This is a genomic window from Vibrio sp. 1731, from assembly GCF_033339955.1.
GTDB lineage: Bacteria > Pseudomonadota > Gammaproteobacteria > Enterobacterales > Vibrionaceae > Vibrio > Vibrio alginolyticus.
This window is the reverse complement of record NZ_JAWOVO010000025.1, coordinates 1-57,671: the sequence shown is the minus strand read 5'-3', so window position 1 is coordinate 57,671 and position 57,671 is coordinate 1. Positions and strand designations below refer to the sequence as shown.

Below are 57,671 nucleotides of genomic sequence, written 5' to 3'. Positions count from 1 at the left end.
TAATTATAGCTGTGCATGACCTCAAGTAACTGCTGGTATTCGCTTTCAGTGAGATTGGTTTTCACTGCTTTGCAATACAGCTCTTTGTCACTTTTTCGTTGTTTTTTAAAATTCGCCTGAACGATACGAATTAACTTGCGTGCATTCATCAGCTCATTTTTATCGGCGTCATTGGGATGTTGGTGGAGATATAAAGCGTGAGAAAGCTCTGAAATAAAGGTTTGGTGTGAAGCGATGGCTACCCCAGATTCAATCGGCGAGGGTAACAGTCCTGCGAGTAGTGTAGCCAACTCATCTGCTGAATAGCTGTGACTTTCAATGAATGCCGATAGTATTTGTTTATGTTTTCTAGATGTGCAGCGAATGACAGTTTACGAATTAGTTCCAATCGGATGCTATTTCATGGCTTTACTTCCCGATATGGAAGAGGCAGAAACTGAGGCGAAAGCCTTCGTATTTTTCGCTTGGTGTGGTCTTATTCTCATAGCATCTTTCTTGGTTTACTTTAAGTTGTATGTATGGTGATGGGTGCTAGTACGCATATAACAAACTGTTCAAGAGGGATTCACAACGCGTGGCATTTTCACTATGCGTTGGTTTAAGTGATTAAGGTGGTATGCGGCGGCATCGGTATTGCGTTGTTCACCCCTTAACAGGGCGTTAGTCGCCAGAAAAAGCTAGCAGTCAAAATCATACTTATGAGCTCAAAATCTGGCTGATGATTGTTTGGTACACAGGCTCGTCGTCGATGGTTCTAACTCAGTTTCAGCGGTTTTAAGTCCAAAGTTTTGCAAGTGTCCTAGCGGTTGTTTTGTTCTTTAGTGCTGAAAGAGCAGGGCAATCGAGAGTCTGTTTTTGGTTGCAACTCCGCTCGGTGAGCTTGCTGGGTACAAAAGCCGATTTACTCGCTGAAATGACGTTTTCTCTGGTGTGGTAAGTTCCACGTGGTTTCAGTGACTTTGTTGAAAGTCCGCACTGTGAGATTGGTTTTCCAAAAGCGTTTTTTGGTGTTGTCAGTCCGTTTTCTACGGCGTTGTTTGTTCCAAGTGGTTTCATTGAGTAGTCGCTTTGAGACTACGCCTGATTTAAGTGCATCAAAGCATATAAAGTTTGTTGTTTGCAAAGTTTGGTTCGGCTTAAAATTGTCGCTCGGTGCCTCGCGACTAACAAACTGCTCAAGAGGGATTCGCAACGCGTGGCATTTTTACTATGCGTTGATTTTGGTGATTAAGGTGGTTTGCGGTGGCTTTCGTATTGCGTTGCTCACCCCTTAGCAGGGCGTTAGGTGCTTGAAGGAAAAGGTAAGTATGGAAATTACTTTTCAGCAGATAAACATTGATGATTTCGAATTGTGCGTTGCTGCGAGAAAAGATGCATACTTTTGTAGTTTTGGGCATTACGATGGTTTCGACGACTTCATCAGTGGGTATCGTGAATGAGTATTAGACCGGTTAGCAGCATCAGGATGGTTCTATATCCATATATTTGTGGATGGTCAGTTTGCAGGGCAGTTAGAGTTTCGTAGCTTTTCACCCGAGCCGGAGACTGGCTATGTGCATCTCATTTACTTAAAGCCGAATTTTCGTGGTTCAGGACTCGCTGCAAAATTGCAGGATTATATTGTAAGGACGTTGAGTAAAGCGGGTTGTTTGCGTGCTGTACTTTCAGTAAGCCGAACTAACCATCGAGCTCTCACATTCTATAAGCGCCATGGTTGGGAGTTCGTGCGCAATAATCCCAAGCACGATGAAACAGACTTTTACCAACTTTGGCTACGCACCTAACAAACTGTTTAAGAGTGATTCGGCACGCGTGGCATTTTTACCATGCGTTGGTTTTAGTGGTTAAGGTGTTATGCGGAACCTTCGGTATTGCGTTGCTAACCCCTTAACAGGGCGTTAGGCTCCGAGGAAGCAATGAGAAAGAAAGTAGAAGAGCGCTTAAATAGGCTTAATAAAGGATGCTGTCCAGTTCATGGGGGTTTTATGTCTCAGGTTGAAGGGTGGTATGAAAATGAGCAGGGTATAAACTACACCGTTGTCGGATGTTCTCGAAACGCTTGCAAAATTTTAGCAAGAGCTTTTTCTTATGACGGTCCTTGGGAGATTGATGAAAAGTACATTCATTTGTTTGATGAAAACAAAGTAGATCCAGATTTCCTCGACCATACTGTTAAACCAAATGACAGAAAGAGCGCCGTGAAAAAGTATAGGTCGGATGTTTTTAGCAAAACCTCCGGTTTTTGCTACTACTGCGGGGTTGGATTAACGCTTGAAACGCTAACTGTTGATCATTTTTTCCCCGAGTCTCGAGGAGGTAAAACAGAATTCTCAAATTTATTTCCGTGTTGTAAAACCTGTAATTCCTCAAAAGGAACTAAAGACATTGAGGAGTTTAGGTTTTTATGTCAAATGAGGGAGTTCAAAAAAGAGCACGGAGTAGAGTTCAATCGAGAGCAGATTAACTTTTTATCCAAAAGTGGATTTGACATTCAATTGAATCAACATGACTTTTGGTTCGAGGAAAACATAGCCTAACAATCTGTTTCAGAGGGATTCGCAACGCGTGGCATTTTCACTATGCGTTGGTTTTAGTGTTTAAGGTGGTGGTATGCGGCGGCTTGAGTATTGCGTTGCTCACCCCTTAACAGGGCGTTATGTTAAATAGTGCTTCAAAGCCCACAGGTATTCAGCTAATCTCTTGTTCCACACAATATCTTAGGTATATACATGATTGATCACGTTACAATTCCCGTTAGTGATTTAGAAAGAAGCCGGAAGTTTTATGAAGAAGCTTTTAGTCCACTAGGGTACAAAATTGCATTTGGTGGAAAAGGTAAATTTTGGGCTTTCGACCTCGGTAAGGGCTTCTTATTCGAGATCTGTAGTGCTAAGGCTGAGGGTGCTTTAACGAGCTTTCATATTGCCTTTCGTGTGGCGAGTCAGCAAAAGGTTCGAGAGTTTTATGACTCAGCTATTTCAGCAGGAGCGCGAGACAACGGAGCTCCAGGACCGCGACCTCACTATACCGAGAACTATTATGCATGCTTCGTTCATGATCCAGATGGTCATAATATTGAGGCTGTCTTTGACACCTGGAAGTCTTGATGCAGTTGAAAATGCGGTAAAAGTTTAATGTAAAACACGTGCTGAGTTTCAACATAACAAACTGTTCAAGAGGGATTCGCAACGCGTGGCATTTTCACTATGCGTTGAGTTTTTGTGGTGAACGTGGTCTGCGGAAGGTGGGTTTGTATGGCATTCACCCTTAACGCGGCGTTATGAGCCACCATGAAAAATGCAGAATAGAGTGGAATAGATGGAACGGAAAAAACAGGTTCAGTGGCTAAAGATTCAAAAGGGAGGCTTTCTCAGACACTGTCTTACTCATGGATTAGCTTTCTGTGTACCATTTGTATTTGGTACTGCATTTGTTCAAAACGATTTTTACTTGAACTTGTCGCCTTTTATTTCGTACCGGCTTTACTTAGTTACTGTCATTGGCGCGGTATTTCTCGCAAGCAGTGATTGGATTTTTAAGAGTAGGCAGTATCAAAAACACAGAAAGAATCTATTGCGAAAAAATGTCTCATAACAAGTTGTTCAAGAGTGATTCGGCACGCTTGGCATTTTTACTATGCGTTGGTTTTAGTGGTTAAGGTGTTATGCGGGAGCTTCAGTATTGCGTGCCTCACACCTTAACAAGGCGTTAAGTTTCATTTAATTCGGAGTAAATAAATGTGCAATATTAAAGTTCCAGATTGGAATTGTGGAAAAGCATTCGCGACGGTACGAGTCAATAATTGGTATGAGCTTGAAGCACTAATTGAAAAGGACTTTCTTGATTGGAATGAATATGTTTTTCGAGGACAAAAAAGCTCCAATTGGCCGTTACGTTCAAAATTCGATCGTGAATATAGGTTAGCCCTAAAAAAGCTAGATGAAGCAGAGCCTTCTAAGGGGTTATCAGAGCAAAATATATATCTGGTTGAAAGGAATCTGAATTTGAGTCTAGATCCTAGAAATGAAGTGTTAGATAGGCTAATAAGCACATTTAAAAAGGCGTGTACAGGTCGTCGCGGACAGTTACCTAAGACATTGTCAGATACTGAATGGTGGGCATTAGGTCAACATTTTGGTTTAGCAACCCCTCTCCTAGACTGGACTTTATATCCTTATGTTTCAGCATACTTTGCGTTTAGTGAAGCAGATCCAGATGAATCTGGTTGCCGAGCTATTTGGGCTTATTCGCATGATGGGATGATGGAGATTTTTATTAACTCGCCAGAGTACTGTCATAAGGAAATAAAAGAATCTGACACTATTATGGTGCTCTCAGGGTTAACTGATGAAAACTCCAGAATAATTAGTCAAAGTGGTTTGTTTACGCGTATACCAAACGGTGAAGATATAGAAGAGTTTATTGAAAATAATATCGACTTAAATGGGATGGCCCCAATTCTTTACAAAATAGAAATACCGAATACGCAAAGAGAAGCGTTTTTACGTCATTTAACGGTTATGAATATACATAGCGGCTCTCTTTTTCCTGATCTTGTTGGTGCTGCTGAATTTGCAAATCGTAGCCTCGAATGTGAATCGGAAAATTTACTCTGGAAAGCGACACCAGCTTTTACCAAACGGATGCTTAGCAATGGAGCATATCACGATAACAATAAATGAACTTAACAAAGCATTTAAGAGTGATTCGCAACGCTTGGCAGTTTCGCTTAGCTCAAGTATAGCCAAGCGTTGCTCACACCTTAATACGGCGTTATGTGAATAGAAGGTTCCAGTGAACAAGGTAGTCAAAGAGCGCTTCGAGGAATATCCGGAAAATGCTCGTATTAGGCTAGAGGAGCTACGAAATCTAGTCTTTCAAATCGCATCTGATTTGGAGCTGGGTGAAGTCGATGAAACTCTAAAGTGGGGTGAACCCAGCTATAGTGTAAAAACAGTCAGCCCGCTAAGAATGGACTGGAAGCTGAAATCCCCTAACAATTATTACCTGTTCTTTAACTGCCAAACTAAGTTAGTCGATACATTTCGAGAATTGTATGGTGAAGAACTGGTGTTTCAGGGAAAAAGAGCAATCGTTCTGTCCATATCGCAAGTGTTGCCAGAAACAGTAATCAAGTCCTGTTTAGAGTAGGCTTTAACTTATCAGCAGCGTAAAAATTTGCCTCTTTTGGGCGCGTGAAAAAATTCACATAACAAAGCGTTCAAGAGGGATTCCCCACGCTTGGCATTTTTGGTTTTAATCAGTTTTAGTGTTTATGGCATAATGGTTTAAGTCGGGTGGTGGCGCTTTCCCCCCCCCCTTAACGCGGCGTTAGTCGCCAGAAAAAGTTAGCAATCAAAATTACGTTTCTAAGCTTAAAATTTAGCTGATGATCGTTTGATACGCCGGTGTGTCGTCTATGGTCAAAACTCAGTTTCAACAGCTTCAAATCCAAAGTTTTGTAACTGTCCTAGCTGCTGTTTTGTACTTCGGTGCTGACAGAGCAGGGCAATCAAGAGTCTGTTTTTGGTTGCAACGCCACTCGGTGAGTTTGTTGGTACAAAAGCCGATTTACTCTCTGAAATGACGTTTTCTTTGGTGTTGTAAATTCCACTTGGTTTCAGTGACTTTGTTGAAAGTCCGCACTGTTAGATTGGTTTTCAAAAAGCGCTTTTTGGGTGTTATCAGTCCGTTTTCTGCGGCGTTTGCTGTTCCAATTGGTTTCATTGAATAGTCGCTTTGAGACTACGCCAGACTTAAGTGCATCAAAGCACATAAAGTTTGTTGTTCGCAAAGTTTAGTTTGGCTTAAAATTATCGCTCGGTGCCTCGTGACTAACAAACTACTAAAGAGTGATTCGCAACGCGGGGCATTTTTACTATGCGTTGATTTTCGTGATTACGGTGGTATGCGGTAGCATAGGTATTGCGTTGCTCACTACTTAACGCGGCGTTAGGCGTCTATGAAATGGAATATTAGCTAATGAAACTCGAAGAACAAATTGAGAAGTTATCAGACATAGGGTTGTCGTTGAATAAAGGTGTGACTATTAACGATTTACTCCTTTCATATTCTAGAGAAGAATACGAATCGAACCCTTTTGATTTAATTCTTTTTGTATACGGAATAGAGATTGAAGAAGAACCATGGGGACGGTTTGTTTGTGATCAGGCGTGGAATTTCGATGCAGAGGCGATTGAAGAGGATGGTTCCTATATTGAAATAGTAAAGCAGTTCCATCGAATTACAGGCAGAACTAAGGACTTAGAGGGGCTGCGAGATACTGTAAACCTAGAAGAACATTATGCAGAGCTCCAATATTCAGTTGATGGTGTTAAAAGGTTGCTAAAGCCTGAAATAGACGATGATTGGGCTGATGCTAAAACTATCGAAATTATACTAAGCGATTTACGCCAACCGGGGTTCGATTTCTATCCAAAGGATAATGGACAAGCCAGTATCTGGTTCTATTTGTCTGAAAGTCAGGCTATAAAGCTAAACCAACTCGCCAATAATGTGTTTAATTTAGAACGTAAACCATGGTGGAGAGTATGGTAGTTATCAGTGAGTTCAAGACGTCTAACAACCGCTTTAAGACGGATTCGTAATGCTTGGCGGTTTTGGTTTGAATTGGTTTTAGTGTTTACGGTGTAATGGTTGAGTGTTGTGGTCGCGGTGCTCTCCACTTACGTGGGCGTTCTACGAATGAGGAAGATTCGTGAAAAAGTGGAAGTTTGTATTCTGGGTAATGTGTTTCTTAACGGTTTTAAGCATTCTTCAACTCCCATTTTTTAAAGAGTTAAATATTGGAGCATTTATAGGCTCATTTGTATCCGCAATATCTCTTGTCAGCTTTTACGGCTTTAGTTATCGAGTTGCCGTCGGTAGCAAAGTGCTAGCGATCATCATCTTTGGGATAAATGCACTTGCTATGCTGGGCATTGCAATATTTAGTGTGTTCTTCTTACTGACTTATCTAAGTCCAGGAACCTTGTTCTTTTTTGTTACAGGGATGGGACTGATGCTTGTTTACCTGTACCCGCTGTATATGTATGCATTTAAATCTACAGAGATTTGGCAACTGGAGTAATTAGCATAACAAACTGTTCAATAGCGATTCGCAACGCGTGGCATTTTTACTATGCGTTGGTTTTCGTGTTTAAGGCGTTATGCGGCGGCTTTTGTATTGCGTTGCTCAACTCCAAAAGGTCATTAATACTCAAAGGTCAAATATGGATATTTACCCAGAAATCGAGTTATCTAAAGCGCAGCATAATGCAATTGAAGCTCTTAGAAACAAGTCGTTTCCTGAACACCAAGTTACTCGCTCTTACTATAAGCAACTCCCGCATATGAGAGTTCTGAATTACGAAGGTGATCAGTTAGTTGGTTACATGGGATTAGACTACAGAGTTGTTCGCGTTGGTGATGAAATTTATAAAGTATTAGGTGTGAGTGACTTTTGCGTCGAGAGCACAGTTCAAAGACAAGGTATTGGCACAACAATGTTGTCTCAACTCAGCGAGTATGCGTCCACTAAAGATGTCGACTTCATCATTTTAGTCTCCGTTTTGGAGCGTTTTTATCTGGCTAATGGTTATCAGCGCCTTAACTCTCTAAGTTCTTGGTTGCGAGTTCACGAACATAAAAATTACGGTGTTGCTGTAGAGCAACTAGATGATTTATATGTTAAACCTATCAGCGGAAAAACTTGGGCTTTTGGTCATATAGATTGGTTAGGGTATATGTATTAGTCTGTAGTGGGCTAATAATTGGTTCACAACAAGAGTGGTTACACATGGCATTTTCACTATGAGTTGATTTAAGTGATGTAGGGCAGTTTTGTATTGTGATACTCACTCCTTAATAATGTGCTGTAACTCTTAGGAAGCAAAAGGTTTAATTTATGAAATGTAGAGTACTAGTAACCAGCATAAGTATTGCTCTTTGTAGTGTAGGAGAGGCCGCGAATCCACTAAGTATTCAAAGCGATGAGCAACTGTTTAAAAACTTCGCTCTCTCATCTTGCATTGCGACTAATTACAAAGGATCAGCTGTTGCGAAAGATGCGATAACGGCGATGCAAGGCTACAGAGAGTTTTCCGAGCTTCCTTTGGAGTCATTCTTTGGGGTTAGCGAGCTATTGGAAAAATATGATATGGCTATTTACAAATCAAAAAATGGTAACGTGATCAAATTGGCCTACTGTATAGACTTTTCTAATTCAGACGATGTTCATAAGCTATACATTAATGCGAAATCAGAGTTATAACAAACTGCTCAAAGTTGATTCGCAACGTGTGGTATTTTTACGGCGCAATACGTTGAGTGATTAAGATGATTTTTAGTGGCTTCTGTATTGAATTACTCATCTCTTAGCGGGGCATTATGCGGTGATGTAAATATGAAGATATTTTTAATAGTAGCAACACTCGTTCAGTTTACTCTCCTGAGTTTCTCGAAATACTATTGCTCAATTGCAAATGAGGTGCTTAGAAAGGCGGTGGAAACTAAAGAGAGTAATTTTCTATCTTTCCTTGATAAGTATGATTATTACAATGACTTAGATAATTATCTAGGCTTAGCGTCCGCTACAGTGTGGGTTATGGTCGTGCTCGTGATAAAGTTGAAAAATGTATCAAGCACCGACATGGCTCATGTGGCTGTTTGTTTGCCGTTATTTTTTCATATGGTTTTGATGTCGATGTAGTTTCAATAGTTGTGGTTGGGTGATTAGGTACAACAAACGGTTCAGGCTAGCGTACCATACATGGCATTTCCAATTAGCGTTTCTTATACGTTACGAGAGCGCTTTCCCACAAGGAGTAATATGTGATTGTAGTAGCAAGGTTTTCTTTTCCTCATGAAGCTCATATTGCGAGAGCAAGCCTAGATAGTGTCGGAATAGAAAGTTACATCGCTGACGAGCACACGGTAAATACTCAGTGGCTTTATTCAAATGCAATTGGCGGCGTCCGTCTGATGGTGGCCGAAAGTGATGCAGAAGATGCGAAAAAAATACTTAGTAGCGATTTCTCAGAATCATTGGGAAATGAAGTTGACGTTGATGAAGAAAAAGACGTTTGCCCTAAATGTGGTAGTAAAGATCTATTTGCATTTACAAAAGGTAAACGCCCAGCTTTCTTAGTTTTTATTTTACTGGGTTTTCCACTGTTTTTTTACAAGCATGGTTATAAGTGTAAGCAGTGTGGGGAGTTTAGTGAAAAACTTTAAATCTTTAGATAACAAGGCATTAAAGAGATAACTTGTACTCGTAGTATTTTTACGATGAGTTAGGTCTAGTGCCTATACAAGAAGTCAGAGTTACTGCTTGCTTACAAGCAAAGTATTATACGATAGTGAAGGAATAACATTGAATGAGTGAAATTAACACAATAGAGCAGTTAAAAGAAATTTACGCAGAGCCAAGTGCGAGAGCTAAAAATAAAGCTCTGCCTGTGCTGGATGTTCATGCGATTACATTAATTAATAATTGCCATTTTGCAGTTCTAAGTACCGCTGATTCACAAGGGTATATCGATCTCTCTCCTAAAGGAGGAGAGCCTGGCTTCGTAAAAGTTTTAGATGAATCAACATTGTTGCTCCCTGATAGCTCGGGGAACAATCGTATCGATAGTCTAAAAAATATCATTAGTAACCCCAAGGTAGGGTTGTTATTGATGGTAAATGGTATTGATGAAGTGCTCCGTATTAAAGGAATCGCAAGTATTCACACCGACGCCAACTTGATATCTGCTTGCCCCGATGGAAGTAAAGATCCTAAGGTTGTTATCAAAATAGTCATAGAGAGTATGTACTTTCATTGTGCAAAAGCGGTGATGAGAGGGAAACTTTGGTCTGATGACTATAAAGTAAATCGCTCAATTCTCCCTTCATTAGCTCAAATCTTTAAAGATCAACAAAAGTTAGAAAGTAAAGCGCTTAATCAAGAAGAGATGTTGAAATATTACCAATCTAGCCTTTAGAACAAGCGTGGTAATATATTGAAAAGATAGAAAAATCAGGTTCGACCGTGCTCTGCGGAAGTATGGATTAGGTTTAGTGGGGATGTTACTGTCTCAATAATGTTAGTTCACCAATAAGCAATTGTTAGTCCAAATTTTAAAATGAAAAATGCAGAAAAATTTACTCTAGAAAATCACGTTTTGGCTAGTCCGGGAGCTAGGTGTGTTGGACAAATGATTGATCTTTTTGTCAGTTTTAGCATTTTTACTCTCGTTTTATGGATCGGCTTAGAAATCGGTATTGAAAAAGAGCTTGTGCGCGCTACAGCAGTAACTGCGACTGTATCGTATTACCTTTTTTCTGATTGTTTACCAAATGGTCAAAGTGTGGGTAAAAAACTTTTGGGCATTGCAGTTATAAGTGCAAGAACGGGTAAAAAGTGCAATATTTTTCAGTCGCTCTTTCGAAATGTTATTACTCCATTCTTCGGTTTTATTGACTCAATTTTCATTCTTGGTAAAAAGAGGCAACGGCTCGGTGATAAGTTAGTGAGAACGGTGGTGGTAGTTCACTAACTTGTTGAAAAAATTGATAGCGCTGAGGACTTGGGTTCAAGTTGGGCTTTGTTTTCGTGGTGAAATAACCTCGTTTAGGTGGTAGCGTTACTCACATACTTAATGTAGCGTTGTAAGAAAATTGGTATTGGAGTCCAAGTTTTATGTCAGAAAAAGAGAAAATGTTAGCAGGTGAGCTTTATGACCCAAGTGATGAAGAGTTATTAAAGTTAAGGTTGAGCGCTAGGTTACTAACTGAAAAATTGAATGCCACGTCTGTTGAGCATAAACAAAAGCGAGTTCAAATAACTAAGCGCTTGTTCGGCACAACAGGTGACGATATTCATGTTGAATCTTCTTTCAATTGCGACTACGGATCCAACATTCACGTTGGAGATAATTTTTACGCTAATTTTGGTTGTGTGATTTTGGATGTTGCGGAAGTTAAGTTTGGTGATAACTGTTTACTTGGGCCTCAAGTTGGCATTTATACTGCGACTCATCCCTTAGATCCTATCGAGAGGAACAGTGGTTTAGAGCTAGCAAAGCCCATAAACATTGGTGACAATTGTTGGATAGGTGGCCATGCCGTAATCAACCCTGGCGTAACACTTGGGAACAACGTGGTGGTAGCCTCTGGCGCAGTCGTTACAAAGAGTTTTAGAGACAATGTCGTTGTTGGTGGCAACCCAGCCAGAGTACTGAAGGAAATCGTCACTAAGCGATAATAAAGTATATGGACTATTTTGAGCCTGAGTTTAGGACTTATGATCAACTCACCCCAAGCTTTGATGCGTTCAACGGTTACTTGTTGACGCACTTGAATGTCTAAAATTTGCTTCAATATAGAGTCGTTACACGTGGCGCTTTTACCGTGCGTTGAGCTTGTTTAAAAGTCTCATACGAAATCATTTGTATTACGTGTCTCATACTTTTATTGGATTTTCGTCACCAATAACAAACCAAAAGGCTGACTCCTAAATGTTAGTAACAAAGATTGAAACGGAACGATTAATTCTAAGAGAGCTAGTTGAAGATGATGCAAGCGAATTGTTTGACATCTTCTCAGACCATGAGGTCATGAAATATTGGAACTCTGGCCCTTGGGTTTCAATTGAAGAAGCGCGGACATTTATAGCCAAGAGTACACAGGCCATGAATAGCAATACAGAAGTGACACTAGGCATCTTCCTAAAGAGCAATGGCCAACTTCTGGGTAAGATAATGCTGTTTAATCACGTGAAAGAGTCTAGGCGCGCAGAGATTGGCTTTGGCGTGAGTCGTCATTTCTGGGGTAAAGGCATGGTATTAGAGGCGGGAACTGCATTAATCGAACACGCATTCAAAACACTGAATCTACGTCGAATCGAGGCTGAGATAGATCCAGACAATGCTTCTTCAGGTAAAGTCTTGGAACGGTTAGGTTTTATAAAGGAAGGTTTCCTTAGGCAGCGTTGGGAAGTGAATGGAGTAGTCTCAGATTCAGCTATTTACGGGTTGTTAGCTAAACCCCTGGACAGCGTTTAGTACCCAGCCTTAAAAGCATCTAATAGATCTAGCCTGCTCGTACTCAATACACAGCCTTACACTTGACGGCGAAGTTTCTTGAATTGACTTGGTGGTCACTGAATGTACTATCAAGGATAGGACTTACTGCAAGGATAGCAGCATGAGCGAGAAATTATTTTGGGTTAATCCCTACCAAACAGAACTTAACTCAAGAGTGACCAATGTAGACGGAAATAAGGTTGAATTGGACCAGACTATCTTCTTTGCAGAGTCTGGAGGCCAAGAGAGTGATAAAGGAACGATTAATGGTATTCCGGTTTTGATTGCTCAAAAGCTAGGTGTTCGACTTATTTACACATTGGAATCCTCTCCCAATTTTACTCTTGGTGACATTGTAACTACGAATATTGATTGGAAGCGTAGATACGCCTTAATGAAGCTACACTTTGCGGCTGAAGTGGTGCTCGAGATGTTTTATCAGCGTCGGGAAGGCATTGTTAAGATAGGCGCGCATATTTCTGAAAATAAGAGTCGCATAGATTTCGAGTGGTCTGAAAGTATTGGCCCGCTATTGAAAGAAATTGAAACTGATGTGCAAGATTTGATTAACTCTGATTCAGTTATTATTAGTGACTTTTCCGATCAAGAGAGCGAAAGAAGGTATTGGAGAGTGGATGGGTTTGCGCAAGTACCTTGCGGTGGCACTCATTTAAAGCGCACATCAGAAGTCGGCCAAATTCAATTAAAACGCAAGAACATCGGTAAAGGCAAAGAAAGGGTAGAGATAACCTTATGCTCGTAAGTCGATAGGGCATTAGAAATAGATTCCTAACACGTGGCATTTTAATTCATGTGAGATTCACATTTGCGATATGATGGTTGAGATTGAGGGCGTGTTGGCTACTTCTTAACGAAAGGTTACAGGGGCGAGAGGATGATATGTCGAAAGTAACATTGAAAGGCTTTATTTTAGTTCCGGAAAAGGATTTAGAATTAGTAAAACATGCGTTAATAACTCACAAAAGGCTCACGTTAGAAGAGCCGGGCTGCCTTACTTTTCTTGTGACTCAAAGCTCGACTAATCCTTTTCGTTTTGATGTCTATGAGGAGTTCGTCGACAAAGCCTCTTTTAAGCAACATCAGGAAAGAGTTCAAGCCTCACATTGGGGAAAAGTAACTGCCAATGTTAAACGTCAATACGAAATCTTTGAATGTGTGCATGACTAATCGAATCGGAGTGATTTAGAGCGTTTACGCTTTGTTTTTTAGGTTGTTCTACGCTCTACTATGTTGCTTTATTCATCTATTAACCTGGCTTAGTGTTCCTGATACTTTGCCGTATTAAATCTAGAAATTTTAATGGAAGTGTTATGTTTAGAGTTGTGTATGAATGGCGTGTGCCAAGTGAAAAAATGGATGAGTTTCAAAATATATGGCGTTCGACGACAGATTCAATTCATCAGTCAGTAGATGGGGCGCTTGGTAGTTTTATGCTTCGTTCTTACGATGTACCGGAAAAGGTTTTAACTATTGCCAAGTGGCGAACACGTGAAGACTGGGAGCGGTTTTGGGGAACTAGTAACCCAGAAAAAATGAAGAAGATGAGTGAAATTGCAGAGCGTATTTCAGTTGAACCATTCGATGAAATTGAAGATAGAACTAAGTAGGGCAATAGAAACGTTAAAGTGATGCCTAATGAACAGTTTGACGGACAATATGAAAGACAACCTTAATCAAGGAATAGGGTTATGCAGATTTTAATTGTTGGAGGTAGTAAGGGGCTAGGAAGGTTCTTGGCTACGAACTTACAGGGTACAGAAATTTATGCGGTTTCTAGATCAAAGCTAGTTGAGGAGGGAGTCGCTTCTGTTTGTATTGACGTTGATCCCGGTAAAAAGCCAGATTATACGTGCTTCAAAGGTGTAGAGTTTGACATCATAGTTTATTTGGCGTCGATGTGGGGAGAGTCTTCAGAATTGACAACAAGCGAACTGATTGAGTTTATGAATGTTGGTCCGATTGGGTATCTTAATTTAGTCAATGAGCTTAACGCTTTAGGTTCACTTAACGATAAATGCAATATTGTATCTATTGGCTCTACAGCAGAGCTTTCAGAAAGTAGTGAATACCCTGCATTCGCCCTCAGTAAAAGATTACTCAAAGATATTTCTAGCCAGCTGCAAAACGTTTATCGTGATTACCGCTTTACTCACTTTACAATAGGTGGGATCGGGCATGCTGAAGAGGAACGTATTGAGTATTCGAGTGTTTTGGAGATTATAAATATGCTAACCAAGCTTGATCCAAACACATACCTTTCAAATATGCATATAAAGTCCAAGCTAGGAATGTAGCTCTCAAGCTGTATTACGTACCTGCTTCTATGGTTTGACATCATGTGCATTCTTTTTATTGAGCTATGGTTATAACTCCAATGAAAGGAGTTTACTTATGTCATACATTGATGGGTTTGTCGCTGCAGTGCCGACAGCGAATAAAGAAAAGTATATCGCACACGCAAAAATAGCAGCAGAAATGTTCAGGGAGTTTGGGGCCTTAAAGGTTGTTGAGACGTGGGGGAGTGAAGTACCAGATGGTGAGATCACATCATTTCCCATGGCAGTTAACGCTGAAAGCAACGAAACCGTTGTGTTTTCGTGGGTAGTGTGGCCTTCAAAAGAAGTTCGGGACTCAGGGTGGCAGCGGATCATGGGTGATCCTCGAATGAGTCCAGACAATAACCCAATGCCCTTTGATGGAAAGCGTCTCATTTATGGCGGATTTGATGTTATTTTGGAGCAGTAAAATACCAAAGAATCTCAACTCGATTCGTGACACTTGGTGTTTTAATCAGTATTACGCTTCTGATGTACGTTCAATAGAGTATTCCGCGATAAGTGTTGATAAAACTCCATTTGGAGGCTTAGAGTAAAAATGGAAGAGATAAGTTATTCACTGATTGTCGTATCAGCTATCGCTGCCATCGCTAGCCCCGGACCTGCGACTCTTGCGATAGCAGGCACGTCAATGAACCACGGTCGACGCTTTGGTGGGTATTTGGCTGCAGGTGTTTTAACGGGGTCTTTATTTTGGTCAACCTCAGCCGCTTTTGGTCTCGCAACCATACTCTATAGCAATGTTTGGCTTTTTGAAATTCTTAGATATTGTGGGGCATTTTATCTTTTATATTTGGCTTTAAAGTCCGTACATTCTGCCTGCAACATCGAGCAGCTAAAGTTACCCAAAATATACGTAACGACAAAGAAGGGTAACTACTTAACCGGAGTGTTAATTCACTTAACTAACCCAAAGGCTATTCTGTTTTTCGGTGCGCTTTATTCGATAGGGGTTCCTCCTACGGCCAGTCCGTTGGAATTGTTGTCGGTCATTTTTGTTGTGGGGCTGGTTAGTGCTTTGGTTTTCTTTGGCTATGCTTTTCTTTTCGCGCATAAAAAGGTCAGACAAACCTATCTCAGATCCAAAGCAGTTTTTGAAGGCGTGTTCGCGTTATTTTTTGGTGTAGCAAGTATTAAGTTGCTGCTTAGTGAGGCAGGAAAATGAAGCACAAAAGGCTTGAAGAAATAAGAATAGATAATCTATCTTATTTGACGGTCTATTAAGTATACTAAGTAGCCGATATGTTAACTTCCATAAGAGCTTCTGGCTGGAAAAAGCTTATAACCAAACGATGCTAAATATTATCATTCAAAGGGCTAACAAAGGCCCATAATTTAATTCGTATCACTGTTCATGATTGTGCTCTTCGTGCAGTGCTGTAGTATTAGTAACGTGTTGTTAATACTAAATATAACCAATTGAAACCTGGACGTTGCATTACTTGTAGTTCGAGGAAATGTTATCCCGCAAGACGTTAATTTGGAGAAAAGAATGGATTCAAACTCACTATTATTATTTGTTGTCGCTTGTCTCGCTATCAACATGATTCCTGGACCTGATGTAATTTATATTGTTTCCAATACAATGAAAGGTAAATTATCTGCTGGGCTGAAAGCGGCTCTGGGGCTTGGTGTTGGTTACTTTTTTCATACACTAGCGGCATGTTTAGGTTTGTCAGCAATAATTCTGAGTTCATCTTTGGCTTTTAGCGTTGTTAAATGGTTAGGGGCCGCTTACCTAGTTTATTTAGGTGTTCAGTCATTACTGTCTATGTGGCGTGGAGAAAGTAAAATCGTTGAAAACAAAAATGTTGATAATAATAAAAATGTGTTTGTTCAGGGGGTTATCGTCAGCGTCTTGAATCCAAAAGTAGCGCTATTCTTTCTCTCGTTTCTGCCTCAATTTATTGATACGTCTGCAAGCTCAACATCAATGCAATTATTAGTACTTGGCTTGCTGTTCAGCGTACTTGCGACGACATGTAACGTTTTGTACGCCTCTGTGGGTAATTGGGTATTTAGTCGTCCACACTCTCAGCGTTATTCAAGAACTCTTGAAGGTGTTTCAGGTATTCTACTTATCAGTCTAGCGAGTAAAGTGGCATTTAGTGATCGTTAGATACAGGGCATTTTATTCTCGTGATTATTATATGGCTAATGTTTGCTCAATCTATACGCTAAATGAGTGCTATTGCATAGGTTGAATCACAAATTTCAAAAATACCAATAAGTGAACGTATTTATTTATAGTATGGTTGGCGCGATTTTATCGTAGCTAGGTTAATAACATGAAAAATAAAGTAATTCTGTGTTCCGCATTCCTTTTGGGTTTGTCAGGTTGTGCTTCTGTTCCTACTGTTGATTCGACAGTATCAAATCAAATGAAATCATTTGAAGCACCTCAAAAGGGGAACGCAGGGATTTACATTTACCGAGAAGATGCTTTTGTCGGAGCAGCGCTTAAAAAGTATGTTTACGTCGATGGGGAATGTATTGGTGAAACCGCTCCTGGTGTATTCTTCTACCATGAGGTCGAAGGCAATAAAGAACATCAAGTAAGTACAGAGTCTGAGTTTTCTGAAAATCACTTAACTATCTTAACGGAAGAGGGCCGTAATTATTTCGTTAATCAATACATTAAAATGGGTGTATTTGTTGGTGGTGCGGGCGTAGAACTCGTAGACGAAAGCAAAGGTAAAGCAGAAGTACTAAAAGTCGACATGGCAGAAAAAGGAAACTGTTCTTCGATCTAGTTTTACAAACAGACCGCTTTTTAGATTAAAAAACACATTATCAATGTAACCCAACGCTTGATGAGATCCATTCAGCGTTGGGTTTTGTATTTTTGGCAAACAGTATACCTATTTCAGACCGCATGATTTGCCACCTCCTAGCTTGAGCCCACTTATTGTTCAAAGAATCTACTTGTGAAACGTGAATTTTCGAGAGGATTTCGTAGGGAGCAATCCTACAAACGCGATTAACTGATATGCCATTCCATCATTAACCTTGTCGAGTGTATTGCTAAACTAGGTAGCGGTGTGTCTCCTCTCATTAAACAAATAATAGGTATATCAGTTTTAGCTTCTATGCCTTTACATCATGCACTCGGAGCGCAATTTAAAATCAAAGGGCTAACACCAATATTAGAGAAAAATCTTGAAAGTCACCTTACACCACTAACGAAACTCTCTGTTTCAAACATTACCTCAAATCGACTAACGCAGATGGTTAATAATGCGTTAAACCCTTATGGCTACTATCATTCCGAGCTCAATGTTCAGAGATCAGAGAATGATCTCATCACGCTTGAGGTTGACGCGGGGGAGGTTATGTTGGTCAAAAAATCTAATATTGCTGTGTCGGGAGAGGCCAGTAACGATCAAGATTTCATCGAACTAATTAATCAAGCTCAACTTAAACAAGGGCAGCCGTTGCTTCATTCTGAGTACGACACGCTAAAACGAAACTTGATTTCATTGGCTCAGCAAAAAGGTTACTTAGATGGACGTTTTATCGAATCGTCTTTGGAAGTCATTCCAAGTTTGAATCAAGCCCATGTGAATCTGCATTTCTCTAGTGGTTCTCGTTACCAATTTGGAGAGCTCTCTGTCCTTACGTCGGGTATCGAAACGGCACGAATAGAAGCGATGAGAACATTTGAACGGGGCGACGATTTTGATACTTTGAAATCGAGTCAATATCAGGCCGATCTTTCCAGTACTGATTGGTTTCGCAGTGTGATTGTGAAAGCGAATTTCGAGGAGATATCCGATGGTCATAAGGTGCCGATAGAAGTGCTCGCAGAGCCGAATTCACGCAATATTGTGCAAGTCGGTGGAGGGTATTCGACAGACTTGGGATTACGCGCTTCGCTAAACTGGACCAAGCCTTGGTATAACGCACGTGGACACAGTTTTGAGGCACAAGCGTACGCTTCCAAACCGGAACAATCGCTATTACTAGGTTATAAAATTCCCACCAAAAATGTTCTAACGGATTACTACGGGATTCAGTTTGAATCTAAGCATGTCGATTATCGAGATACATCGAGTTTTTCTAATGATTTATCGTTTGAAAAGCACTGGCAGTTAGACAGTGATTGGCAAAGCACCATGCACGTTCGTTATTTGCAAGAGAGTTATCGACAAGCGTCGGAGAATAACGAATCACAGTTGTTATTACCGGGGGTGACATTTTCACTGCTTGATCGCAAGAACGATCAATTAGAAGTAAGGCACCGTCACGTTTACTCATTGGAATACTCAGACCCTAATTTTTTCTCGGATTCTCGTTTGCTGCGTATTGAGGGTAATAGTGTTCTGTCTTGGGACATTAGTGAAAAACACAAGTTTCACTTTCGTTCTAATGTTGGCATTAATGTCGCTGACACTCTGAGCGATATTCCATCATCATTACGTTTCTTTGCAGGAGGTGATGGCAATCTTCGTGGTTATGGTTATGAGTCTATCTCTCCGAGAGATGAAAATGGCGATCTAATGGGTGCTCGTTACATGTTTACTGTTGGGCTGGAATATCAATATCAGGTCTACCGCCAATTGTGGCTTGGGGCATTTTATGATGTTGGTGATGCCTTCAATGATAGGGTGGATTGGAAAAGTGGTACAGGGTTGAGTTTGATATGGAACTCAAAATACGTGCCTGTCAAAGTGGACGTTGCTTATGGTTTAGATGCTCCGCAAGGAGACCAATTCCGCGTTCACTTTTCGCTAGGCACGCAGTTTTAGCGGGCATTAAAAAAACTCTCATCCTTGCAGATAGAAAGCCTTTTTAAGTCTTGATTGTTTAGAGTTCGAACTCACCATTCAGTTTCTTGAATATCCAGTTAGGTGCCTTATGCCATCCACCATAGTTTGGATTCTTAGTATGGTTCTCATTCATTGATTGCCACTGAGTTTGGCCTTGTCCATCTCGAGATACTCGCCAAAACAGTTCATCTTGTTGTCGAGTTAAGTAGTGCATGACATGTTCTGCAAAGGCTTCGCTTTGGACCAACACACCAAATTCCACATTGAGGAAATCCGATCTTGGGTCGAAGTTTGATGAGCCGATATAAGTCAGCCGATCATCGAGTATCACCGTCTTGTTGTGATAATAAGTATCCGCATGGAAGTAATGGTCATCATTTTTCGCTTGGTTTTTGTACTCAAGTATATGAACGCCCTTATCCAACAAGGTTTGGCGATGCTCCTCGTAATAAGCAGGAATAAAGCCAGAATCATTAGAAGCAGACGAGTTCGTCATTAACGTTATGTCCGCTTTTTGCTCCATCAAGGTATCAATAAAGGCAAATTCACCATCACTTGGTACCACATAAGGCGTTGATATCACAGCTTTTGATGCAGAGGTTATTTGTTGCCAAACTTGGTGTTCTGCCCGTTTTCTAAAGTAGGATTTGTTGTTTTCTAACTTGTTTAATGAGTCGAAAACGGGGGTGACTTGCGCAGCAATGAAGTTGGGGCTGGTCAGGTGTTTAACCTGTTTTTCAACTTCCGTCAGAATGATGCTTTTGTCTTTCTCACCTTTATTAAGCGCTTTAGTGAACGCGGAATAGTTTGGGGTAACGTTAACGATGTTTTCTATTGGCGTGACATGCTTGCTGTCCCAAAGTTGTTGGTAATTCTGGTCGAACGCTCGAATAATGCTGCCTTTGAACAAGACATCCATATCAAAGAAGTTGGCTTTGCGGCTGTAACCAAAATAGTCGTTGCCAATGTTGCGTCCACCTAGAATCATCCATTGATGGTCGACGTTGAAGTACTTCTCGTGCAGACGATTGTCCAAACGTTGTTGATGAGTAGAGAAGTTGACGGCGCGACCAATCCAGCCTGACTTACGTGAATCAAACGGATTGAATAAACGGATTTGAATGTTGTCGTGAGCACTGAGATCAGCAAGCCATTTCTCGTTAAACACCAATAAATCATCGAGAGTGAGTCGAACTTGCACGCCTCGATCTGCTGCTTGTTTGAGTTCATTGAGTAGCATCAAACCAAGCGTGTCACTCTCCCAAGAAAAGTAAGTCATATCGATGCTTTGCTGAGCGTTTCTTACCAGTTCAACACGACGAGCAAAGGCTTCCGGAGCGTTAGGAATTAAGTAAACTTCGGCTTGATGCTGAGTAGTTTGCCAATTGGCTTCAAAATCCGGTTCAACTTGAGGGTAGGGCTGAGCACAGCCAACCAATAGTGCACTGAAGATGAAGAGTAGCAGGGCACGAAGGGCGTTAGGAAACATGAGTAAACCTTCCTAATTATGTTCAAGGAATAAGGATGAAAAAAGCCAGCGAACTGGCTTTTAGGTATTTGGTAACGACTTTTTAGTAACTGAAGATAACGTTACATGTGACTCAGAATCAGCCCAAGTTCCTCTAGACCGTTGAGGCGACCTTGGCGCAGTTTTGGATCGATGCCTGAGTGATGAGCATTGTCCCAGTCTTGTGTGGATTGAATACCGCCATCGTTATCGATCAGCAATACTCGATCAGTCGCGCTGTTGTATTGGAAGTCTTCAAATAAACGTTCGCTAAACCACATACGAGAGAGCTCGTTCATCATTGCTTTGTCTTTGCTACCTGGGCGAACACTTGAACCATCAAGCTTTAATGCTTTATTAAACACAAATGGTAATTCCGATGCATTACAAGCGCCCACAATACAACTGATGCTTTTGAGTAAATCACCAACGTCGAGATCGCCATTTTCACCTTTGGTATTGTAAGTCCATACGTTGAATCCAGGTTTGTAGTCAAAGTAGTAGAAGCTTGGCGTTGCTCCTGTTGCTTCTTCAGTTGAAACTTTATGACGGTTTGGACCCGTGAAGAGCAAATCATGCAACATGGTTTTGAATTGCTGCATGTTTTTCGCCGCGCCATTCAGTTCGCTTTCATCGTTAGGGAAGAAGTCAGCCAGAGCAAGTAACTCCGTGCTTGAATCGGAGTTCCCCAAACCGAAGAACAACTTAGTCATCGCCTCATAAGCGGTGCTAGGCAGCAGTTCCAATAAGTCAGAAAGATCGAGTTCAATCGAAGCTGAATCGTTGAGTAATGAACGATATTCAGCGCGTAAACGGTTTAAGTTCGTTTCCGATTCTAGCCACTCCACCATGTATTCGACGATTAAGTTTTCGTCACCACTTTCAATGACTTCTGGCGCTTCTTGGCTCAAGATTTCAGTGATAGTTGGGATCAAAAATGTCAGGCTCGGTAGCATGCCCAGAGTATTGCTTTCTGCACTGTTTGAGCCAATTACCGTCGGTACGATCCATTCACTCTCAATGGCTTGCTCAGTAAAGTGATAGCCTGGTACTTCTTTCACTAGAAACGCTGGTGGGCGATGCTCGATGTAAGGCGCAAATGGCATCAATGTAGCTAATGGGCTGTTGTCGCGTGTTGGGCTTATAACCGGAATATTCACGGCGGTCAGTACCCAGTTCTTAAGACGTTGAATCGGATCAAGCATCTCGCTCTGTACCTTCATGATCTCTTCAAGTGGTAGTAACGCAAGATCTTCAACGCTTTGCTCTAGTCTTTGGCTCTTGGCAACATCGTAACTTTTATATTCAAAGCCGTAAGCGTTGCTTTGCATGATGGCACGTTGAAAGTGCTCACCTGCGATTGCCGCATCGCCTTTTGATTGCTGTAAAATTCCCACCGACATGGCACCCGCACCTTGACCCATGAGTGTCACGTTTTGCGGATTGCCGCCGAATGCCTCTATGTTTTGTTGAACCCATTCAAGCGCGTGTTTTTGATCGCCTAGGCCAAAGTTACCGCCCTCTGGGTTGTCCAAACCATCGACCCAAACACTGCCCAACAAGCCCAAGCGATAGTTAAAAGTAACTGCAATAAACGGGTTACCATCGTCAGCACCTTGTGCAACCACCATATCACCATGAATCAGCGGTTCTGAGCCCGAGCCGTATTCAAAGTCTCCACCGTGAATAAAGACATACACTGGCAAATCTGCGTACGCTTCTGTCCCTGCTGGTCGCCAAATGTTTAGGTTCAAACAATCTTCTGATTGCGTTTGTGCCGTGGTTTTTAACTGCGGGCACGCATCACCGAACTGAGTCGCATCAATATCGCCTTCAAGTGGGACCGCAATGCTGTGCTGAAAGCGGTCTGCTTGCGCAAATTGGATACCTTTGAACGCCTCTACCGCTGCCAGTTTTTCATCCGCATCAAGAGGCGTGATGACAAGGGACTCTTTGGTCGCTTGAATGGTTGCATCGCCAATTTCCAAAGCGATTTGCTCTGGTGGTAAGGGTTGTAGTGGCTTCGGGCCGTTAGGAACGCTAGGTTTACCAGAGTCATCACTGCAAGCTGCTAAGGCAAGAGTGATGGTAATGGCTAAAGTTGAGCGATTGAGTAAAGTCATTGTTATGTCCAAAAAGTCATTTGGTGCGTACACCGAAAATGTTAAACGGCATCTAACAAGCGACGTCCTGACGCTTTGGCATTAATCCGTGAATGGTTGGATGGCTTGTTGTATTGATGGCTCAAATGGTAGGACATCGGCGACAGTTTCAGTAATCGCCTTTGTAGGATGCAGTCCTACCATCGTATAGGGGCGGGCTCTTTCTGAGAGCTAGAAACGGTAACCAAGATTTAAGGTCACTGACTCTCGAGTTTCCCCTTTGTTATAGAGAAAGGTCAGGTTGTAGTTTTTGCCGATTTGCTTATTGAAACCAGTCAAAAACGCCCATTGATTAAGATCTACACCAATGTCGTAATCGAATTCGATATCACCGCTTTTTACATGCCCGTCCATTCGAGCGTCCAGCCCTTGATATTCTGCTCCGACAAAGAACTGCGTGCGATAATCGACAAGTTGATAACCCAACATCGGCTGTACAGTAACAATACCATCGCCCCAATCATCTAAGCCCTTTAAGCGAGTTTGCGAATAGGTACCAGTGACAGAAGCAAAGAATTCTTTATAGCCAACCGAAAGGGTTGTACCTATACCACGAAGGTCATATTCCAAATGCAGCGGCACGTCTAGGCGTCCGCGACTACAAAGTGCAGATAAACCATCGCAAAACTTATCACCTAATCCTGGCAGTTTATCGTTCAGCTTATCTTTTATGTACTGACCACCTTCACCCGTGTAAGCGGCATTAACATTGGCATCGACATTAACTTTCCCGATGTAACCAAATACATTCCAAAATGGCAGGATGTTTACATCGCCACGAAGCGTCATGCTCTCAGCACTGACGATGCCGACACTGTCTTCTGGATCAAACAGTTCATTAAGGCCGATGCCTTCAATCGTGAAATCATTAAATGGAATATTCATATCTTGATTTCGATACGCTAGCGACACACCAAACGGCAGAGGCAAATCGATACCTTGACGACGAACCATATCACCCATTAAAGGAAAAACTCGGTCTAGCTTAACACAGGCTTCTTGCATGCGTGGATCAGATACCTCATTCAAGCGTTTTTCGTCTAGTACTTGCACGCCAAGCTTATCTTCATAAATCGCTACCGGTTTTACGCTGCTCATCATTTCGAGGGGTTTATTTTTCTTTGAACCAACTATCTTGGTGTTTTTACTGGCAATCGCAATTTTGCCTGATGTTAACTTCTGGAAGAGGATCTCTTGATCGTAAGAATCCACTTGGTAGTTGTGATGTGTGAACGGTTTATCGTTGGTAATGACCATACGTTTCGGTTCACCATTAACCAACTCAATATCAACGCTTAAAAAGCGGAAGTAGGCGATATCTTGAGGAAGACCGTATTTTGAGTAATTAAAACTGATGATCACATTACCATTCTGATCCTCTTTGGCTCTTACTGATGACGGATCAAAACTCTCTGCGTAGTTTCGAAGGCGGTATTCTGTTCGTGTGAAAGCTTCGATCTCATCAAGTACTTTTTCATTTTCATCGAGTTGTTCAGGGTTGTACTTGATACGCAGATCAATGTTGCCTTTGTTATCGGTGTTCTTAACCAAGTAGACGGACGAATCGCGAACGCTATCACCGATTTTAACACTTCGGTGGGCATGCTCTACCAAATGCTCGCCTTGAACTAGAGAGCTGATGGCCAGTTTTGGTAAATCATGACTGATACCGTATTTGTCGAACAGCGCTCGGCCTTGCTCGATTACTTCGTTGTAGGTCGTCGTCTCTTCAGCGGCGAAGCCAAAAGTGGGGGTAGTAAGCATTAGTGCGCTCGCGAGCACAGTAAGAGAAGACGTCTTGCCGGCGCGTAATTCAAAAAAACTCATGACAGTTTCCACTCTGAATAGTCTCAAACCTTCGAGACTCAGACAGTTAATGTGTCACTGAACTTCTTGTTCAGTTAGATAGATATGTTTGCTGTGATTGACGTTGTGAATGCATGGTTTTCGATTGCATTTCGTGAATCAATGAGAGGATTTTATGAGGTGAAGAGAAATCCCGTTAATCGCTTTTGATGGATACTATCCTCGCTTTATGGGTTACGGAGGAATAATGGCTAGCTCACAAACAAACAGCCCCGCATAGCAGAAGCAATGCAGGGCTTTAGTTTCAAGAACGGAGGTGACGCTTAGACCGTAACGCGAACACGAAACAGATCAGTAAACAACTTGGCAATCATCAAAATGATCATAATGTTTACCAGCATCAGCAAGGACGTTTCAATTCGATACGCTGGGGTTAAATTGAGCGCTCCTGATGTCAAGACAACCAATAAGTTAATACCTAGAATTCTGTGTACCATCAGTTTTGGTGTGGAAAACACCTTCCAAATTACGATGATGTTGATGAAGTAGAATAGCCCAAGCTGCCAAAGCTCGGTCATCATTGGCATTATGAAAATGTATTGCAATAGAATCACCGTGCCAGTGCCTATCACACCAAAAAATGCATCTTTAATAATGCTTGGTGGCATAGTAGGAACGATTGAAGAGAACACGCCTGCTAGCATCGGAAAAATGAAACCTCCGGGTACGGGCAGATAAATCCAGATCAACAAAGAAGTGACGAACATGGATACACCTTGCAATACCTTTCTGCCGTCTTCATTCAAATGCTGGATAAACGTTCGATGCTCGTGATGCCAAACCGTGTTTTTCTCTCTTTGCATGACATAAGCAACGTGACCAATGAGCGACGTACTTGGATTTTTAATATCAAAGCTTTGAAGTTGCTGCGTTAGCGTTGGCCAATCGATCTCACGACTTTGCGATTTATCTGCTTGTTCTAGCAATCGGTCTTGGATTTGTGCCATCTCATTTAAACGCGCACGCCATAGCTGACGATGTTCTTTCAAGTGGTAGCTGCCAGTAAGTGGTAAACCGACCAGTTGGAACAACTTTTCTATGTTGGCGCTGTTGGTCTCAAGAGCTTCAGTATCTATATCATTGGGCGATTTCATAGCGTTAAGCATCGCCTCTCTGCTGGTCTCAAAACGTTGAATGAAGTTTTGTTCTGTACTGACTGGCCAGACTAATCGGTACACAACAGAAAACGTGATCACACCAAGAATAGTCTCTTGCATGCGAAGAACAGCGAAGTGGAACGTTGCTTGACTATCAAATCCTCCCATACATGCGATGATGGAGCACACAGCAAAACCGATAGAGAACACATAACCATACTTTTCGTCGCTCGACATAAAAATGCACGCACCTAAAAACAAGGTGAAGAAGGTGAGAAACAAAAAGCGATCTTGAGAAAACGTCGTGATGAGGAAAAAGGCATAACCGATGCCAAGGAGGGTTCCTAATAAGCGATTATGACCTTTGTTTATCGAGTGAGCGAAGCTTTCATTTAATGCCATTACCGCGACTGCGATCGCTGCCCAATACGGTTTCTCCCATTGAAACCATAAGGCAAGGCAGATCGCGATAACGATAGACAGCGCAGCTTTGATTGCTTCTTTGGTTGAGGCATTAAACATACATTCCACCGCATTATTGTTTGATGATTTTGATAGAGGCCGTCATACCAACACGTAGTTGAAAATCTTTCGGTAAGTGATCTAATTTAACTTTAATTGGAATACGTTGAGCCAAACGAATCCACTGGAAGTTCGGATTGACGTTTGGCAGGAGATCGTTGCCTGTGCTGCCATCTTGCTTTGCGATACCGTAGCCGATGCTTTTGATTTTTCCTTCCAACACAGCTTCATTGTGCATCATTAAGGTCACGTAGGCTTTATCTTGTGGATCAACGCCAACTAAATCCGTTTCTTTGAAATATCCTTCGATCCAAAAGCTGTCTTCATCAATCAAAGCCACGACTGGGGAGTTAGCGACGACTTGAGAGCCGACACGTAAGTTCAAATTAGTGATATAACCATTCGTTGGCGCATAAACTTTTGTGTAATCAAGGTTTAGCTTGGCTTCTTCAACATTGGCTTTCGCGAGTTCTACGTTGGCAACGGCTGTCTCCACCGCATTGTCTAGGTTATTCAATGTCAGTACAGGTACAGCGCCAGGTGTGCGCTTTTCTAACTTAAGTGCTCGCTGCTCTTCGTTTTTTGCTTTTGCTAACAGAGCGACCGCTTGTTTTTGAGTCGCCAATGCTTTGTGGTATGCCGCTTTATAGATGCTTGGGTCAATCTCAAACAGCAAATCGCCTTGTTTCACTTGCGAATTGTCTTCGACGTAGACTTGGATGATTTGTCCTGTTACGCGGGGGGTTATAGAAACGATGTGCGCGCTAACTTGGCCATCTCTAGTCCAAGGGGTGTCAGAGTATGATTGGTAGTAGCTGAAAATCACGGTGCCAGCTGAACACAGTAGTAGCAGTGTGATGAGATAACGTTTTATCACGGAATTTGCCTCAAAATATGGTAATGAATCGACCAATAACGCCAGTAAAAATCACAATTAGGCTTAGCTCAGCGAGCGCGGGAAATGCAACGTATTTGTGGAGTCCCAGTTTTGTTGCAACGGTTCCAACCAAAATGGTGAGCATGTAAGCCAATGCAATAACCAGCAACAAGGGAGGGAAGTAAACTTCGCCCCACACAAGTTCATGTGGCATTGAGTTCATGGTGTTTTTCTCTATTAACTTGATGAATGTAAAGATAAGGCAAGTGATGGCATCAGTGATAATCGCTTTTGCAGGATCTAATCCATCAAACGAAAGGTGCTATGCGCTATATAGAGGGAATAGCGCAGCAAAGTAGCTTTTTGGACAGTGAAAATAAAAATAAATTTATTTTCCAATTTATTCTATGTTCATTTCAGACCACTAAGTTGTTAAATTTTCGACAATTATTTTTCAATGTTTGCTTTTGAATATGCGAAGTGATGGTTTCGTCCTTCAAATGGGATTACGAGTTGTGAGGTTTTGTTTCTAATATTCGCTTCGAAGCAAACGAGATGCTTTTTAAATTAAATAATCCAACAAATATGAGTGAAAGATTATTCGTTAGATTATTTGAGTTTTATATTTATTAGTAAGAGTAAAATTGTCATGGAAATTATTTCTAACCTTTTTGACATGGCACCATTTGTTGCTCTCTTTATTACGCTCTCTCTCGGTTATATGGTTGGTAAAATTACCATTGGTCGATTTGTTCTTGGCGGTGTTGCCGGAACATTATTAATGGGTGTAATTATTGGGCAATTTGGTGTTCATATTGATCCCGGCGTAAAAAGCATTTTCTTTGCGCTCTTTATTTACGCAGTAGGGTATCAAGGTGGTGCACAGTTCTTCAAAGCACTGAACTTTAGAACCATCAACATTCTACTTTCCGCTGTAGTGATGACGGTTTCTGGCCTGCTTTGTGTACTAGCAGCTGCTTGGATGTTTGATCTAGACAGAGGTACGGCAGCAGGCCTTGCAGCTGGTGGTTTGACTCAATCGGCAATCATCGGTACAGCGGGTGATGCGATCGCACGTCTTGGTGGTGTGACAGAAGAAGCGAAGCACCTAATGCAGACCAACGTCGCAGTAGGCTACGCGGTTACGTACATCTTTGGTTCGCTTGGTCCAATTCTGATGGTGACATGGGTATTCCCAACACTGATGAAGTGGGATATCCGAGCAGAAGCGATTGCTCTAGAAGAGAAAAACTCAAATGGTAAGCGCGATCTTGCGCCGGGTGAATTCAACGCAGTAACCGCGCTGGTTACACGAGCATTTAAAGTGAGCAAAGATGGCGGGCTAGCAGGCAAAACCCTAGCTCAGTTAAACCAACACGCTCTAGCTGCTTGTATTGAATTGATTCAACGTGATGGCAAAGTGCTAGAAGTGGACAAATTCACAGCACTGAAAGAAGGGGATGTCATTGTTGTAACTGGTCGTCGTAATGCGGTACATAAGCTGCAAGATGGTTTGGCTGACAACGAGATTGCACTTCCAGAAGGCTATGAAGTTATTGAAGAAAACCGTCAACTGATCGCAGACAACCGCAAACTGATTGGTAAGTCGCTGCAAGAGATTAAAGAGGCTTCGAACCAAGGCTCTATGCGCGGTATTTATGTGACGGATTACATTCGTGAAGGCAGCTCTATCGAAATGACGCCGGATCTTGTGGTGAAGAAAAACGACGTCATCCAGCTTACAGGTACAGCAAAAGACATCAATCGCGTTGAGAAAAACATTGGTCAGCGAATGGGCTCAGCAAACGTGACTGACTTAGTCGTGCTTGGTATGGGCATGGTGGTGGGTCTATTAATTGGTCTAATCAGTTTTAAGATTGCTAGTATTCCCGTCACTATCGGTTCTGGTGCAGGTTGTTTGATCTCAGGTTTGATCGTCGGTTGGTTGCGTAGCCGCAATCCGCATGTTGCTCAGTTTCCTGTGGGTGCCGCGAACTTTGTTCGAGATTTCGGTTTGGCAGCATTTGTGGGCATTGTTGGCCTTGAGGCTGGCCCTCAAGCGGTCGACACAATCAAAGAACACGGTATGTCTCTGTTGTTCCTTGGTATGGCTGTGACCATTATTCCTCAGTTTATTTCGTTCTTTTTCTCATACTTTGTATTGAAGATTAAGAACCCAGTTGAAGCACTAGGTTGTGTTACAGGTGGACGAAGTGCGAACCCAGCATTCGCGGCTTTAATGGAAAAAACAGGCAACGCAACGCCAGTATTCTCATTCACCGTGACTTATGCAGTCGCCAATGTACTGCTTACCCTATGGGGTCCAATTATTGTCGGCATTATTACTTTAAACGCAGGCATGTAATTTAAATAAATTCGAACACACTTATCGCCTAATTAAATAGGCGATAGGGAAAGTAATATCCAAATTTAAGTAAATAATAGATTCAGGTAAATATTATGACTACGCAAAACACAACAATTGATTTTTCAAAATTTGCAGATTTAAGCCCATTTGAATTAAAAGATAAACTAATTGAAGTGGCACAAACTGTTCCTGACCGCGCGTTATTAGATGCTGGTCGTGGTAACCCTAACTTTCTAGCGACGCTACCACGTAAAGCGTTCATTCGTTTGGGTGAATTCGCAGTGTTGGAAGCCGAGCGCACTTACTCATACCTAGATGGTGGCTTCGGTGGCATTCCTGATGGTGTGGGCATTGTTGAGCGCTTCGACACGTTTGCAAACGACAATAAGAAAGACCAAGGCGTGCAGTTCTTAGAAAAGTCGCTGAGCTACGCAAAAGACCGTTTGGGTCTAGAGAAACAAGCATTCTTGAATGAACTGGTTAACGCATACCTTGCATGTAACTACCCAGTGCCACCACGTATGTTGACGAACATCGAAAGGGTTGTGAAGCAGTACATCGCAGAAGAGATGTACGGCCCGATGCCAATGACAACAGACTTCGATCTGTTTGCAACGGAAGGCGGCACAGCGTCTATGACGTACACGTTCCAAACTATGTTCAACAACGGTCTGTTGAAGAAAGGTGACAAGGTCGCGCTAATCACTCCAATCTTTACGCCGTACCTAGAAATTCCAGAACTGAGTGAATACGAACTGGAAATCGTTGAACTACGTTTGGATGAGACAACATGGCAGCTGCCGATGTCTGAAATCGAAAAGCTTGCAGATACAGACATCAAACTGCTTTGTGTTGTTAACCCAGCAAACCCAGCGTCTGTGAAGTTCTCGGATGAAACTCTGGATAACCTATCAAACTTCGTGAACAACGAACGTAGCGACCTATTCATTGTGACTGACGATGTATACGGCACTTTTGCGGACGACTTTGTCTCACTGTTTGCGAAACTACCATACAACACGCTTTGTGTGTACTCGTTCTCTAAGTACTTCGGTGCAACAGGCTGGCGTCTAGGCTCGATTGCAATTCAACACAACAACGTGTTTGACGATGCAATGCGTAGCCTTCCTGAAGCGCGTCAACTTGAGTTGGACGATCGTTACAAAACGCTGACTCCGGAACCGCGTGAGATCAAGTTTATTGACCGTATCGTTGCAGATAGCCGCAGCGTAGCACTTAACCACACAGCAGGTTTGTCTCTTCCTCAACAAGTTCAAATGGCGCTGTTCTCATTGAACTGCTTGATGGACTCAGAGAAAAACTACAAAGAAGCATGTAAACGCATCATTCGCGAGCGTTACAAAACTCTGTACAAAAACATGGGTGTAGAAATTGAAGAAAACAAAGATCGTGTGGACTACTACACACTGCTTGAGCTCGACACTCTGGGCGGCAAATTGTACGGACCAGCATTCGTTGAATGGTTCAAAGCGAGCGAGAAAGGCAAAGACTTCCTGTTCCGCCTTGCACATGAAACCGGCGTTATCCTACTTCCAGGCCAAGGCTTCGATGTAGTGCATGCATCAGTTCGAGTTTCGCTAGCAAATCTTACTCACCACGAATACGAGCTTATCGGTCGTGCAACACGCAAAGTGTTGGATGAGTACTTTGCTGAATTCAAAGGCTAATGAATCCAGCCTGATTAAGAATAAGCCTCGGCGTTGTCGAGGCTATTCCGACCAAATAAGCACAGTGCGCGATATTGTGTTTATTTAGTCGCCAAGCTAACAAACTTCTCAATTAAGAGTGACTTATGAAAAGCATTATTTCTATTCAATCTCATGTGGTTTATGGCCACGCAGGAAACAGTTCTGCAGTCTTTCCGATGCAGAGAATGGGCCTCGAAGTCTGGCCAATTCACACGGTTCAGTTTTCAAATCACACTCAGTACCAGCAAGGTTGGACTGGACAGAAGTTTGGGGCAGATGAAATTCATTCTCTAATGAGAGGCTTAGATAACATTGAGAAGTTAGGCGAATGTGGCGCGATACTGTCCGGTTATCAAGGCAGCGCAGAGCAATGTCGTGCGGTGGCCGAAGCGGTAAGTTTAGTCAAATCGCGTAACCACAGCGCGCTTTATGTGTGTGACCCAGTTATGGGTGATCCAGACAAAGGTTGCATTGTGGCAGACGGTGTCAAAGAAGCGATAAGCCATAGCTTGTTGCCCATCGCTGATGTGATTGTTCCTAACCAGTTTGAACTGAGCGAGTTAACAGGTGTGAAAATTAACTCTCTTTATGATGCAGTCACTGCATGTAAAAAAGCCTTAGAGTTAGGACCGAAAATGGTATTGGTGAAACACCTGCATGCACTAACAGATGACGCCTTCAGTATGATTTTAGCGACGCCGAAAGCAAGCTATTTGGCCCAACGCCCTAGTGTTGAATTTGCTATGCAGCCAGTCGGTGTCGGTGATTTGATTTCTGCGATTTTTACTTCTTGTTTGGTGAAGAAGATGTCTCCTGTCGCAGCCTTTCGTCATACACATAACGCCGTTTACGGTGTATTGGAGATCACCAAAGGCTATGGCACATGGGAGCTACAGACGATCAATGCCCAATACGAATTTGTCGAACCGACGCATGAGTTCAACGTCGTGAAAATTGCTTAGCGCAGTACCTAATTAACGGAGAAGCGTAAAGTTAGCATATAGAAACTTGGCATAATTGCTTTGATGGATAGCATCCTACAATCGCGATTATGGGGTTTAGCCGTGCCTAGCTATAGTAACTCCAAACAACGAAACGGACTTCATTTTGACCCAATTAACTTCAAACTGAGTCTCTGGTCATACGCCAGAGAACATTAAATGAGACTGATTATGAATCGTTTAATTTCCTCTGGTGTGACGGTTGTACTTTCGCTGCTGATAGTAGCTTGTAGTTCACCCCATACGCTGGATGTTCGTGTTTCTCAAAGCAACTATAAAGATGTCGAGATCGCGAGTTCGACACCAAATGAGCCACTTCGAATGTGGGCCAATGAAGCGCCGGATTTTCTCTACTCAGCGCACAATCAAACCACACCGATCAAAGTAGAGGGTGAACAGCTCAATATTTTGGCCTTATCGGGTGGTGGCGTAAACGGCGCGTACGGTGCTGGCGTTTTGATGGGCTTACAGGAAAAGGGTGAGCTGAAAGACTACACCATCATTACGGGCATCAGCGCAGGTGCGTTAATTGCGCCATTTGTTTTCATCGGTGGTGATGCAATGCCAAAGATGAAAGAAGTCATGCTCAACATCAACGACAAAAGCGTCCTGGGTAAAAAGAACTTTTTAAACACATTGTTTAAGGACGCGTTTACCGATGGCGAGAACCTCTATGACTTCATTGCGGACGCTTACCCTGAGCCAATGATTGAGGCGATGGCACAGCAACATCGCAATGGTAAACGCCTCTTTATCGGCAGTACCCATTTTGATTCAGGTGAATTAGTAATTTGGAACATCGGCGCGATTGCGAATAGTGACTTAGTGGACAAATCTGAATTGATCTACAAAGTGCTTGCCGCAAGTGCATCGATCCCTGGCGTTTTCCCTCCACAATTTATCGATGTTGAACATGATGGGGAAACACTTGAAGAGTTACACGTAGATGGTGGTCTTGCAGCGCAGGTGTTCTTTAATCCGTCTAACTTCAACTATCAACAAATTTCAGAGGCTCTGGGGTTAGAAAAAGCACCTCAGTTGGATGTGATTCGCAATGGTGCTTTGAAAGCACCGTATCGACCACTAAAAGACAAAGGGTTGGATTTGGTATCGAAAAGCGTCTCAAGCCTTACGTTAGCGCAAACTCGTGGTGATCTGTATCGAATGAAATACATCAGTGAAATCAACGATATTGAGATGCAGTTTACTTACATCGACCAAGACTTCGGGTACGCCAAAGTGACGAAAGACATGTTCGACCAACATTACTTGCTAACGATTTACGAATATGGATTCAAAAAAGCCACCCAAGGACAACTTTGGGTGACTGAACTCCCTTAATACAGGAAAAAAACACAATGAAAAAAGCCGTTCTAACGTTAATGATGCTCACTGCTTCTGCGACTGCATTTGCACAAAGTGGTGCTCACCTTGACCAGCAAAAAGTCGACAGCGACATGCAGCAACTGTCTGCCATTAAAGAAGAAGGTGCAGCCTTCATCATGATTGATGAGAACTCGAGTTACGTGGCAGTCGAGTACGTGGGTAAGTGGGAAGAGATCAACAACTATGTCTCACACAAAGAAGCAAAGCAACGCAAATTGGAAAAAGTGAACAAACAGTTTGTATATTCGCAAACGGGTGAAACGCTAACGTCATTAGAACAGAAGATCGTTGACCATATTCAAGCCGATCAACCTAAGTATTTTAGTGTGGATGTTTACCGCGATTATCATGGTTACTCGGGTGAATTTAACTATTTGGCTCGCGTTGTTGAGTACAACTAAGATGGAAGAAACCTACAGACTTTAGTAGGTTTTTTTATGTCGTCGAGAAGGAATTCAAACGCAGCTTGTTACCGTTACCGAGTAGCAATTCTACTATCTTGTGATAATTTAATTAGATAACTCTAAAAAGTAAGCACAACCTATGAATTTTAGTTTTGAACAACTTCTCGCGTTCGTGACCGTTTATGAACAGCTTTCATTTAGTAAGGCGGCGGTCAAACTCAATAAGCACCGAACCACTATAGGGCAGGTGATCACCAATCTTGAAGACCAACTAGCCGTTAACTTGTTTGAGCGAGTCGGTCGTTCGGTAGAACCAACAGAAGATGGCCACCATCTGTACCACTATGCTAAGCAAACCATCGAACAGGCTCGTACTTTCGATAAAGTCGCACTGAGTCTTTCTTACGGTGGATTAGAGAATGTTAGTATCGCCTATTCAAGCGCTATACCACACCGTTTTCTTGTATTGCTTCGTATTCAATTAGCGGCAGATTTTCCGATGATGCGAGTTAACTTTCTTGTTCGTAATCGCAACGAAATTAAAGAGGGTTTACAGAATGGTGAGTATCAATTCGGTATTGTCAATGTGCATGATAGTCGAGCAATACATAGTCTGGATGCGACGTTTTTAGGTCATTTTGAATTTGTTCCTTTCGTCCAGAAAGGTGGTGAACTCGCTTCTGTTGCACCAGATCGAGTATTGACAGCCTTGAGGAATAGTAAACAATTTGTATTGCGGTCTCTTATTGAAGAGGGAATGGGCGAAAAAGTCATCGTAAGTTCGAACCATGAAGAGGTCGACCAATTGGCCCTTGTAGTGAAAATGGTTGAAGCAGGTTTAGGATGGGCGATTCTCCCCAGAACGTTTGCCCATTCGGAGTTTTCTAATAATCATATAGAGCCAGTGGAAGCTTCTGAATTATTGGAAGGTTTTAAGTTTGGTTTTGGCCTATGGTGCCAACCCTCTAAGCAAGTCGGTGATGTAAAAAATTCAATCATGAAGGTCGTTACAGAATACCGAGAGAAAATAATCCGTGATATGACTTAGCGGCGACATGTATCCTGCTCATCCCTCTCAACAACAAGACTCAACGTGAGTCTTGTTTTTTTGTGTCTGAAAAACGTTATCGTTCTAGCGAAGAGCTAATGTCTATTGGAAGGATATAACCCTCTATATGAGAGTATGGAGTCCATACTTTTTGGCTTAATCTAACCTCGCTCAATGGGTAAGCCCAGAGCAAAAAGTGTTTTTACCATATGTCCGCTGCAAGGACGCAGATTTTCAGCCGGGTTTAGTTACCCGGCTTTTTTTATAGTAATAAAAATGTCAGCTATCACCCCAAGCTCTCTGTTACAACTGGCTTGTTACTTCGCTTAGCAATCCAGTACGCAACGCTACCCCAAAGCACAGTGAGTGCCCAAAGTGCTGTCCAATGTGGAGCGACTTGTTGCCAGGTTGCCCCCATTTGGTTTAGTGCTAAGAAAGCTTTGATCGCCCAAGTGCTTGGGCTTAAATCAGCAATCCATAGTAAGGGAGTAGGTATGGCTTCAATCGGCCAAATAAAACCAGCCAAGAAAATGAGCGGCATAGAGCTCACTAAGACGACTAAGGTGACAAGTTCACGCCGAGGTAATAAGTAGCCTAGCCAGAAGCCTAGTCCGCAACAACCTAAAAAGAACGGGAACAACATAGCCAGCAATTCGCCCGCGTTGGCGATATGGTTTACGTTTAAGCGTTCGAAGCTAAAACCAAAATAATAGGCGCCGAGTAAATAATAAATTGCCACAAATACTAACGTTCTCACAAGCAGCAGCGATCCCGTTGATACTTGTGACCAATAGCCACGACCATGACGCTGTGTTCCCGTCTGTAATCCAACCGCCATGATCAACGTTTGTTGTAAAATCAGAACAAATACTGCCGGCACTACGTATTCGATGTAACCCATGGTTGGGTTGAACGTCGGTTTCATATTAAGCTTAATAGCAGAGTAATTATGGCTAGCCATACTCATGGGCACACCATCTATCACCATTTTACTGACTTTCACTTGGGCCCCTAATGTGCCTCCCGCTTGGGCCAATCCTTCTACCACGGTTCCGTACACGAGAAAATACGAGGCGTCCGCAGCGTAGGCTAGAGTCGGGCTTTTACCTAGCATTAGGTCTTTGTAAAAGTGTTCTGGTATGACTAAAAAACCGGTGATCTCTCGTTGTAAAAATGCTTGCTTTGCATCGGCAATCGTATGAAGTCGAGTGACTACGTTGACTTGCGGGGTGGCATCAACCATACGTTCCAGCTTTAAACTCGTCTGACTACCATCTAGATTAACAATCGCGATTGGTTGTTCACGAGGCGTTTGTTGTGCATAAGGCAAAGGGTATAAAAACGAGTAAAATACGACACCACCAAACACGGTCAACGTAACGACTGGATTGGTTAGAACGGCCTTAAGTTCCGCTTTAATCAGTTGCCACAATGTCATACCGCCTCCTTCGCTTGGCGTGTTGATGAAGCTGTTCGATGTTTACCCATCAAGGCTGCGGTAATGAGCAGGGGCACAACATAACCAATCATAGGCCATAGCGAGCTTAAAGATTGTGCGGCCGATGCTCCATAGCTTGCTTGACTCACTTGTACTTCAATGTAATGGGTAATCGGCAATAATGAACGCCATGCATAAGCGAGCGTGTTCATGTCAGAAACTGGGAATGTAATTCCCATGAACGCGAAACTTGGAGCCGTAAACGCGCCAGCAAAACTCATCGCACGTGCAGGATCCATCGACAAGAAGAAGAACAACGCTCCCATAATGATACAGGCGATAACCGTCGCCAATTGTGCTAGTAGCATAACCACAAAACTGCCTTCCATTGGCCAATCAAGCACAGAATAAAACCAGTACAAGAACAACGCACCTTGCGCCATAAAGACCGGAATGTACTGACTTAATAGGGTAGTGAGCCTGGCGTATGGCTTTTCGCCCAAAAATGCAAAGCCATTCTTTCCACCATAAATGCGAAAGTGCGCGGCAAGAATCAAAATAGTGCTTACTACAATACATATTTGCCAAATGGATGGCACGATAGCCGTTACCAAAAATTGTGCGTAGTTATTGTTACGGTTAAATAATGCGGTTATTTGTGTCGACACGGGTACAGCCTGTCCAGCCGCTGCTAACGTTGTGGTGTTACCCTTAGCCAAGTTTCCCATTACTTCAACCTGAGCGTCGAAATAGCCTTGTGCTTGCGCAACGGCAGAGTTGATCAGTTTCGCTACCAAAATGTACTGACTGTTGTAAAAGACAGAAAGTTGAGGTTGGCGGTGCTGGAGAATATCTTGGTCGAACTTAGATGGGATGACCGCGTAAGCGTAGATATCGCCTTCAATCATCGCATTTTTTGCTTCGCTTGCACTGGTGTAGTGATAGTTAACAGCCAGACTCGACGACGCATCCAAAGATTGAATGAGCTTTCGAGAAAGTTGGGAATGTTGTAGATCAACCACACCGATTGGCAGATCCCGGGCAATGCCCGCAGAGAACACTCCCCAAATCATCATCGCGAGCAAAATCGGTATCCAACTAAGGCACGAAAGCAACCACTTGTCTCGTCGTAAGATATGCCGCTGTGAAATCTTAATCGTCATAGCATTAACCTAGTGGTTGTGATTAAAGTTCAACGACAACACTCATTCCCATACGCAGTTCAGGTTCGGGTTGAGCTGGACGAGCTTCTACTTCAAAGGTACGAAGATCAAAACCTTGAGAAGCATCGGTTGCTCTCCACGTTGCAAAGTCACCCATAACGGCAACATGTGTTACTTTGAACTCAACATTTTTGTTTAAGGCAGGCAAATAGGCATCAAAGGTTGCTCCTTTTTTAAAGTGTTGAAGGTAATCTTCACGCACATTAAGTGTCGCCCAGGCATCTTCTGTATCTATCACAGTAACAACCGGGAAGCCCTGAGGTGCTAATTCACCACTTTGAAGTAGAACTTGAGAGACTTCGCCGTCAAACCAGCTGTAGATCTGAGTATCTTTCGCGTACGCTTCTACTTCGGCTACGGCACCTGATGCCATGCGCGCTTTTTCCGCCGCAGCCACTTTGGTTTCACTTCTAGCGCCTTCTTTTGCCATTTCGTACATTTGAAACGCGGCACTTTCTGTGTATTTCGCTGCTTGCCACTGCGTTAAAGCTTCATCGCGTTTTTGTTCTGCAACCACGCCATCGTTATAAAGGTTATTCACACGATTGTAGGTTTTTTCCATTAAATTCGCAGCGGCTTTGGTTTTCATCCACTGATCTTTTGCTGCTTGGATTTGTTGCTCACGTGCGCCTTTCTCAGCTTCTTGAGCTAAGGCGTCCGCCGCTTTTTCACCTGCTTTTGCTTGTTCTAACTTCGCTTCAATTTCAGGACTATGAAGGGTAAAAATAAGCTGACCTTTCTCTACATCGTCGCCTTTACGTACCATGACCTCATCAATACGCCCTGGAACTTTTGAGGAAATACTGTATTGCTGGGCTTCAATTAATCCCTGTAAGCGGATCGGTTCCGGTTGATAGGCTTGGTAAAATTGATACCCAACCCAAGAGGCAACACCCAAAGCACAAAGTGAGAGTAAAACGGGTTTTAGTGATTTAGCTGCCATGATTTATTTCACCTCTTTGGATGTTGAAGCAGGGATATAAGCGGTATTTTGATATTGTTCGAAGCTGTTCATTTCACTGCTCAATGCGAGTAGCTTGGTTAAAGATATTAAATAGCGGAAACGCGCCGCTGAACGTTGTGTTTCTATACTCGCGACATAAAGTTGTGCATCCACAACATCCAGAGAAGACGACAGACCCTGAGTAAATGCTTTTTCACGCAAGCGCAGGTTTTCGTTAGCGAGTTCAATGCTAGATGCGAGCCCTTGTACTTCATCAATGGCTTGCTGAGCCTCCAAGTATGTCTTTTGGACTAACAGCGATAAGTCTTGTTTGGCTTGGGACTTTAATGAGTCGACCTGCGAGACGACGCTTTGAGCGGCTTTGACTTTTTCGCTTCGCCCTGATGATTCAATCAGTGGAATGCTGACACCAACACCAACTAACCAGTCAGGCTTCATTTGGCTTGCGAGAGAATCGTCTTCATACAAGCTGTAGTCGCCGTAAAGATAAACTTCAGGGTAGTATTTCCCTTTTTCTGCTTTGATTAAGCTAGAGGCTTGTTTGTGTTTAGCGCTCAGAAGCTCTAACCCCGGATAGGTAAGCAACGTTTGATCGACAAAAGCAGTAAGAGGGGGAAGACTGTCGTTGATAAACAAAGACTCAGCGGGCTCTACGGCATCATCTTGCGCGAGTAATTTACCTAATGCAGCCTGAGCGATACTCAAATCGCTGGCTGCTTTACGTGTTTCTACAGATGCTTTATCTAAAGAAGCCTCGGCTTGCAGGCGCTCAACGTGCGCGATTTGTCCTTGCTCTTCAAGCTTAATGGCAAAATCTCGATGCTTTTTTAGCCCAGCTTCAACCGCTTGCCGCGTTGCGAGTACTTCCTTTGCCAGTACGACAGAAAAGTAGTACTTCGATAAATCTTCAAAACGCGCTTGTTGTTCCATTAAAAGCTGACTTTTCGCCTCATCCGTTTTGCCTTCTGCTGCTGATTGAGCCGCAGAAATTCTACCACCAGTAAAAATTGGCCAAATGGCACGAATAGACGAAGAGAAAATATCGCGCTCGGTTATGGTCGAAGTGGTATTAGCTAAGGCACCAAAAATAGGCTGAAAAGCAGGAGGTACGTTAATGTGTGCTCCTGTGCTGTCTAGAATCTGTTTTCCCGAAAGCGTGATATCGGTATCTAAACGCGTGTAATTCGCGCCAATGGTAACTTGAGGTAAGTTGAGATTGCTGGTGGCACTCTCTTGGTATTGGTAGTTCTCGACGTTTGAGCGTTGTGCTTTAAGAGAATAGTTGTTTTCTAGCAATAGCTGCCATGCGGTATCAAAAGTGATCGGTGCCGCATGACAGGCAAGGGAAATCGAGCTGCTAAGTAAGCCCAGTATCCAAAACTTTCCTGTTTTTTTCATAATAGCTGCTTTATCGTAGAGTATTAGCTCTAATATAAAGGATTCGTAACTGCGTGTTAAGTAGGAGGGAAAATTGGGCAGTAGTATGCGCCCAGTTATATTTGTGCTGGGCGCGGGAGATGTTACAAATTTATTTCGTATATGGACAGTGAAACTCCGCTCTCCACTCGAGCTGACGAGAACCTCGCATCGTATTCAATAGATCTTTTCCACTCATTTGAGGGAACGATAACAGGACTTTGAGATCAGAAGTACCGCCTCCGTTTTTTTCATAAGCCCTGACGTGTGTAAATGTTGAATACATATTCTCTGACAGCATCGCCTTATTCAGGCATATTCCAAAGGTATCGCGTTCCATGTTTGGTGTTCCTTCTAACTATAAATGCACCTCTGTTTATAGTTTTCCAGTTTTCAGATGGTGTCTAAGTGTTTGTAATATAGTCAGTATTTGTGTTTTGTTTTATTTTTGTCCAAACCACTGACATCAATGTTGAGCTTTTAATAGACTTCCAGCTTCACTGCTTTCAAACCGAAACTCTCATTGGTTTCGTTGATTAAAAATTATACGTTGTAAAGTCTAAAAACGCCTCAAAAACCGCTAAAATCGATGTGATCGCGATCATGATTTTAAGGGCAATTTATGTATGGAATTGAGTATCAGAGAGGAATGCTAAATTTGGTGAATGGTTGTAATTTTATGTTTCAGCTCGTCGATTAATTAACCGTAAACTCTGCGGTTTGCTTGTCTTCCTCACAGATTTATCACCACGACAACGTCATGCTGTTAACTGAGTGTTAACGTTACGCTCAAGAGTGAATCACAAGGATGTATCAATGAGTTGGAAAACCATCAGCTTTCGTAAGCGGATGCTCATTATCATGACGCTATCGGGGTTGATAGAGCTGTTATTGCTTGTCGCCGCAGGGTTCACTTATCTCAAAATCAATCAAGAGCAAGAAATGGGAGAAAAAGCACTGGGTGTTGCCCGTTTTTTAGCGGACTCAGCGGTTGTTCGTGAAATGATCGAAACCCAACACCCCCAGCCATACCAACTTCGCTTTCGAGAATTAACCGAAGCCATAGGTGCTGCATTCATCGTTATTGGCGACCATAAGGGAGTACGCTTAATCCACCCTGTTGATGAGCGGTTGGGCAAGCCAATGAGAGGTGGCGACAATCGTCGAGCGCTAGAGCAGGGGTTGTCTTATGTTTCGACGGCACAGGGCTCGTTAGGTTATTCAGTTCGTGGTAAAGCTGCGATTTTTGACGAGCAAGGGAACATCATTGGTGTGGTTTCGGTTGGCTATTTGCTCGACCGACTGCAAGACCGCATCGAACCATTTTTGGCCTTTTTGATTTTAATGGTCATCGTAGTTGTCGTCGCTAATGCCATTGTATCCAATTATGCGTCGAGAAAGTTTCAGCGCGCCATTTTAGGCTTTGAGCCTGAAGAGATAGGGCGGTTGTACGGCGAATTAGAAGTGACGATGAGCACTATCAAAGAGGGCGTGTTAAGCATTGATGCCCAAGGGATACTTCGCTCGATAAATCGTAGTGCCTGCCAGATTCTCGGTATTGATAGAGAATCAGCGCTCAATAAACCTTTGACTGACACGCTGCGTGATAGCGATCTATATACAGTATTAGAAAGCGGGCAGGAAGATCATGATATTGAAATATTCCTTAATCATAAGCGCCTGATTGCAAATCGCTCTCCAATTTATGTTGATGGAAAAATCGTGGGGGCGGTATCGAGTTTCCGTTTAAGGGATGAAATTAATGATCTAACCGAGCAGCTATCACAAACCAAGGAATATGCAGATTTGTTACGTTCGCAAACCCATGAGCATCGAAATAAGCTCAACACCATTAGTGGGCTAGTACAAATGGGTGAGCTTGATGCGGTGCAAAAGTTAATTGGACAAGAAACCGCACACTATCAAGCAATGATTGAGTTTTTAAGAGATACCGTTAAGGACCCGCTAATTGCAGGTATGTTGCTTGGAAAAACTGAACGTGCTCGCGAGTTAGGCTTACAACTGGTGGTTGAGGAAGGCAGTCGTCTGGAGCCCCTACCTGAGTGGCTAAATTCGGAAGACCTTGTCACAATTTTGGGTAATTTGATTGATAACGCTTTCGATGCCACGTTAACTTCAATTCGCGATGAATCAAATGTTGCGTCAGAACGCAGAAACATTGATGTGTCCGTTAGCGATTACGGAAATGAAGTGATACTTGAGGTGATAGATCATGGCTGTGGCCTCCCAAAAACAGTGGATCCACAAACATTATTTACAAAAGGCGTTTCGACGAAATCTCGTCAAAATCGAGGAGTTGGGTTACACCTTGTCAATCAGCTTGCTACTCGATATCACGGCCATGTTGAGATGATACCCAATACAAATTATGGGACAAGAATAACGGTGTACTTACCCAAGGAAGAACAATTATGAGTATGGCGACTCGCGTAATGATCATTGAAGATGATCTGGCTATTGCTGAGCTGCACCACAAATACTTAAGCCAACTGACAGGTTTGGAAGTGGTTGGAATTGCGACCACGAGAATGGAAGCGGAAATGCAACTCGACATTCTTAAGCCAGATTTACTATTGATGGATGTCTATCTTCCCGATGGCACAGGGCTTGAGATACTAAATACACTGCGTGCAAGTAACCAAACGTGTGATGTCATTTTGATTACAGCCGCAAGGGATGTCGATACGTTACAACAGGCGATGAGGGGTGGCGTTGTCGATTACCTGTTAAAACCAGTGATGTTTCCACGCTTAGATGCCGCACTGAAAAAGTATGTGTCCCAACGCCAACAACTAGACATCGTAGAGAGTTTGGATCAGAACCTCGTTGATAAAATGCTGCAGTCTCACGCCAATCAAGACAACTTGCCGAACCGATTACCAAAAGGGATTGATGGTGTAACCCTAGACAAGATCAGAGAGTTGTTCCTAAATGGCAGTGCGCTGACCGCTGATGAGGCAGGTGAAAAAATCGGAGTGAGCCGAACAACGGCAAGGCGCTATTTGGAGTATCTGATCAGCACTGGTGAACTAGAGGCTGATTTAAACTATGGCTCTGTTGGTAGGCCAGAAAGGTGCTATAAAAAAGTGACGCGGTAGCGTTTATATTGATGCTCTATGCAAAATAAAAAGCGATGGCTTATTGTAGAAACCATCGCTTTACAAATTACGGCTGTTCCGTTCTAAGAGGTTAGAAGTTGTATTCTAACTTCGCTTCGATAGAGCGCTCAGCGCCAAACCAACAGTTATTTTTGTCGTAACAAGAATAGTATTCTTTATCGAATAGATTGCTTGCAGAAAGCGTGACGCTAGCCCCTTTCATTGATTCAGATACCGTTGAGAAATCGTAACTTGCTGCTAAATCAAACAAGGTGTAGTCCGGTACTTTTTGACTATTCTGTGCATCAATTTGTGCTTCTCCGACATAGCGAACGCCAGCACTGGTACGAAGGCCTGAAAGATTTCCTTCAAAGAAGTAATTTGCCCATAGAGAGGCCGTTTGCTCAGGTACCCAAACCGGCGTTTTACCTTCTTGGTTGTAATAACTGTCCTCGGTAATCTCCATATCGGTATATGTATAGCCTAGAGTGAAATCAGCTTGTGCTGTAGCTTGCCATTTTGCCTCAAGTTCAATACCTTGTGATACCACTTCGCCCGCTTGATAGTTCGGTGCATAAGGATTATTCGGATCGGTCAAGATCGCGTTTTTCTTCGTGATATGGAAGAGTGCTAAGTTACCTGAGATATCACCAGATAATGGTGCGTATTTAAAGCCTAACTCCCATTGATGTCCGGTTGATGGCTCAAATGCTTTACCAGAAGAGTCGGCACCCGCAATTGGCTCAAAACTTTCCGAGTAAGTAAGGTATGGCGAGAGACCAAAATCTAGCTCATACAAACCACCGACTCGGAAAGATACGTTGGTATCGTCTAACTCTTCCTTGCTCTTGGATACTGTTCCTAGATAATCGCTAACGGCGTCTGTATTTGAATCGTATTTATCCCAACGAAGACCTGCAATCATTACAAGTTGCTCGTAACGAACTTGATCTTGGAAATAAACGCCAATCTGCTTCGTTTTGATATCCAAGTTTTGTTTGTATTGGAAATTCAGTGCATTACGATCAATGCTGTTGTGGTCAGGATTAAAAATGTCCTGAGTTAGCGAATACCCAAGCGTGTCTTTGTATTTTACATCTGAATCTAGATACTGATAATCAAGCCCGAACAATAAGTTATGTTCAAAATTTCCTGTTTTAACGTAGCCAGATAGTTGGTTGTCAATCACAAAGGATTTGGACTTTTCATCGGTTAAATAGGCATTTCGACCAACGGTACGGTTATCCGCTTCAAGTGCACCGTTATATGTGTTTTCCTGATAGGCATCGGCGGTCATGTAGCGGGCATTCTGTAGAAATTGCCAATTGTTGTTAAAGTCGTGTTGGACTTTGTAACCCATCATCAGAACTTCGCGTTCGTAAGTGTTCCAGTCCTCATCCCCTAAATAAGTGCTTGGTGACATCGAGCCAAGTGGGTTTTTAATCACTGAGCCAGACGCAGGCACAGTCGTGTAGATACCTGCTGATGGATCATTTTGATAGTAAACATTCACGTTCACTAATGTGCTTTCTGTCGCTTGCCAATTGAAAGATGGGGCGAGTACATAACGTTCGTCTTCAGACGTATCGGCTTGACCATCTCGCTGTTTTGCCAGGCCGACGATACGGTAATCCACATTAGAATCACCAATTTGTCCTGTGGTGTCGAACGTCAGTTCTTTTAGGCTGTTAGTCCCTGTACTAATCGAGACAGAGTGCGAGGGTGTTGACTGAGGCGCCTTGGCGATAATGTTGACCATACCTCCTGGTGGAATATTGCCGTAAAGAACAGACGTTGGCCCTTTAAAAACCTCGATTTGCTCAAGAGCAACGGAATCGACCTGCGGTTGAAGGTTCCAACCGTTGTACAGCAAAGGAAGACCATCATAAAAGTTGGTGTAGTTAATAAAACCACGAATATTGAATAGGTCAAGTCGGGAAACGGCACCACCACGCAATTCTGTATTTACGCCAGGCGCATAACGCAATGCTTCGCTCACCGAGTTTACGCCGCGTAGGTCCATGTCATCTTTAGTGATTACCGTGATCGCTTGCGGTGTTTCCTCCGGTTCTAAAACGGTTTTAGTTGCGGTGTTTCGGTATGTTTCTCCTAGCACCGTAATCGTTTCGTGTTGGAATACGCTCTCAGTCGCATTGGCGTGGCCAGCGAGCAATGCGGATACGACGATAGCAACCGCTGAACGATGAAATCGAATCGGACTTTCCATATTTATAAATTCCACTACTTTTTCTATTTATTGATAATGATTGTTATTTGTATTCTATATTCAAAGAAATAGGAAAAGTTAACAATTTGGTGCAAAACACTAATCTTTGGAACTTATTCTTCTGTTCTTAGGTTTTAAAGATAGCGAGTCGTTTGGCTCGACAGGAATCCAATACTGCATTTGTGCTTGTTCGCTATCAACATCATAACCTTCTGGATAAAGCTCTAACTCATAACCATCGATAGCATGATAATTAGAGTAGGGTAGCCAATGTAAAATAAACCATTCCAGCGTTGAGGCGAGCTCTGATGCTTTGCCTATGTGTGTAATGACGGCGTAGGTTTGCTCAGGAACAGCCAAGAGGTCTAACCCCGAGTTGGAAGAGTTCGTTGATCTTGGTGCGTTTGCTGTTGGACTGCACTCATAACCTGCCCAATACTCAAGTTGTTGGTTGTTTGAATACGCTTGAGTCACATCAATCACGCCAAAGTAACTACTTTCCGAATTGTTAAGGTTTTCAGATGAATAAAGACGTGACCAAAGTGACGGTACTTTGGATTGGAAATCGGGCGTAGCGGAAAACAATCCGTGAATAGGTTCATGATAACCAGCAAGTTCAAAAGCCGGTTTTGTTTCTATTCGAACTTCAATAAAGCGCTGATGTTTTTTCTCTTCTTCTGGTGTCTTACGCAGCGTCAAAGGTTGCCTCAACCCGGAGAGTTGTTGCGTTTTTCGATATTCGCGGGGGCTTTTTGAAAACATATTCCTGAACGCACGGCTAAATGCGTGTTCAGATGTAAATCCCATTTCTATCGCTATATCTAACGAGCGGTCAGAAGTATGGATTAAGCGCTCAGCCGCAAGGCTAAGTTTAAGCTCTCTGATGTAGTGAGCGACGGATACGCCAGTGTGTTGTTGAAATACGCGTTGCAGTTGCCAGCGCGACCAACAACTTGCTTTCGATATTTCATCTACGCTCAGAGTGCTGTCTAAGTTGGTGTGAATGTAGTCAAGCACCGATTGTATTCGGTTTATGGGATGTGGGTTAATGGCGCTTGATTTCATGGCGTTCTACTTTCACATTAATAGTGATTTCATTATCTTTAATTGAGTATCATTATCAATAGGATGATGAAATAAAAAGTAAGTAACACAGATCACGATAAAACTGTAATGGATTGCAAGGATGAGTAATTATTGTCCATATTAGAGTTTTTGCTTAAATTTTGGAGCGTTCAGATGAAACTTTTTTTATCAATAAAATACAATCGCTTATGACGTTTTGTGCAACTTATTTAAACGTTTGCACTGGCAAGTGTTGATGTAAATCAAATAGTCGTAGACAATATTGCCCCGTGTCGGACTCTCCTCCAGCGAGTACAGTGTGTACTTTTGAGACATAAGTGACTTAAATGACCTCAATACGTCGTGTTTCCAAGAATCGGAAATGCAACTTCTTGAGGTTCTTTGGGCCCATAGACTTTACCTATCAACGTAATAGGTAAGACCAATTTTCTATTTTGAGGTGCCATTGATAGGGTTGGCTCATTCTCTAGCCGTATCCGGGCACACAATAAGTACCTCGTTTTTAAGGGAAAGATGATGGTAATACCAGAAAACAGCAGCATCGTTATTTTTGGTGCTTCAGGTGACCTTACGTACCGTAAGCTCATTCCTGCTTTATACCACCTCTACGCGAACAAGCAGCTTCCAGAGAATTTTGCCATTCTGGGTGTAAGTCGCACTGAATACAGTGATGAGTCTTACCGCGCGAAGCTGAAAAAATCGCTTCAGGAAATGGAAAAGACTGAGCCAGAAACGCTTGATGCATTTATTAACCATCTGCACTACCAAGCAATTAATACTTCTGACACACAAGATTACGGTAAGCTATCTTCTCGCTTAGACCAACTTGCGGACGAATATCAATTCGAGCAACGCAATACGCTTTTTTACTTAGCAACCCCACCAAGTTTATACAGTGTGATCCCTGCAAGTCTTGCAGCACATGGTCTTAACAGTGAAGAGGATGGCTGGAAACGCCTGATCATTGAGAAACCATTCGGCTATGATCTTGAATCGGCGCGTATTCTGGACAAAGAAATTCACGAGCACTTCCAAGAGCATCAAATCTACCGAATTGACCATTACTTAGGTAAAGAAACGGTACAAAACCTACTTGTGCTTCGTTTCTCTAATGCGATGTTTGAGCCACTTTGGAACCGTAACTTCATTGATTACGTTGAAATCACAGGCGCAGAATTCCTTGGCGTAGAGGAGCGTGGTGGTTACTACGACAACTCTGGCGCTGTGCGCGACATGTTCCAAAACCACTTGCTACAAGTATTAGCAATGGTAGGTATGGAACCACCAGCGCAAATCAATGCAGACTCGATGCGTGATGAAGTGGTAAAAGTGCTTCAATGCCTAAAGCCATTAGACGAAAACGCTCTGCGCAATGACCTAGTATTAGGCCAATACACGGCGTCTGAAGTCCGTGGGCAAAGCCTACGCGGCTACCGTGAAGAGCCGGGAGTTGCAGACGATTCTCGTACAGAGACTTACATCGGTTTGAAAGCGTACATCAACAACTGGCGTTGGAATGGCGTGCCATTTTACGTGCGTACTGGTAAGCGTCTTCCAACACGCGTTACTGAGGTGGTTATCCACTTTAAACAAACACCGCATCCTGTGTTTGGTCAAAACGCACCAGAAAACAAGCTGATCATTCGTATTCAACCAGACGAAGGCATTCAAATGAGCTTTGGCTTGAAAGAGCCAGGCGCAGGCTTTGAAGCGAAGGAAGTGAAAATGAACTTCCATTACGCTGACCTGCAAGAAACGCAAATGCTAACGGCATACGAGCGTCTTCTACTTGATGCTTTGAATGGTGATGCTACGCTATTTGCACGTAGTGATGCGGTGGAAGCGTGCTGGCAATACGTACAGCCAATCTTAGATTTTAAGCAAGATCCACAATCCCTCTTCGGGTACGCATGCGGCACTTGGGGACCTAAAGAGTCAGATGACTTGTTACAGCGTGATGGCCGCGCTTGGCGTTTCCCATGTAAAAACTTAACAGATACGGATTACTGTGAACTATGATCAACCATAAGATCTACCAAACAGCAGAACAGGTAGTTGAAAGCCTAGCTAACGATATGAAAGCGTTTAGCGAAATGGGCAGACCTGTTCACATCTCTCTTTCTGGCGGCAGCACTCCTAAAATGCTGTTTAAACTACTGGCTTCAGAGGCTTACGCAACCTCCATTCAATGGGAAAACCTCCACTTTTGGTGGGGTGACGAACGTTGTGTTGCCCCTGACGATGCAGAAAGCAACTACGGTGAAGCGAACACGTTGTTGTTTAGCCAAGTAAATATTCCTGCGGAAAACATTCACCGCATCCGTGGCGAAGATGAGCCTAAAGCAGAAGCCGAGCGCTTTGCAAAAGAGATGGCAGAGGTGATCCCGAGTGAAAACGGCACACCTGTGTTTGACTGGATCTTATTAGGCGTTGGTGCAGATGGTCATACAGCTTCTCTGTTCCCTGGCCAAACGAATTATGATGATGCGAACCTATCTCTTGTGGCGTCGCATCCTGAATCGGGCCAACTTCGTGTGTCGAAAACCGCACGCGTATTAGAAGCAGCGAAACGCATTAGTTACTTAGTGCTTGGTGCAGGAAAAGCGGACATTGTTGAAGAAATTAACAGTTCACCAGCACACGCACTGCCATACCCAGCGGCTAAGATTCAAGCGAAATCGGGCCTAACGGAATGGTATTTAGATTTAGACGCGGCAGCAAAAATTGCTTAAGACGCTGCTCGTCGATGAAATAAAATTGGAGAGAAACAATGAAAGGTGATATCGGTGTAATTGGCCTAGCAGTAATGGGTCAAAACCTTATCCTAAACATGAACGATCACGGCTTTAAAGTGGTTGCTCACAACCGTACTGCTGCTAAAGTAGACGAGTTCCTGGAAGGTCCAGCAAAAGGCACGAACATCATCGGTGCATACTCTCTAGAAGAACTAGTAGAGAAGCTAGAAACGCCGCGTAAAGTAATGTTGATGGTTCGCGCTGGTGACGTTGTAGACAAGTTCATCGAAGCGCTAGTACCTCTGCTAGACAAAGGCGACATCATTATTGACGGTGGTAACACTAACTACCCAGATACAAACCGTCGTGTTGCTGCACTACGTGAAAAAGGTATCCACTTCATCGGTACTGGTGTATCTGGTGGTGAAGAAGGTGCGCGCTTCGGTCCATCTATCATGCCTGGCGGTGCTGCTGAAGCATGGGAAGCGGTTAAGCCTATCTTCCAAGGTATCGCTGCGAAAACTGACGCTGGTGAGCCATGTTGTGACTGGGTTGGTAACGACGGTGCTGGTCACTTCGTTAAGATGGTACACAACGGTATCGAATACGGTGACATGCAGCTTATCACAGAAGCTTACCAGTTCATGAAAGACGGTCTTGGTATGTCTGCAGACGAGATGCAAGCAGTATTCGCTGATTGGAACAAGACTGAGCTAGACAGCTACCTTGTTGAAATCACGGCTGACATTCTTGGCTACAAAGATGAAGACGGTGAGCCTCTCGTTGAAAAGATCCTAGACACAGCAGGCCAAAAAGGTACTGGTAAATGGACTGGTATCAACGCACTAGACCTAGGTATTCCACTAACACTTATCTCTGAGTCTGTATTCTCTCGTTGTCTATCTGCACTGAAAGACCAACGTGTTGAAGCTGAATCTCTATTCGGTAAGACAATCACTCCAGTTGAAGGCGACAAGCAAGAGTGGGTTGATGCACTACGTCAAGCGCTACTAGCTTCTAAGATCATCTCTTACGCTCAAGGCTTCATGCTAATGCGCGAAGCGTCTAACGAGAACGGTTGGGACTTAAACTACGGTAACGTAGCTCTAATGTGGCGTGGCGGTTGTATCATCCGTTCTGCGTTCCTAGGCAACATCCGTGATGCGTACGAAGCGAACCCAGACATCGCATTCCTTGGTTCTGATGAGTACTTCAAAAACATCCTACAAGGCAGCCTAGCAGCATGGCGTAAAGTAGCAGCGAAATCTCTAGAATCTGGTATCCCAATGCCATGTACGATTTCTGCGCTATCTTTCCTAGACGGTTACACAACAGCTCGTCTACCAGCGAACCTGCTTCAAGCTCAACGTGACTACTTCGGTGCTCACACTTATGAGCGCATTGACCGTCCACGTGGTGAATTCTTCCACACTAACTGGACTGGTACAGGCGGCGACACAGCGTCTACAACTTACGACGTGTAATCGTTTTAAGTAAACCGACTAAATATAAAGATATAAAGGGATGCCCAAGTGGCATCCTTTTTTGTTTTTGCTTTTACGGAACTTCAAGAGCGCCTAGGCGCTCTTTTCAGTGGTCGTTTTCTTGTTTTGATAAAACCTGTCTTTTAGGTAGAGAATTGCACTGACCACAAGAGCCACTAAAGAAACAGTGAATAGGGCGTACATGCTGAGAATCCATGCGAATGTGGCCGTCAAGAATGCAATGAAGGAAAACATTCTGCTGAAAGACATCACATGGCCAAGTTTGTTACTTTTCATAAACGCCTCCCGAAGCTAAGTGGGGATAGACAATTGTGGTCATATGCTACACTTTTAATTGTCTGCTCTTTTGGGACGTTTCACACAAAAAAGTGGCTAAAGATTTCTCAAAAAAGGTGAAATATTGAACTGGTAGACAAATCGTTAAACTGAGTTGCACAGATATGACTTCGGTTGTCTATCACTTCAAAGTTTTTAACTACGCAGATTAAGGGCATGTAGCGCTATTATTATCGTATTCGAACTCTACGATACACAATTGCAAGTGAACCTACACTCGTAAGCTCATCCCTGTCGTCAGTTACAGTAAAAGCTTTTTTCTCTGTTTAACAATACCTTAGTAACTACGGGCAATTAAATCTGTTTTTCGATCGAAACTCAGATTGCACAAAAGGTGAAAAAGAGTGCTAGGTAAGCCTCTAAACTACGCCTATAATTAGCGCCCACATGGAGGATGTTTATTATATGAACATCCTTTATTTTTTGAAACTAGCAACAAGGATCCAGTAAAACATGTTTTTCTGGTTTTGTTTACGTCGACCAAGAAGGTAATTAACACAGCAAATTGAGGTTCTAAGATGACTCTTAACAAGTACTTTGTTTTCATTCCAGCAGAATTGGAACAGGAAATGCACAAGGACAATCAAGTGATCTCTGAGAAGGAAACTCAACGTCAGGCATTAGTAAAACAGGCACAACAACAAGGCGGCCTGTAAGCTAGGTTTCAAAGAGAAAGAGCACCGCAACGGTGCTCTTTTTGTATCTGAGGTCGTAGAATTAACTTAATATGCCAAGGCTTTTCAACTTTCTGTAAATGGTATTTCGGCTCACACCAAGCATACGAGACGTTTTGCTAATGTTCCCCTGGTTGGCTTGATATGTTTTGAGCAACTTATCTTCGACGGTTGCACGCAGTTCTGAAGTTGGTTCAGCGGATGCTGCTCCTTCTTGAGCTTGGCTGAGTTTCTTACTTAGGTGGGCTGGGACGTGTGTGAGTTCCAATATTTCTTCACCTTGCGCCATTAAGGCGGATACTTTGATTAAACTATCGAGTTCACGCAAATTTCCTGGCCATGAGTAAGACAGCATCAGAGAAAGTAGGTGAGGGCAAAGCTGTTGTTCAGATTCGGCGTGACGCCGATGAATGTTCTCAATCAGTTGTCGTTTGTCATCACGTTCCTCAAAGCGAGGTAGCTCAATGATCAAGCCATTAAGGCGATAATACAAATCTTGGCGGAACAATCCTTCGCTGACCAAATGTTCCAGATCTTTATGCGTGGCTGCAATGATTTGCGTATCGACTTGAATACTTTGGTTTGAACCCACGGGAAGCACGGTTTTATCTTGCAATACATGGAGCAAGCGGCTTTGAGCTTCCAAGGGTAAATCTGCGATTTCATCCAGAAACAAAATCCCTTTGTGTGCTTGGCGAATTTTCCCCTGATAGCCTTTGCTGTTTGCGCCAGTAAAGGCACCGGCTACGTAGCCAAATAATTCAGATTCAACCAGATCTTTTGGTAGCGCTCCGCAGTTAACGGAAACCAACGGTCCCGTTTTTCTCTGGCTGTTTTTATGAAGCGCTTTCACAAACTCGTTTTTGCCAACACCAGTCTCTCCGAGAATCAACAAACTGATGTCTTTATCGATGACGCGATTGGCTTGCTGCCAACAGTGCTCAACTGCGGAGTCGCCATAATGAAGATCATTGGACGCCGCTACAGCACGAGACTTGACCTTGCTATCTTTATCGGTAAGCGGTTTTGTTTTGAAAACGAAAGGGTGCTCATTTCCCCGAGTGGATAGAATGTCGTCTAAGGATTGCCCAATGATACTTTTTTGCGCAAAAAGTTGAGAGGCTACTTGATTGTGAGCCAAAACTTGTCCGTCTTCATTTGCAATGATAATTCCTTGCCAACCACTATTCAGTAAACCTTTTTCGCACGCTAAATCCACACGAATATGCCCTTGTGGAATCAAGTTAAGTAGTTGATTCTCCACTTGCTGGACCATGTTTTGTACTAGTACTTGCGTTGAGAAGTCATGTCTCTTTTGCTCGCTCGTAATATCTAATACGCCAATGAGGTTACCAAGATGATCGAAAATAGGATTAGCCGAACAGCTAATAAAACGATGGTGTTGGATAAAGTGCTGATCACCAATAACAGAAACGGGCTTTGCTTCAACCAAGGCTGTACCAATCGCGTTGGTGCCTTTGACCTTTTCTTGCCAGCATGCACCAGAGCTTAGCGAGATTTCCGTTAACTTTTCACGAAATCTAGGCTGTCCCCAACTGCCGATGATGACACCATCTGAATCCGTCAAAATTAAGCGACTGTCGCTATGAGCAAATAGCTGATTAAACAAAGGGAGCGCAAATTGAGTGACTGTCTCTAGCAAAAAATTGAGTTGGTGACGCCTATCTTGGAGCGTCGCTGGCGTTACTCGAATATCTTCAGGGCGTCGACGCTGTTTTAAACCCGCTTGTTCACTTCTGACCCATGAAGTTGAAAGCCAATTGTTATCGCTAATATGTTGAAGTTCCATGACTGTACCATTTTGTCACAGTGAGGGTGTGCCATTTTGGAACACTTGAACATTGGTGTTCACACCATACATCCGCTCAAACATCGCTCACTTGGTTTGTTATCGCTTGGTAATCATAGTTTTACATTTAATTAACAACAAGTGTGGCGTAGTTGGCGTGTGACTTGCGTAATGCTCTTTGTGAACAGTGCGATACGACACTGCAATAACACATTGAACGAGAAACAAAAGGAAGAGTTATGATCTATGCACAGCCAGGTAGTGAAAATGCCATTGTTAACTTTAAATCGCATTACGATAACTTTATCGGTGGGGAATGGGTAAAACCAACGGGTGGTGAGTACTTTGACAATATCTCACCAATCAACGGACAAGCGTATTGTAAAGTTGCTCGCTCTGGCGAGGAAGATATTAATTTAGCACTGGATGCCGCGCACAACATCAGAGCAAAATGGGCCAAAACCAGCGTGACAGAACGTTCGAACATCTTGCTGAAAATTGCTGACCGTATTGAGCAGCATCTAGAAGAGCTTGCAGTTGCAGAAACTTGGGAAAACGGCAAACCAGTTCGCGAAACCTTGGCGGCAGATTTACCTTTAGTAGTGGATCACTTCCGTTACTTCGCTGGCTGTATTCGCGCACAAGAAGGCAGTGCGGCAGAACTGGATGAGCACACCGCAAGCTACCACTTCCCAGAACCGATTGGTGTGGTTGGTCAAATTATTCCGTGGAACTTCCCAATGTTGATGGCGGCTTGGAAACTAGCACCGGCACTAGCGGCGGGTTGCTGTGTGGTATTGAAGCCAGCAGAGCAAACCCCAACATCCATTCTGGTTCTGATGGAAAAAATCGGTGACCTTCTTCCTCCTGGTGTCATCAACGTTGTAAACGGATATGGTTCTGAAGCGGGTCAAGCATTAGCAACCAGCAACCGCATTGCGAAACTCGCTTTTACCGGGTCTACGCAAGTTGGCAACCACATTCTGAAATGTGCAGCAGACAACTTGATCCCATCGACAGTTGAGTTAGGTGGTAAATCTCCAAACATCTACTTCTCAGATATCTTCGATTACGAAGATGAGTATCTTGATAAGTGTATCGAAGGTACGTTACTTGGTTTCTTCAACCAAGGTGAAGTTTGTACTTGTCCATCTCGCGTACTGGTTCATGAAGCGATTTATGACAAGTTTGTAGAGAAACTGACGGAACGTGCACAGCTGATTAAACAAGGTAATCCGCTCGATACCGATACTCAAGTCGGTGCTCAGGCTTCTCAAGAACAGTTTGATAAGATTTTAAGTTACCTGGAAATCGGCCGTGAAGAAGGCGCAAAAGTGGTCTTTGGTGGTGGAGTGTCAGAACAGCCAGAGTCTATCAACCAGGGGTACTACATTCAGCCAACCATGTTGGAAGGCCACAACAAGATGCGAATCTTCCAAGAAGAAATCTTTGGCCCAGTGATTGCTATCACCAAATTCAAAGATGAGGCTGAAGCGTTGGAAATCGCAAACGACACCGAATATGGCTTAGGCGCAGGTGTTTGGACACGTGATGCGAACGTCGCATATCGTATGGGCCGTAATATTGAAGCTGGTCGAATCTGGATTAACTGTTACCACGCTTACCCTGCACACGCAGCGTTCGGTGGTTACAAAAAATCGGGTATCGGGCGTGAAACGCACAAGATGATGCTGGACCACTACCAGAATACTAAGAACTTGCTGATTAGCTACAGCATCGACCCGTTAGGCTTCTTCTAGTAAAACTAAGTAATTAATAAAGAAAAAGCAGTATGAATCAAAACCCCGAATCTTCGGGGTTTTTTATTAGCGTGAGCTTGTCGGCTGAAGGTTAACTTAGATGTTTAACCCGCTTATATTGTGATATCAGGAACGTTGAATTATCGCCACTTTTCGTTCCATAAGCTTTTCTACGGCGGCGTTTTGCTTGTCAATATTGAGTTGCGGATCAAAGTCCAAAACGCGATTGCAAGATTCGAGACTGGCAAATTGATTTAAACATTCACCAAGCTCTCTTTTAGAGCTTGTTCGCGTCATACTGCTTTCTGATGAGGAGAGTAGGGTGACTTTACGGCCATGAAACGTTCCTTGCGGCACTGCATCACTTTGCTGCGCTTGTTGAACGTCATGAACCGATGAATTGGTGTATGTGGATTGGATGTCATTGGACATAAAGACACCTAAACTCTCAAGTCTAAAGTTTGTGGCATCGGTGGTGCCTCATCAATGGTTACATGAGAAGACAATAACGCTTCCCACGACTCGCTGTGCGTCAGCAATTCTGCTAAAGCTGTTTCAAAATATTCGTAATCCAGTCGCCTAATGTTAATGAGTCGGTTTAAACATAGGACATGTCGGTGGTTATCTAAACTAAAAAATAACTGGTGCTCAGGCCAGTGATAATTAAAGGCCAAGAAAGAGCGATAGAGATCGGAATTTACAATTTGAAGGCCAACAATCTCAGCTTCGAGCTGCAAAGTTGTCGATTCAGGATGAAAGATGATATGCACCCTTAGATTATCATCAAAGGCTAAGCTTACTTCATTTTCCGTTAGATGCAGTGCAGGCAAGCCTATTTGATGAGCAAACTTTAGCAAAATCTCATCGATAGTTTGGCGTGCTGACATAGGAATAGTCCCTTTTGAAATTTTATCAAGGAAAATATTAGATGTATCTCTTCATGTTTATCAATATTAGTCGGTTGTTATTATATTTTGGCTTTTAAATGTGTTGAGAGAAATAGAAAGATAAAAGTAAGTGTGTTCAGATGCATATCTCGATGGCAATGATATATATGAATATCACTTTTCTCTAATGAACTTCAATTAAGGAAGGAATGAAAGAGAGCAGAAACTGTTTTTGAAATTACAGTCCATGTTAACTACGTGTTGTTGAAAAATGCGATTTATTGTCCGCTTGTAGTATAAATATAAGTTGATCTTTTATATTTTTACATAAAGAATTGTGTGAATTTCAAATGAGCTAGATTATATAAAATACGTTTATGGGGTCATAATGAACAATTCTATATGGGCTGGTTTTATTGGGTTATTCATACTGAGTGGGTGCAGTCAGACTGTGTCCGTCAATGGGGTGGATGGCTTTGATACACAGAGTCAGGCATCAGTCTATGGTTGGGTTTCTGTCGACGGCTACTTTCCACCTTCGATTACTTCTCTTGAGGTGGAAATATGTAAAGTTATTGATAATCAATGTCTTAAATCAGCATCTCAGAGCTACCAAGGTGTTCAGTTGCCTGTGCAGTATTCGTTTTTAATTGCACCAATTCAAGCTGGTGAAGGAAAAATGAAGATTATTGGAAAGCTTTATTCAAACGGTGAGCTCGTTGCGGAAAAAGAAAAGAACTATTTATTTTTAGAGGGAAATAAACAAGAAAACTTGATTCTTGTTCCAAAAATAAACAGATAAAATTTTAAGTACTACATTTTTATTAGAATTTTCTAATTTATAAAAATAAAGACTATATCTTTCCTTTTGTGAAAGATTTGTTGTCTTTTATAAACATTAATTACATGACTTTGAAGTCATCGGGTCAGTTGTTTTTTAGACTCATACTTGTTGCAAAAACAGTATTTTTTATGATTATATCTCGCTCCTTGAACACGTTGGCTTGGCGTTTTAGGCTATAAAACATACATTTTTATGATTTTGGAAATTTAATTTTGTTCTCGAAACGATGCCGAAATCTATTTAATTGTATTCTAATGTATAACAAAACAACCAAACTTAAATAACCAAATGATATTTAAGTTTTGGCTAATGATAAACGCTATCTGATAAAAATAATAAAGACGGACAGCAGAAATTTACTAAGTCAAACTTTTACCTTTAGGTAAAGGTAATGCTTGGGTTATTCGCTAATTATTCGGGGGGTATGGTAGGCTTTGTTGCTTAATTCGATGAGAAGACATGGTAGCCCCATGTTGTTCAGTTCTTAAACAACATACTGAGTTTCA

The 57,671-nt window shown here is 42.7% G+C and carries 54 protein-coding genes and 1 pseudogene (1 of these 55 running past the window's edge); 37 read left to right on the top strand and 18 right to left on the bottom strand.

Annotation, left to right across the window (positions count from 1 at the left end):
• On the bottom strand, positions 1-290 hold the 5' end (the start) of the coding sequence (locus R7035_RS21540) for a chromosome segregation ATPase (protein WP_318146264.1). 349 nt of this gene lie to the left of the window's left edge; only the first 290 of its 639 coding nucleotides appear in the window; its start codon is at positions 288-290; its stop codon lies off the left edge, out of view.
• 1,017 nt (positions 291-1,307) lie between these two features.
• On the opposite strand from R7035_RS21540, the pseudogene R7035_RS21535 reads away from it, so the two are divergent.
• The 23 genes and pseudogenes from R7035_RS21535 (at position 1,308) to R7035_RS21420 (ending at position 19,173) form a co-directional block, all read left to right on the top strand.
• Positions 1,308-1,784, top strand: a pseudogene (locus R7035_RS21535) (GNAT family N-acetyltransferase).
• A gap of 132 nt (positions 1,785-1,916) precedes the next feature.
• On the top strand, positions 1,917-2,537 hold the full coding sequence (locus tag R7035_RS21530) for an HNH endonuclease (protein WP_206959763.1): 621 nt from the start codon (positions 1,917-1,919) through the stop codon (positions 2,535-2,537).
• 192 nt (positions 2,538-2,729) lie between these two features.
• Positions 2,730-3,107 (top strand): VOC family protein, encoded by a 378-nt coding sequence (locus R7035_RS21525; RefSeq protein ID WP_132937081.1) that lies wholly within the window; start codon positions 2,730-2,732, stop codon positions 3,105-3,107.
• A gap of 630 nt (positions 3,108-3,737) precedes the next feature.
• Positions 3,738-4,682, top strand: a complete 945-nt coding sequence (locus tag R7035_RS21515) for an FRG domain-containing protein (RefSeq protein WP_132937083.1) — start codon at positions 3,738-3,740, stop codon at positions 4,680-4,682.
• 112 nt (positions 4,683-4,794) lie between these two features.
• Positions 4,795-5,151 carry a DUF1801 domain-containing protein gene (locus tag R7035_RS21510; protein ID WP_318146263.1) on the top strand — a complete coding sequence of 119 codons (357 nt, stop codon included), beginning with the start codon at positions 4,795-4,797 and terminating at the stop codon, positions 5,149-5,151.
• An 831-nt stretch (positions 5,152-5,982) separates the two neighbouring features.
• Positions 5,983-6,558, top strand: coding sequence for a hypothetical protein (locus tag R7035_RS21505; RefSeq protein WP_132937086.1), 576 nt, complete (start codon positions 5,983-5,985; stop codon positions 6,556-6,558).
• A gap of 160 nt (positions 6,559-6,718) precedes the next feature.
• The gene (locus tag R7035_RS21500; RefSeq protein ID WP_132937087.1) at positions 6,719-7,090 is read left to right on the top strand and encodes a hypothetical protein; all 372 of its coding nucleotides are present in this window, start codon (positions 6,719-6,721) and stop codon (positions 7,088-7,090) included.
• A gap of 142 nt (positions 7,091-7,232) precedes the next feature.
• Positions 7,233-7,754 (top strand): GNAT family N-acetyltransferase, encoded by a 522-nt coding sequence (locus tag R7035_RS21495; RefSeq protein WP_053350306.1) that lies wholly within the window; start codon positions 7,233-7,235, stop codon positions 7,752-7,754.
• A gap of 152 nt (positions 7,755-7,906) precedes the next feature.
• Complete coding sequence (locus tag R7035_RS21490; protein WP_053306977.1) at positions 7,907-8,272, top strand: T6SS amidase immunity protein Tai4 family protein; 366 nt, start codon at positions 7,907-7,909, stop codon at positions 8,270-8,272.
• 560 nt (positions 8,273-8,832) lie between these two features.
• Entirely contained in the window at positions 8,833-9,234 is a 402-nt protein-coding gene (locus tag R7035_RS21485) for a DUF2007 domain-containing protein (RefSeq protein ID WP_053306978.1), read from the top strand.
• Between the two features lie 143 nt (positions 9,235-9,377).
• Positions 9,378-9,986, top strand: a complete 609-nt coding sequence (locus R7035_RS21480) for a pyridoxamine 5'-phosphate oxidase family protein (protein ID WP_065274601.1) — start codon at positions 9,378-9,380, stop codon at positions 9,984-9,986.
• A 141-nt stretch (positions 9,987-10,127) separates the two neighbouring features.
• Positions 10,128-10,541: an RDD family protein gene (locus R7035_RS21475; RefSeq protein ID WP_132937088.1), complete on the top strand. Its 414-nt coding sequence runs from the start codon at positions 10,128-10,130 to the stop codon at positions 10,539-10,541.
• A gap of 143 nt (positions 10,542-10,684) precedes the next feature.
• A complete protein-coding gene (locus R7035_RS21470; RefSeq protein ID WP_047102727.1) occupies positions 10,685-11,248 on the top strand; it encodes a sugar O-acetyltransferase in 564 nt (187 codons plus the stop codon).
• 253 nt (positions 11,249-11,501) lie between these two features.
• The gene (locus R7035_RS21465; protein WP_064368477.1) at positions 11,502-12,047 is read left to right on the top strand and encodes a GNAT family N-acetyltransferase; all 546 of its coding nucleotides are present in this window, start codon (positions 11,502-11,504) and stop codon (positions 12,045-12,047) included.
• Between the two features lie 142 nt (positions 12,048-12,189).
• Positions 12,190-12,831, top strand: a complete 642-nt coding sequence (locus R7035_RS21460; protein ID WP_005377082.1) for an alanine--tRNA ligase-related protein — start codon at positions 12,190-12,192, stop codon at positions 12,829-12,831.
• Between the two features lie 137 nt (positions 12,832-12,968).
• On the top strand, positions 12,969-13,256 hold the full coding sequence (locus tag R7035_RS21455; RefSeq protein WP_005377083.1) for a putative quinol monooxygenase: 288 nt from the start codon (positions 12,969-12,971) through the stop codon (positions 13,254-13,256).
• Between the two features lie 143 nt (positions 13,257-13,399).
• The gene (locus R7035_RS21450) at positions 13,400-13,696 is read left to right on the top strand and encodes an antibiotic biosynthesis monooxygenase family protein (protein WP_025768092.1); all 297 of its coding nucleotides are present in this window, start codon (positions 13,400-13,402) and stop codon (positions 13,694-13,696) included.
• An 81-nt stretch (positions 13,697-13,777) separates the two neighbouring features.
• A complete protein-coding gene (locus tag R7035_RS21445) occupies positions 13,778-14,383 on the top strand; it encodes a hypothetical protein (protein WP_053306983.1) in 606 nt (201 codons plus the stop codon).
• Positions 14,384-14,480: 97 nt separating this feature from the next.
• Positions 14,481-14,834, top strand: a complete 354-nt coding sequence (locus R7035_RS21440; protein WP_017821465.1) for a DUF1428 domain-containing protein — start codon at positions 14,481-14,483, stop codon at positions 14,832-14,834.
• A 129-nt stretch (positions 14,835-14,963) separates the two neighbouring features.
• Positions 14,964-15,590: a LysE family translocator gene (locus R7035_RS21435; protein ID WP_132937089.1), complete on the top strand. Its 627-nt coding sequence runs from the start codon at positions 14,964-14,966 to the stop codon at positions 15,588-15,590.
• A 327-nt stretch (positions 15,591-15,917) separates the two neighbouring features.
• Complete coding sequence (locus R7035_RS21430; protein ID WP_005377098.1) at positions 15,918-16,544, top strand: LysE family translocator; 627 nt, start codon at positions 15,918-15,920, stop codon at positions 16,542-16,544.
• 169 nt (positions 16,545-16,713) lie between these two features.
• Entirely contained in the window at positions 16,714-17,178 is a 465-nt protein-coding gene (locus tag R7035_RS21425; protein ID WP_005377099.1) for a DUF2846 domain-containing protein, read from the top strand.
• A 336-nt stretch (positions 17,179-17,514) separates the two neighbouring features.
• Positions 17,515-19,173, top strand: a complete 1,659-nt coding sequence (locus R7035_RS21420) for an autotransporter assembly complex family protein (RefSeq protein WP_318146262.1) — start codon at positions 17,515-17,517, stop codon at positions 19,171-19,173.
• Between the two features lie 58 nt (positions 19,174-19,231).
• Here R7035_RS21420 and R7035_RS21415 read toward each other — a convergent pair whose 3' ends face one another.
• The 6 genes from R7035_RS21415 to R7035_RS21390 form a co-directional block, all read right to left on the bottom strand.
• A complete protein-coding gene (locus R7035_RS21415; protein WP_318146261.1) occupies positions 19,232-20,683 on the bottom strand; it encodes a phospholipase D family protein in 1,452 nt (483 codons plus the stop codon).
• Between the two features lie 101 nt (positions 20,684-20,784).
• Entirely contained in the window at positions 20,785-22,824 is a 2,040-nt protein-coding gene (locus R7035_RS21410) for a carboxylesterase family protein (RefSeq protein WP_318146260.1), read from the bottom strand.
• Positions 22,825-23,034: 210 nt separating this feature from the next.
• Positions 23,035-24,690, bottom strand: coding sequence for a hypothetical protein (locus R7035_RS21405; RefSeq protein ID WP_318146259.1), 1,656 nt, complete (start codon positions 24,688-24,690; stop codon positions 23,035-23,037).
• Between the two features lie 302 nt (positions 24,691-24,992).
• Positions 24,993-26,348 (bottom strand): FUSC family protein, encoded by a 1,356-nt coding sequence (locus R7035_RS21400; RefSeq protein WP_318146258.1) that lies wholly within the window; start codon positions 26,346-26,348, stop codon positions 24,993-24,995.
• 13 nt (positions 26,349-26,361) lie between these two features.
• Positions 26,362-27,225, bottom strand: a complete 864-nt coding sequence (locus tag R7035_RS21395) for an HlyD family secretion protein (protein WP_176311010.1) — start codon at positions 27,223-27,225, stop codon at positions 26,362-26,364.
• A 10-nt stretch (positions 27,226-27,235) separates the two neighbouring features.
• On the bottom strand, positions 27,236-27,448 hold the full coding sequence (locus tag R7035_RS21390; protein ID WP_005377106.1) for a DUF1656 domain-containing protein: 213 nt from the start codon (positions 27,446-27,448) through the stop codon (positions 27,236-27,238).
• Between the two features lie 426 nt (positions 27,449-27,874).
• Here R7035_RS21390 and aspT point away from each other — a divergent pair, with 426 nt between their 5' ends.
• From aspT to R7035_RS21360, 6 genes are all read left to right on the top strand, one after another.
• The gene (aspT, locus tag R7035_RS21385) at positions 27,875-29,590 is read left to right on the top strand and encodes an aspartate-alanine antiporter (protein WP_318146257.1); all 1,716 of its coding nucleotides are present in this window, start codon (positions 27,875-27,877) and stop codon (positions 29,588-29,590) included.
• Positions 29,591-29,685: 95 nt separating this feature from the next.
• Positions 29,686-31,281, top strand: coding sequence for a bifunctional aspartate transaminase/aspartate 4-decarboxylase (locus R7035_RS21380; RefSeq protein WP_318146256.1), 1,596 nt, complete (start codon positions 29,686-29,688; stop codon positions 31,279-31,281).
• Between the two features lie 125 nt (positions 31,282-31,406).
• Positions 31,407-32,264, top strand: a complete 858-nt coding sequence (gene pdxY / locus R7035_RS21375) for a pyridoxal kinase PdxY (protein ID WP_033906186.1) — start codon at positions 31,407-31,409, stop codon at positions 32,262-32,264.
• Positions 32,265-32,474: 210 nt separating this feature from the next.
• Positions 32,475-33,644 carry a patatin-like phospholipase family protein gene (locus tag R7035_RS21370; protein ID WP_262652048.1) on the top strand — a complete coding sequence of 390 codons (1,170 nt, stop codon included), beginning with the start codon at positions 32,475-32,477 and terminating at the stop codon, positions 33,642-33,644.
• A 17-nt stretch (positions 33,645-33,661) separates the two neighbouring features.
• Positions 33,662-34,090, top strand: a complete 429-nt coding sequence (locus R7035_RS21365; RefSeq protein WP_262652047.1) for a hypothetical protein — start codon at positions 33,662-33,664, stop codon at positions 34,088-34,090.
• Between the two features lie 142 nt (positions 34,091-34,232).
• On the top strand, positions 34,233-35,141 hold the full coding sequence (locus R7035_RS21360; protein ID WP_033906183.1) for a LysR family transcriptional regulator: 909 nt from the start codon (positions 34,233-34,235) through the stop codon (positions 35,139-35,141).
• 286 nt (positions 35,142-35,427) lie between these two features.
• Here R7035_RS21360 and R7035_RS21355 read toward each other — a convergent pair whose 3' ends face one another.
• The 5 genes from R7035_RS21355 to R7035_RS21335 all read right to left on the bottom strand — a co-directional run bounded on the left by R7035_RS21355 (position 35,428) and on the right by R7035_RS21335 (position 40,522).
• Positions 35,428-36,579: an ABC transporter permease gene (locus tag R7035_RS21355; protein WP_033906182.1), complete on the bottom strand. Its 1,152-nt coding sequence runs from the start codon at positions 36,577-36,579 to the stop codon at positions 35,428-35,430.
• Positions 36,576-37,742: an ABC transporter permease gene (locus R7035_RS21350; protein WP_005387167.1), complete on the bottom strand. Its 1,167-nt coding sequence runs from the start codon at positions 37,740-37,742 to the stop codon at positions 36,576-36,578. Before R7035_RS21350 ends, R7035_RS21355 begins: the two co-directional genes overlap by 4 nt.
• 22 nt (positions 37,743-37,764) lie before the next feature.
• Positions 37,765-38,745, bottom strand: coding sequence for an HlyD family secretion protein (locus R7035_RS21345; RefSeq protein ID WP_318146255.1), 981 nt, complete (start codon positions 38,743-38,745; stop codon positions 37,765-37,767).
• A gap of 3 nt (positions 38,746-38,748) precedes the next feature.
• The gene (locus tag R7035_RS21340; protein WP_005387166.1) at positions 38,749-40,164 is read right to left on the bottom strand and encodes a TolC family protein; all 1,416 of its coding nucleotides are present in this window, start codon (positions 40,162-40,164) and stop codon (positions 38,749-38,751) included.
• A 130-nt stretch (positions 40,165-40,294) separates the two neighbouring features.
• Positions 40,295-40,522, bottom strand: coding sequence for a hypothetical protein (locus R7035_RS21335; RefSeq protein ID WP_005377125.1), 228 nt, complete (start codon positions 40,520-40,522; stop codon positions 40,295-40,297).
• A 476-nt stretch (positions 40,523-40,998) separates the two neighbouring features.
• Between R7035_RS21335 and R7035_RS21330 the strand changes: the two genes are divergently transcribed.
• Together R7035_RS21330 and R7035_RS21325 are read left to right on the top strand one after the other, a co-directional pair.
• Positions 40,999-42,618: a sensor histidine kinase gene (locus tag R7035_RS21330; RefSeq protein WP_262652045.1), complete on the top strand. Its 1,620-nt coding sequence runs from the start codon at positions 40,999-41,001 to the stop codon at positions 42,616-42,618.
• On the top strand, positions 42,615-43,301 hold the full coding sequence (locus R7035_RS21325) for a response regulator (protein ID WP_005387163.1): 687 nt from the start codon (positions 42,615-42,617) through the stop codon (positions 43,299-43,301). Before R7035_RS21330 ends, R7035_RS21325 begins: the two co-directional genes overlap by 4 nt.
• Before the next feature lie 91 nt (positions 43,302-43,392).
• Here R7035_RS21325 and R7035_RS21320 read toward each other — a convergent pair whose 3' ends face one another.
• A complete protein-coding gene (locus tag R7035_RS21320) occupies positions 43,393-45,528 on the bottom strand; it encodes a TonB-dependent siderophore receptor (RefSeq protein ID WP_213886828.1) in 2,136 nt (711 codons plus the stop codon).
• Positions 45,529-45,627: 99 nt separating this feature from the next.
• A complete protein-coding gene (locus R7035_RS21315; RefSeq protein ID WP_005387160.1) occupies positions 45,628-46,593 on the bottom strand; it encodes a helix-turn-helix domain-containing protein in 966 nt (321 codons plus the stop codon).
• A 537-nt stretch (positions 46,594-47,130) separates the two neighbouring features.
• On the opposite strand from R7035_RS21315, the gene zwf reads away from it, so the two are divergent.
• Genes zwf through gnd form a run of 3 tightly spaced genes read left to right on the top strand, consistent with a single transcriptional unit; the run spans position 47,131 to position 50,833 of the window.
• The gene (zwf, locus tag R7035_RS21310) at positions 47,131-48,633 is read left to right on the top strand and encodes a glucose-6-phosphate dehydrogenase (RefSeq protein ID WP_017634563.1); all 1,503 of its coding nucleotides are present in this window, start codon (positions 47,131-47,133) and stop codon (positions 48,631-48,633) included.
• Positions 48,630-49,346 (top strand): 6-phosphogluconolactonase, encoded by a 717-nt coding sequence (pgl, locus tag R7035_RS21305; RefSeq protein WP_017634562.1) that lies wholly within the window; start codon positions 48,630-48,632, stop codon positions 49,344-49,346. The genes zwf and pgl overlap by 4 nt, the downstream gene beginning before the upstream one ends.
• Positions 49,347-49,384: 38 nt before the next feature.
• Positions 49,385-50,833: a decarboxylating NADP(+)-dependent phosphogluconate dehydrogenase gene (gnd, locus tag R7035_RS21300; RefSeq protein WP_005377160.1), complete on the top strand. Its 1,449-nt coding sequence runs from the start codon at positions 49,385-49,387 to the stop codon at positions 50,831-50,833.
• Between the two features lie 93 nt (positions 50,834-50,926).
• Here the strand turns inward: gnd and R7035_RS21295 are convergent, their stop codons facing one another.
• The gene (locus R7035_RS21295; protein WP_005377162.1) at positions 50,927-51,130 is read right to left on the bottom strand and encodes a hypothetical protein; all 204 of its coding nucleotides are present in this window, start codon (positions 51,128-51,130) and stop codon (positions 50,927-50,929) included.
• Positions 51,131-51,708: 578 nt separating this feature from the next.
• Here R7035_RS21295 and R7035_RS21290 point away from each other — a divergent pair.
• The gene (locus R7035_RS21290; protein ID WP_005377165.1) at positions 51,709-51,846 is read left to right on the top strand and encodes a hypothetical protein; all 138 of its coding nucleotides are present in this window, start codon (positions 51,709-51,711) and stop codon (positions 51,844-51,846) included.
• 61 nt (positions 51,847-51,907) lie between these two features.
• Here R7035_RS21290 and R7035_RS21285 read toward each other — a convergent pair whose 3' ends face one another.
• Positions 51,908-53,674, bottom strand: a complete 1,767-nt coding sequence (locus tag R7035_RS21285) for a sigma-54-dependent Fis family transcriptional regulator (protein ID WP_064368463.1) — start codon at positions 53,672-53,674, stop codon at positions 51,908-51,910.
• 239 nt (positions 53,675-53,913) lie between these two features.
• On the opposite strand from R7035_RS21285, the gene R7035_RS21280 reads away from it, so the two are divergent.
• Positions 53,914-55,434: an aldehyde dehydrogenase family protein gene (locus R7035_RS21280; RefSeq protein WP_005377169.1), complete on the top strand. Its 1,521-nt coding sequence runs from the start codon at positions 53,914-53,916 to the stop codon at positions 55,432-55,434.
• Positions 55,435-55,560: 126 nt separating this feature from the next.
• Here R7035_RS21280 and exsE2 read toward each other — a convergent pair whose 3' ends face one another.
• Together exsE2 and exsC are read right to left on the bottom strand one after the other, a co-directional pair.
• The gene (gene exsE2, locus R7035_RS21275) at positions 55,561-55,866 is read right to left on the bottom strand and encodes a T3SS regulon translocated regulator ExsE2 (protein ID WP_005377171.1); all 306 of its coding nucleotides are present in this window, start codon (positions 55,864-55,866) and stop codon (positions 55,561-55,563) included.
• A gap of 8 nt (positions 55,867-55,874) precedes the next feature.
• A complete protein-coding gene (gene exsC / locus R7035_RS21270; protein ID WP_005377174.1) occupies positions 55,875-56,321 on the bottom strand; it encodes a type III secretion system regulatory chaperone ExsC in 447 nt (148 codons plus the stop codon).
• 388 nt (positions 56,322-56,709) lie between these two features.
• Here exsC and R7035_RS21265 point away from each other — a divergent pair, with 388 nt between their 5' ends.
• Entirely contained in the window at positions 56,710-57,123 is a 414-nt protein-coding gene (locus R7035_RS21265; RefSeq protein ID WP_054579559.1) for a YscW family type III secretion system pilotin, read from the top strand.
• Positions 57,124-57,671 lie beyond the last annotated feature (548 nt).

Coding starts and splice junctions, on each gene's coding strand:
- R7035_RS21530 (WP_206959763.1), top strand. CDS start 1,917: ATGAGAAAGAAAGTAGAAGAGCGCTTAAATAGGCTTAATAAAGGATGC.
- R7035_RS21525 (WP_132937081.1), top strand. CDS start 2,730: ATGATTGATCACGTTACAATTCCCGTTAGTGATTTAGAAAGAAGCCGG.
- R7035_RS21515 (WP_132937083.1), top strand. CDS start 3,738: ATGTGCAATATTAAAGTTCCAGATTGGAATTGTGGAAAAGCATTCGCG.
- R7035_RS21505 (WP_132937086.1), top strand. CDS start 5,983: ATGAAACTCGAAGAACAAATTGAGAAGTTATCAGACATAGGGTTGTCG.
- R7035_RS21495 (WP_053350306.1), top strand. CDS start 7,233: ATGGATATTTACCCAGAAATCGAGTTATCTAAAGCGCAGCATAATGCA.
- R7035_RS21490 (WP_053306977.1), top strand. CDS start 7,907: ATGAAATGTAGAGTACTAGTAACCAGCATAAGTATTGCTCTTTGTAGT.
- R7035_RS21480 (WP_065274601.1), top strand. CDS start 9,378: ATGAGTGAAATTAACACAATAGAGCAGTTAAAAGAAATTTACGCAGAG.
- R7035_RS21475 (WP_132937088.1), top strand. CDS start 10,128: ATGAAAAATGCAGAAAAATTTACTCTAGAAAATCACGTTTTGGCTAGT.
- R7035_RS21470 (WP_047102727.1), top strand. CDS start 10,685: ATGTCAGAAAAAGAGAAAATGTTAGCAGGTGAGCTTTATGACCCAAGT.
- R7035_RS21465 (WP_064368477.1), top strand. CDS start 11,502: ATGTTAGTAACAAAGATTGAAACGGAACGATTAATTCTAAGAGAGCTA.
- R7035_RS21460 (WP_005377082.1), top strand. CDS start 12,190: ATGAGCGAGAAATTATTTTGGGTTAATCCCTACCAAACAGAACTTAAC.
- R7035_RS21455 (WP_005377083.1), top strand. CDS start 12,969: ATGTCGAAAGTAACATTGAAAGGCTTTATTTTAGTTCCGGAAAAGGAT.
- R7035_RS21450 (WP_025768092.1), top strand. CDS start 13,400: ATGTTTAGAGTTGTGTATGAATGGCGTGTGCCAAGTGAAAAAATGGAT.
- R7035_RS21445 (WP_053306983.1), top strand. CDS start 13,778: ATGCAGATTTTAATTGTTGGAGGTAGTAAGGGGCTAGGAAGGTTCTTG.
- R7035_RS21440 (WP_017821465.1), top strand. CDS start 14,481: ATGTCATACATTGATGGGTTTGTCGCTGCAGTGCCGACAGCGAATAAA.
- R7035_RS21435 (WP_132937089.1), top strand. CDS start 14,964: ATGGAAGAGATAAGTTATTCACTGATTGTCGTATCAGCTATCGCTGCC.
- R7035_RS21430 (WP_005377098.1), top strand. CDS start 15,918: ATGGATTCAAACTCACTATTATTATTTGTTGTCGCTTGTCTCGCTATC.
- R7035_RS21425 (WP_005377099.1), top strand. CDS start 16,714: ATGAAAAATAAAGTAATTCTGTGTTCCGCATTCCTTTTGGGTTTGTCA.
- R7035_RS21420 (WP_318146262.1), top strand. CDS start 17,515: ATGCCTTTACATCATGCACTCGGAGCGCAATTTAAAATCAAAGGGCTA.
- R7035_RS21415 (WP_318146261.1), bottom strand. CDS start 20,683: ATGTTTCCTAACGCCCTTCGTGCCCTGCTACTCTTCATCTTCAGTGCA.
- R7035_RS21410 (WP_318146260.1), bottom strand. CDS start 22,824: ATGACTTTACTCAATCGCTCAACTTTAGCCATTACCATCACTCTTGCC.
- R7035_RS21405 (WP_318146259.1), bottom strand. CDS start 24,690: ATGAGTTTTTTTGAATTACGCGCCGGCAAGACGTCTTCTCTTACTGTG.
- R7035_RS21400 (WP_318146258.1), bottom strand. CDS start 26,348: ATGTTTAATGCCTCAACCAAAGAAGCAATCAAAGCTGCGCTGTCTATC.
- R7035_RS21390 (WP_005377106.1), bottom strand. CDS start 27,448: ATGAACTCAATGCCACATGAACTTGTGTGGGGCGAAGTTTACTTCCCT.
- aspT (WP_318146257.1), top strand. CDS start 27,875: ATGGAAATTATTTCTAACCTTTTTGACATGGCACCATTTGTTGCTCTC.
- R7035_RS21380 (WP_318146256.1), top strand. CDS start 29,686: ATGACTACGCAAAACACAACAATTGATTTTTCAAAATTTGCAGATTTA.
- pdxY (WP_033906186.1), top strand. CDS start 31,407: ATGAAAAGCATTATTTCTATTCAATCTCATGTGGTTTATGGCCACGCA.
- R7035_RS21370 (WP_262652048.1), top strand. CDS start 32,475: ATGAATCGTTTAATTTCCTCTGGTGTGACGGTTGTACTTTCGCTGCTG.
- R7035_RS21365 (WP_262652047.1), top strand. CDS start 33,662: ATGAAAAAAGCCGTTCTAACGTTAATGATGCTCACTGCTTCTGCGACT.
- R7035_RS21360 (WP_033906183.1), top strand. CDS start 34,233: ATGAATTTTAGTTTTGAACAACTTCTCGCGTTCGTGACCGTTTATGAA.
- R7035_RS21355 (WP_033906182.1), bottom strand. CDS start 36,579: ATGACATTGTGGCAACTGATTAAAGCGGAACTTAAGGCCGTTCTAACC.
- R7035_RS21350 (WP_005387167.1), bottom strand. CDS start 37,742: ATGACGATTAAGATTTCACAGCGGCATATCTTACGACGAGACAAGTGG.
- R7035_RS21345 (WP_318146255.1), bottom strand. CDS start 38,745: ATGGCAGCTAAATCACTAAAACCCGTTTTACTCTCACTTTGTGCTTTG.
- R7035_RS21340 (WP_005387166.1), bottom strand. CDS start 40,164: ATGAAAAAAACAGGAAAGTTTTGGATACTGGGCTTACTTAGCAGCTCG.
- R7035_RS21335 (WP_005377125.1), bottom strand. CDS start 40,522: ATGGAACGCGATACCTTTGGAATATGCCTGAATAAGGCGATGCTGTCA.
- R7035_RS21330 (WP_262652045.1), top strand. CDS start 40,999: ATGAGTTGGAAAACCATCAGCTTTCGTAAGCGGATGCTCATTATCATG.
- R7035_RS21325 (WP_005387163.1), top strand. CDS start 42,615: ATGAGTATGGCGACTCGCGTAATGATCATTGAAGATGATCTGGCTATT.
- R7035_RS21320 (WP_213886828.1), bottom strand. CDS start 45,528: ATGGAAAGTCCGATTCGATTTCATCGTTCAGCGGTTGCTATCGTCGTA.
- R7035_RS21315 (WP_005387160.1), bottom strand. CDS start 46,593: ATGAAATCAAGCGCCATTAACCCACATCCCATAAACCGAATACAATCG.
- zwf (WP_017634563.1), top strand. CDS start 47,131: ATGGTAATACCAGAAAACAGCAGCATCGTTATTTTTGGTGCTTCAGGT.
- pgl (WP_017634562.1), top strand. CDS start 48,630: ATGATCAACCATAAGATCTACCAAACAGCAGAACAGGTAGTTGAAAGC.
- gnd (WP_005377160.1), top strand. CDS start 49,385: ATGAAAGGTGATATCGGTGTAATTGGCCTAGCAGTAATGGGTCAAAAC.
- R7035_RS21295 (WP_005377162.1), bottom strand. CDS start 51,130: ATGAAAAGTAACAAACTTGGCCATGTGATGTCTTTCAGCAGAATGTTT.
- R7035_RS21290 (WP_005377165.1), top strand. CDS start 51,709: ATGACTCTTAACAAGTACTTTGTTTTCATTCCAGCAGAATTGGAACAG.
- R7035_RS21285 (WP_064368463.1), bottom strand. CDS start 53,674: ATGGAACTTCAACATATTAGCGATAACAATTGGCTTTCAACTTCATGG.
- R7035_RS21280 (WP_005377169.1), top strand. CDS start 53,914: ATGATCTATGCACAGCCAGGTAGTGAAAATGCCATTGTTAACTTTAAA.
- exsE2 (WP_005377171.1), bottom strand. CDS start 55,866: ATGTCCAATGACATCCAATCCACATACACCAATTCATCGGTTCATGAC.
- exsC (WP_005377174.1), bottom strand. CDS start 56,321: ATGTCAGCACGCCAAACTATCGATGAGATTTTGCTAAAGTTTGCTCAT.
- R7035_RS21265 (WP_054579559.1), top strand. CDS start 56,710: ATGAACAATTCTATATGGGCTGGTTTTATTGGGTTATTCATACTGAGT.